Source organism: Collinsella aerofaciens (assembly GCF_025289055.1).
Taxonomy (GTDB): domain Bacteria; phylum Actinomycetota; class Coriobacteriia; order Coriobacteriales; family Coriobacteriaceae; genus Collinsella.
In genome coordinates this window covers 1-57,671 of record NZ_JAESIQ010000008.1, presented here as the reverse complement: position 1 = coordinate 57,671, position 57,671 = coordinate 1, and the positions used below count along the sequence as shown (strand labels likewise).

Below are 57,671 nucleotides of genomic sequence, written 5' to 3'. Positions count from 1 at the left end.
CACTATCGGCATGCGCCTCGCCACGGGCATACGAACCAAATAGAATCACGGTTTTGATGGCGGGAATCGTGCTGGCTGCCTCGCGGACGGCGGACTCAATCTGGGCAGTATCCAAAATGCCCGCCGCGGCGCTTTCGCTCGCAGAGCTTTTACCAAGTGAAGGAACAAACGGCAGAGAGCGCTCGCGCAGCATCTGCCTCATAAACATATTGACCGCAACAGACGAAGTCATGCCAAGCTCTTCGCACAGTTCGGCAAATGAGTCTTTAATTGACGAGTCCACTCGCACACTCAGCACAGACGCAGCCATGGATACCTCCTGTATGACATTGTCTATATATTATCATACAGACTAGCGCGAGGTCGAAGCGCGGTGTTCGATGTGGCCGGGGACCTCGATACGCTTGGGGGCGAGCTTTGCGGCCTCGCCCACCGTGGTGGTGACGACGTCGATGCGCTCGGACAGGCGCTCGACCACGCGCTCGGCGATGGTAAGGGTGTCTTGCGCGGCCGTGGTCACACCGCCAAAGAGCACGTGGTTCCAGGGATAATCGTCAAATGTCGCGATCTTAAGACCAGCCGGCAGCGAGGGACCAAGCTGCGCCAGCGCCTCGGTCAAACGCAGGAAGACCAAGCCGTTGACGGCAATGAGGCCGAGCTTTTTGCCTGCATAGCCGCGGATGGTCTCGTCCAGGCGGCCGACGCCCGTGGCGCCCCCGTCGGCCAGGGTGACGACCTCGCCGGCAAGGCCGCGGTGCAAAAGCTCGTCGGTAAAGGCCTCGGCGCGCTTGCGACGCACGGGGCTGTCGTCGCTTGCCTCGGTGAGCAGGCACAGGCGCTCGCTGCCAGCGGCGGTCAAGGCGTCTACCAGGCCGGCGACCAGCTCACGGTTGTTAGATGTCACCAGGTCAACACCGCCGTCGGCAACGTCGCGGTCGAGCAGCACAACAGGCAGACGTCCCGCTGCCGCGGCGATCGCCTCGTCATTGCCTCCGCAGGTGTTGACGACCAGGCCGTCCACGTCGGCATCGATAAGTCTGGCGAGCGACTCGGCCTCCTTAGCGGGGTCGTTGCCGCTAATGGCCGTCATGAGCGAGCAGCCGCGCGCGGCGGCGCTGGCGGAAAGTCCTTCAAGCATGGCGCTCGAGAACGGGTTGGCGATGTCGGCCAGGATCACACCGATGAGGTTGGTACGCGAGCTGCGCAGATTGCGCGCGGCAGCACGTGGGCGATAGCCGGTGCGCTCGATGACCTCGGCGATGCGAGCACGGGTCTCCTCGGTCATTTGCCCGGGGCGGTTGTTGAGATAGCGCGAGACCGTGGCCGGGCTCACGCCCGCCTCGGCGGCAATGTCCTTGATTCTCATCTGCGCCATAACGCACCCCGTTTCCCAATTGTCGGCGGTCTGAGCCATTTTAGGCATTTTTTTAAAAATCTCGGTTGCAAAACGCTGTAGGTGAGTATACTACAACTCGAAACGAAACCGATTTCGTAAACCGATTTCGGCGAGCGTTGGCACGCAGGTGCAAAGACGCACCCTACCGTCTTGGCACCTGCGTGCCAACGCCATATCAAAGGTGTACGCACGAGTAAAAGGAGCTGCGCGACCATGGGTAAAACGGTTCTTACCTTCGGCGAGATCATGATGAGACTCTCGCCCAAAGACCACCTGCGTATTGAGCAGGCAACCGAGTTTGACGTCCGCTACGGTGGCGCCGAGGCCAACACCGCTCTTTCCCTAGCCTACCAAGGCGACAAGGCCGCTTACGTATCCGTTGTCCCGGCCAACCGCCTAGGCGAGTGCGCGCTGCGCTCGCTGAAGGCCTACGGCGTCGACACAACGCGCGTCGTGCGTCAGGGCGACCGTCTTGGCTCCTATGTGTTTGAGGTCGGCGCCTCGCAGCGCGGTAACGGTTGCGTCTACGACCGCAAGTACTCTGCCATCAACATGGCCAAGCGCGACGTCTTTAACTGGGACGAGATCCTCAAGGGCATCGATGTCTTCTATTTCTCCGGCGTGACCCCCGCCGTCTCCGATGAGATGGCCGCCGCCTGCAAGGATGCCCTCACCGCCTGCCGCGCCAAGGGCATCACGACCGTGTGCGACGTGAATTATCGCGGCAAGATGTGGTCGCCCGAGAAGTCGCAGGCCACCATGAAGGAACTCCTGCCGCTCGTCGACATCTGCATCGCCAACGACGAGGATGCGCCTGCCGGCCTTGGCATGACCTGCGTCTCCGGCTCCCTCGCCCACGGCATCGAGGAGCGTGACACCTACGTCGAGATGGCCCGTCAGATCTGCGCCGAGTACGGTTGCAAGAAGGTCGCCTCGGTCGTCCGCAACATCTCCTGCGTCGAGCGCTCCATCTGGATGGGCATGCTCTTTGACGCCGAGAGCGGCGAGCACTGGTTCTCCCCTGCTCACGACGTGCACGTGCTCGAGGGCGTTGCCGCCGGCGACGCTTTCAACGCCGGCCTCGTCCATGCCCTCATCAACGACTTTGACCCGCAGGACGCCGTCAACTACGCGATTGCAGCCTCGATCCTCAAGCTCACCATCAAAGGCGATTCCAACTTGGTGACCGCAGGCGAGATCGCAGCCGTGGCATCCGCCGCCGACGGTGGCACCCGCGTCGCGCGCTAGTCCGTCTCCATTCCGCGGGCCGCAGCTTTCCAATCCCATACCCCTGCGGCCCGCTCCCCGATTCCTCCGGCCGGGCAAAACCACCAGTCCCATTCCGGTTTTGTCTGGCATTCCCTACATGACTGGTCGAGCAGCCGGTTTTGGAATTGCTTGAACCCCAAGCAGTGCCTCCGATAACCAATCCAAAATCGGCTCCTGACCAGCACATTTGGCAATCACGCGCCCATGCGCGCCACACATCGAAAGGAACATCATGTTCGATCAGTTCTACACCACGCTTGAGTCCCTGGGCATCGTGCCGGTCGTTGTACTCGACAAGGTCGAGGACGCCGCTCCGCTCGCCCACGCCCTTATGGCAGCTGGCATGAAGTCCGCCGAGGTCACCTTCCGCACCGCCTGCGCCGCCGAGTGCATCGCCGCTATGGCCGAGGCCGAGCCCGAGATGTGCGTTGGCGCCGGCACTGTCCTGACCGTCGAGCAGGTTGAGCAGGCCCGCGCAGCCGGTGCCAAGTTCATCGTCTCCCCGGGTTACAACGAGGACGTCGTGAAGCACTGCATCGACATCGACCTGCCCGTCCTTCCCGGAACCGTGACCCCCTCCGAGGTCACCGCAGCCGAGAACCTGGGCCTCAAGGTCACCAAGTTCTTCCCCGCGTCCCAGTATGGCGGCCTGAACACCATCAAGGCCCTCGCCGCTCCGTTTGTCGGTCACCGCTTTATGCCTACCGGCGGCGTGAGCACCGCCAACGTCGAGGAGTACCTGAGCTCCTCCGCCATCATCGCCTGCGGTGGCACCTGGATGGTCAAGCCGGCCCTGTTTGCCGACGGCGACTTCTCCAAGGTCGAGCAGATCGCCCACGAGGCCATGGACGTCGTCAAGAAGGTCCGCGGCTAGGTTTAGCTCTCTATCGTGAAAGGGGGCGTGCCCTAGACCTCGCCCCCTTTCTTTTAAAACGGCTCGGAAGCGCGCCGTTTCCGTCACGAACAAGAACCAAAACCGTCTTGTATGCTGATAGAACGTGACGGAAGCGACACGCCCCCGAGCCGCTTTGCATACTCAGCTGGCAACCGCGCCCAGTTGAGCCACATCGACAAAAGCCGAGCCACCAAAACAGCTGCGGCGCCGTCTGGAGGAACGGACCCTTGCTTCCGGTCATTTTCTCCAAGCGGCGCCGCAGCTTTGTGCCCCGGTTACGCCCCAACGCAGTTGCGGTGAAATAGGGACTGTTTGCGCCACCTAGGCCGCAAAACAGTCCCTATTTCACCGCAACTTATATGGGGATTGATTAGATGAACGAGTCTTTGGACAGCTCAAAATAGTCGGGATGCAAGGCGATAACCGGGCCCTGCTCCTCGGGCATCAGGTGCAAGTGCGTCTCTGCCAGATAGCTCGCCGTGTCGGTATCGCCCCTCTTAATGGCCTCGAGAATCCGGCGATGCTGCCGACGAATCGGCTCCCAATCTAGAGCCTGCGACACCATACGCAACCAGTTGTATCGCTCAAAATGCGTGTTGATGCTCTTCATCCAATCCCACAACATGTGACGACCGGCAATCTCAAAACATGTCTCATGGAACAGGTTATCCAGGTCAAAGAAACGGCGCGTTTCGCCATGGTCGAGCGACTCGGACTCGGTAAGAATCTGCTCAAGCCGCTGCTTTTGCTCGGGCGTAGCAGCCGAACAGCATTTAATAAGCACGCTTCTCTCGAGTTTCTCACGCAAGAAACAGGCGTTCTCGGCGCGTTCCATGCTGATTTTTGAGACATAGGTGCCGCTTTTGGGACGCGTTTCCACCAGCTCCTGCTCACGCAGGCGCACAAAGGACTCGCGAATGGGCGTGCGCCCGATTCCCGTCTCTTTTTCCAGACCAATCGCCGAAAGGCGCGTGCCGGGCTTGAGCTCGGCATAGATAATCTTGGAGCGTAATGCGTTGTATGCCTGATCTTGCAGGCTCTGATAATGCTGGTGCTGTTCCATAAAGCCCTCGGATAAACCCTCGGTTAGTCGAATACCACCATGCAATACTATCGCATCGACACGCCCCAGCTCCCAATCAGTCTTTTTGGGACGGGGCTCTTTTAGCTACCCTGGCCCGCAGATCGGCCCCCTTGCCACAAAAGTGGCCCATCTACTACGTTAACACGGACAGCCTCGGCCATACCGAAAACCGTGAAAACAAAACCGCAGGTAGGCAGCTTGTCGATTTTCGAAAAAGCCGGCTATGGTTGACCTCTGCGGCTTAAACGTAGTAGATAGGCCCTATTCGTGGCACAGCACCACTCCATCCCAAATTGGCACCCCGAGCCCTCGTGAGTTGCCAACAAGCTGTTCGACCAGCGCTTTATCTGCGCGGCATTTGGAAAATAGCACCACCGCAAAACCCGCGAGTAGCGCTTACTTTGCTATATCTCACTATACTTTGCTATATCTTGCTATACTTTGCTATATCTTGCTATATCTTGAGCAAAGGTGGCTCACATGCAAACAAACCCTTTTAAGCCCACAGCAGGTAAAACACCCCCCACGATTATCGGCCGCGAAGATGTACTCGAAGAATTCAGTGAAGGCCTCACCAACGGGCCTGGTGCCCCTGGGCGCCTAATGCGCATAGCCGGCGTCCGTGGAACGGGCAAGACGGTCCTCCTTGACGAGTGCTCACGTTTGGCGCAAAGCCGTGGCTGGACGGTCATAAAAGAGGTCGCAACCGAGGGACTTTGCCAGCGCATTCTCGAACAGCTGCAGCCCAAATTCCAGGCCAAACACGCCAGATTTGAGCCCACCGTAGCTGGCATATCCATCGGCAGCATAGATATTGAGCGAATCGGCCCATCGCTACGCGACGCCATGAGACAGACAATATCCAAGAATGGAAATGGCCTGCTCATCACTCTCGACGAGGTTCAAGACGCAGAGCTCGATGAGGTCCGAACGCTCTCCATTGCGATTCAGCAGGTTATCGGCGAAGACCTTGATATCGCCTTTGTTTTTGCGGGGCTGCCTTCGATGATTGAAAGCATCATCAACGGAAAGACACTTACGTTTTTGCGCCGTGCCCTCCCCTTTGACCTGAAGGCTGTGGCAGTAACCGAAGTGTCGTACTCCCTCGAGGAAACCATTGAAGCGTCTGGCATGGAGTTGCAGCCAGGTATTGCCGGCCAACTTGCCGAGGCAACGCAAGGTTATCCTTTCATGATCCAACTCGTTGGATACTACGCATGGCAGTTGGCAAGACGCGCACATACAGCGATTATTGGAGAAGAAGAAGCCGAGCGCGGCATTGCAACGGCACGCGAACGCTTCTGCGCCATGGTGATTGAGCCCGCGCTGCAGCGCATTCCGCCCACGTGCATCGCTTATCTGCTGAGCATGGCGTCTTTGGGGCAGACGAGCTCGACCAGCATGGTTGCCGATGCCCTAAACAAAACGCCTCAACAGGTGAGCTCCGTCCGCAGCCGCCTGTTAAGAGAATCGATTATCGAGGCTCCTTCGTACGGCAAGGTCTCATTTGCCATCCCCTACATGCGCGACTACCTCTACGAACACAAAGCCGAACTGGAAGTTGAACTGTAGAAACGGCAACTGCCCTGCAAGACGAAAACCGTTTTCATACGGATTTAAAGCAGACGTAAACGGTTTTCGTCTGTTTTACGTTCGGAATAAGGATGAAATTGCGCTTTCGTACGTTTTTTCCCTAGACGCAACGTGCTTTCGTCCGACGATACGTCTGCAATCCAGACGAAAAGAACCCCGAGCTCGTGTGAGCTCGGGGCTCTTTGCGCCGCGCATCTATGAGAGGAGATATTTGATGCGCATGGGCGCTACTCCATATAGCCACCCTGGATGGCGGAAACTGCATGCTCGGTAAAGAACTTGAGCGTGCCGGAGGCGTAACGATTAGCCTTAGGCTTCCAGGCGGCGCGACGCTCGGCCAGGACGGCGTCGACCTCGGCCGGCTCCATCTCCTTGCCGGCGATGCCCACGATGGACAGCGAGCGCTCGGGAATATTGATCTGGATCAGGTCGCCTTCCTCGATCAGGGCAATCGGGCCGCCCACGGCAGCCTCGGGCGAAACGTGACCGATAGCCGGGCCCTTGGAGGCGCCGGAGAAGCGGCCATCGGTGATCAGGGCAATGCTCGCACCCAGCTCGGGATCGCTGGCGATAGCCTCGGTGGTGTAGAACATCTCGGGCATACCGGAACCCTTGGGTCCCTCATAGCGAATGATGACGGCGTCGCCGGGCTTGACCTCGTGCGTCAGGACGGCGTGGATAGCGTCCTCCTCGCAGTCGAACGGACGCGCCTTAAGCGTGGCCTGGAACATCTCGCGCGGAACAACCGTGTGCTTGACAACGGCGCCCTCGGGGGCAAGGTTGCCGTGGAGGATGGCGATAGAGCCGTCGGTACCAAAAGCCTGGTCAAACGGGCGAATGATGTCCTCGCGTTTGAGGTTCCACTTCTCCAAGTAGCGGCCGCACTTCTCGTAGTAGCCGTTGTTCTTAAGGTCCTCGAGGTTTTCGCCGAGGGTCTTGCCGGTGACGGTCATGACATCGAGGTGGAGCATCGACTTGATCTCCTCCATGATGCGCGGCACGCCGCCCGCATAGTAGAAGAACTGCGCCGGCCACTCACCTGCGGGGCGAACGTTGAGCAGGTAGTGGGCGCCACGGTGCAGGCGATCGAAGTCGTCGGCGGACATCTCGATGCCAAACTCGCGGGCAATCGCGGGGATATGCAGCAGCGAGTTGGTGGAGCCCGAAATGGCACCGTGGACCATAATGAGGTTCTCGAAGGACTCCTTGGTCACGATGTCGCGCGGGCACAGGTTGTGTTCGGAGAGCCACACGGACTGACGGCCGGCCTCGCGCGCAAACTCACGCAGATCGGAGCTGGTTGCGGGCAGCAGGGCCGTGCCGGGGAGCATAAGGCCCAGGGCCTCGGCGGTAACCTGCATGGTCGACGCGGTGCCCATAAAAGAGCAGGCGCCGCAGCTGGGGCATGCGTTGTGCTTGGCAAACTCAAGCTCCTCGCGGGAGATCTCGCCGCGCTCGTAGCGGGCAGAAATCGCGCCGAGCTGCTCCAGGGTCAACAGATCGGGACCGGCATCCATGACACCGCCGGTAACGACGATGGAGGGGATGTTGATGCGGCCCATGGCCATGAGGTTCGCAGGCAGGCCCTTATCGCAGCTGGCGACAAAGACGCCGGCGTCGAACGGGGTGGCCTTGGCATGGATCTCGATCATGTTGGCGATCATGTCGCGGCTGGGCAGCGAGTAGTTGATGCCATCGTGACCCTGGGCCTCACCGTCGCAGATATCGGTGCAGAAGTAACGAGCACCGTGACCGCCAGCCTCGGCAACGCCAGCACGGACCTCCTCGACCAGCTCGAACAGGCCGGCAGAACCCGGGTGCGAATCGCCAAAGGTCGACTCGATGATGACCTGCGGCTTGTCCAGGTCTTCGATGCTCCAGCCAGAGCCCAAGCGCAGCGGGTCCATCTCGGGGCTGATGGTGCGGAACTTGCCGGAACGCGGCTGCAGCTTGGCAACCAGGTCGGCTGCCTCCTGCTGAATCTGTGCCTTGGTCTTCTCGTCCATGATGCTCTCCTCTTTTGATTTAAACGGTTGTACCAATCGTTGGTTAATGAATCAGGTGTAAATGGGTACCGGGCGATGCACTCGGCGAAAGATGCTTAGCTACGCGAACTAGGCGAAGAACGAAATCACCAGGGCGCAGGCAAGACCCGAAAGGCCGATGAGCGTCTCCATAACGGTCCAGGACTTGAGGGTGGTCTTCTCGTCAATCTCCAGGAACGAGGAGCACATCCAAAAACCGGCATCGTTGACGTGCGAGAGGGCTGTGGCGCCGCCGCAAATTGCAAGACAGATAGCGGCACGCATGAGCACCGAAGCACCAGCGACCGCAGGCATGGCGGCCATAATGCCCGATGCCATGGTCATAGCGACGATGGAGCTGCCGACAGAGGCACGCACCATGACGGCAATCAAAAAGGCAACGACCACCAAAGGCAGCGGTGAGGCCTCGAGCATAGGGCCGATAACCTGGCCCAAGCCGCAGTCTTGCAGCATCCAGCGAATGACGCCGCCACAGGCAATAACCAGCAAGATCATGCCGACGGGCTTAAGAGAGCGGTCGAGCAGGGCCTTGAGCTCGGCGCCGGAGTAGCCGCGGCGCGCGCCCAGCAGATACATCGCGACGAGCGTGGCGAGCGTCAAAGCGACGAACGGCTTGCCCAGGAAGGCGAGAATCGAGGCGAGCTCGGCGGGCATGGGGATATAAGAGGACAACGTGCCCAGCAAAATCAGACAAAGCGGCGTGAGCACGATGGCAAGCACCATGCCAAAGGAGGGAAGCTCCTTTTCGTCGCTCGCACCCTCGGCAGAGGTAAAGTGCTCCGGAACATCGGTAAAAATGCGACCGCCCACGTTGCGGCCCCAGATGACGCCGGCAATCGCCATGGCGATGAAGGCGCTGGGGATACCGACGAGGATCATGGTGCCCAGGTCGACACCGAGCGTGCCGGCGACCAAAACCGACCCGGCCGATGGCGGCACAAACGCATAGCCAGCGGCAAGTCCCGCGAGTAGCGCGATGCCGTAGTAGAGCGTCGACTTTTTGGTCTGGGATGCCACGCTAAACGCAAGCGGAATCAAAACGACCACGCCGGCCTCAAAGAACACCGTAGTGCCGATAACCAGACCGGTAATGCCCAGCGCCCAGCTGGAATGACCCTGTCCAAAGGTATCGATGAAGGTCTGGGCAATCTTCTTGGCGCCGCCGCTCTCCTCAAGAATCTGACCAAACATCGAACCCAGGCCAATGAGCAGGGCGATGTTTTGCAGCGTGGTACCCACGCCCTTGGTGACGGTGTCCGCCACCAGGTCGAGTGGCATACCGGCGCCGATGCCGATCGCGAGCGCCGAGACCATCATCGAAAGCACGGGGTGCAGCTTGAACTTAATGATGAGCGCAAGCAGCAGCGCAATGCCCACGATGGCGGCGATGACCAGCCTGGTGGGATCAGCCATAAACGTTGGGTCTGACATCTTTCCTCCAATTCATCAGACCTTTTGAATTCGTCTGATGACTATAGCGTGTTTTCAATAGGTCTGACGTTTCATTTTGAAATTTGTTCGAAATACATCTGATGTATTTGGTGAACGGTCTGTTTTGACGGTAAACGGCTACTCACAGCTTCCCATTGTCTGAGCGAACCACCGCGGCTTCTGTTGAATGAGCTAGAATAGCTCTGATGAATTTTTTGATATGAGGTGAAGCGTGGCACGAACCGATTTGGGGCTCCCCGAGCAGATTTCGGAGAAAATCATTCAACTGATCCTGGATGAACATCTTGAGCAAGGCGACCGCCTGCCCAAGGAGGCCGTGCTCGTCGAGCGCCTGGGCGCCGGCAGGAGCACCGTACGCGAAGCCATGAAGCTGCTGCAGTCGCGCAACATCGTGCGCATTAAGCAGGGCTCGGGCACCTATGTGGCATCAAACCCCGGCGTTGCCGACGATCCGTTGGGCTTTACCTTTATCGATGACAAGAGGCGCCTGGCATGCGACCTGCTCGAAGTGCGCTTTATGATCGAGCCGCAGATGGCCAGCATGGCCGCAGAGCACGCGACCGACGATCAAATCATCTGCATTAAAGAGCTTTGCGATGAGTCCGAGCACTTGGCCGCGCGGGACGAAGACTATTCTGCCGCCGACACCGCGTTTCACATCGCAATTGCCGAAAGCTGCGGCAACCTCGTCGTTCCCCGCCTAATGGGCGTGCTCAAGGCGTCTGTCCCCCTGTTTATTGACGTGACCGGCAAAAAGCTGGTTGAGGAAACCATCCGCACCCACCGTGGCGTGGCCGACGCCATCGCCGCGCGCAATCCCACCGCAGCGCACGACGCGATGTACCTGCATCTGGTGTACAACCGCAACATGATCGCAGAGGGAGCGCAGGAACAGAGCAAATAGACGTCCGCACGGCAAGGGCGAGACCACCGTTTACCTTTTAAAAGTGAACGTTCACCTGTTTTTAGGAGAATCTGTCTTTTAATTCCCCCTCTTCTCCTATACTGACCTTGTATGAAAAGCAAGACTTATATAGATGAACGTTTCTTTTGAAAGGATCGCTATGTCTAATCTTATGGACAGCTTCCGCCTGGATGGCAAGGTCGCGCTCGTGACCGGCGCCACCTACGGCATTGGCATGGCCATTGCCGAGGCGCTCGGAGAGGCCGGCGCCAAAATCGCCTTTAACGCCCGTCACGCCGACAAGGTCGCCGAGGCCGAGAAGCACTACCGCGAGCTGGGCTTTGACGCTCACGGCTATGTTGCCGATGTCACCGACGAGGCCGTCGTCGCCGAGCTCATCGCCAAGATTGAGGCCGACTTTGGCAGCACGCCCGATATCCTGGTCAACAACGCTGGCGTCATCCAGCGTACCCCGATGCTCGACATGAGCGCCGAGGACTTCCGCCGCGTCGTCGATATTGACCTCAACGCACCGTTTATCGTGTCCAAGGCCTGCCTGCCCGGCATGATCGCCAAGGGCCACGGCAAGATCATCAACATCTGCTCGATGATGAGCGAGCTGGGCCGCGAGACCATCGCCGGCTATGCCGCCGCCAAGGGCGGACTCAAGATGCTCACCAAGAACATCTGCTCCGAATTTGGCGAGGCCAACATCCAGTGCAACGGCATTGGGCCCGGCTACATCGCCACGCCGCAGACCGCGCCGCTGCGCGAGACGCAGCCCGACGGCAGCCGCCATCCGTTTGACCAGTTCATCATTGCCAAGACGCCGGCCGCCCGTTGGGGCACGCCCGAGGATCTGAAGGGCCCCGCCGTGTTCTTGGCTTCCGATGCATCGAACTTCGTCAACGGTCACATCCTCTACGTCGACGGCGGCATCCTCGCATACATTGGAAAGCAGCCTCAATAAGCGTCACCGCAACTGCCCACATCAGGTTTCATCCACTCGTTTTTCATTTGAGTTGCGGTGAGATAAGGATTGGTTTTGGCTTCTATCAGGCAAAACAGTCTGTATTTCACCGCAAGTTAGAAATAGAAAGGTAATTCGCAATGAAAATCGCTCTGATCAATGAGAACTCTCAGAACTCCAAGAACCCTATGATTGAGGCTGCCCTTAAGAAGGTTGTCGAGCCCATGGGCCACACTGTCTTTAACTATGGCATGTATGCCGACGCCGACTCCAAGCCCCTCACCTACGTGCAGAACGGCATCCTTGCCGCCGTGCTGCTGAACTCCGGTGCTGCCGACTACGTCGTGACCGGCTGCGGCACCGGCGAGGGCGCCATGCTCGCCTGTAACTCCTTCCCCGGCGTGCTGTGCGGCCACGTTGCCGACCCGCTCGACGCCTACACCTTTGCCCAGGTCAACGATGGCAACGCCGTTGCCATGCCCTTCGCCCTCAAGAACGGCTGGGGCCAGGAGCTCAACCTTGAGTACACCTTTGAGAAGCTCTTTGGCTTTGGTTCGGGCAACGGCTATCCTGCCGAGCGTGTTGAGCCCGAGCAGCGCAACAAGAAGATCCTCGACGGCGTCCGCGCTGTGACTATGCGTCCGCTCGTCGACGTTCTGGGCGAGATCGATCAGGACCTGGTGAAGGGCGCACTTGCCGGCGAACACTTCCAGGAGTACTTCTTTGCCAACGCAACCGACGAGGCCATCATCACCAAGGTCAAGGAGATCCTGGGCCTCTAATCGCACGACTCATTGCAGCTAACGCAAGCGGCGGTCGTCCCACGTACGGGACGACCGCCGCTTTTTGCTATCTACCGACTGACGCCGCGGGGACAGGCCCCATGCACCAAGGGATTAACTAGAGCTCGCAGGCAATCTTGTAGCCGTCGCCGATGGCGTCACGGATGTTGCCGCACTTGTTGGCATCGCCCAACACGTGGGTGGTAACGCCGGCTGCAGCAAGGTCGTCGGCCAACTTGGTATTGGGACGATAGCCCATGGCAAGTACCAGCGTATCGGCATCGGCGATGGTGTGGACCTCGCCGTCCTTCTCGTAGCTGATGGCATCCTCGGTAATCTCGGTCACCTTGGCCTCGGTCAGCACGTGGACGCCCTTGGAGAGCATGCGCGTGATGAGCACCGCGCGACCGGCACCGCCCTCGTTGGCGGCGAGCGTCTTGGTCATCTCGATGACGGTGACATCGCGGTTGGCCGGCGACAGGTCGTTGACCAACGGGGCCAGGTAATCGGCCGTCTCGCAGCCAACGGTACCGCCGCCCACGATGACGATCTTCTTACCCGGGAAAGCCTTGCCACCCAGCAGGTCGTCGGCCGTCATAACCTGCTTAAAGCCCTGCATGAAGGCCGGAGCGATGGGCTCGGCGCCATAGGCCAGGACGACCTCGTAGCCGGCGTAGTCGCGCTGAATGTCCTCGGCAGTAAGCTCGGTGCCAAATACGCACTTCACGCCCGCCTCAGCAAGACGGCGATACTGATACTTGATCACACGGGTGAGTTCCTGCTTTGCCGGCGGAACGGCTGCGATACGCATCTCGCCGCCCGGTTCGTCCTGCTTGTCCACGAGCACCACGTTGTGGCCGCGCTTGGCGGCAATGAACGCCGCCTCCATGCCCGCAGGACCAGCGCCCACAACGAGCACGTTCTTGGCCTCGGCGGCAGGCTCGTAGCCAGCCTCGTCGCGCTCCACGTCCGGATTAACGGTGCAGGAGATGCGTTTGCCAAACATAATGCCGTTCAGGCAGCGCAGGCAGCCAATGCAGGGGCGAATATCGTCGGCGTTGCCGGCAGCGGCCTTGTTGCAGAACTCGGCATCACACAGATTGGCGCGGCCCATCATGCAGATGTCGGCGGCACCGTCCTCGATCAGCTCCTCGGCGATCCAAGCCTCGTTAATGCGTCCGACGGTGGCAACGGGAATGTTGACGTGCTTTTTGATCTCGCGCGAGCAGGCGGCATGCGAGGCCTGCTGAGTACCGGCGGCGGGAATTGCGGAACCGCGCTTGATGGTGGTACCGCCCGACACGTGAATCATGTCGACGCCGGCCTTCTCCAAGCGACGCGAGACATAGATCATGTCGTTGAGGGTCAGGCCGCCATCGGTGTACTCATCGCCCGAGATGCGGACGTCGATGATAAAGTCCTTGCCGCAGCGCTCGCGAATCTCGGCGATGACCTCGAGCAAAAAGCGCATGCGGGCGTCGAGCGAGCCGCCGTACTCATCGGTACGCTTGTTATAGAGCGGGGTCAAGAAACCGCCGAGCATGCCGTGGGCGTGCGCCGCATGGACCTCGACGCCATCGACACCGGCCTTCTGCATACGCACGGCAGCGTCGCCAAACTGATGCGTGAGCTCGTGAATCTCATCGACCGTAATGGGGCGCGGCGCCTCGCGGGCATAGGACGGGCCCACAAAGGACGGAGCGATCAGGCGCGGCGTACCCGGAATGTTAAAGGCCATGTAGGCGGGGTGGAAGAGCTGCGGCATGATCTTGCAGCCATACTCGTGGACGGCCGCGGCGAGCTTTTCCCAGCCAGGGATAAACGTGTCGTCGTAGCAGCACATGTCACCCGGCAGATAGGTATAGGTAGGCTCGACCGTCACGACCTCGGTGATGATGAGGCCCACGCCGCCCTTGGCGCGGGCACGGTAATGATCGACCAAGTCGTCGGTCACATAGCCATGATCGGCCAGGTTGGTGGACACTGGCGGCATAAAGACGCGGTTCTTGACCTCGGTCGTACCGACCTTGATCGGGCTAAAGAGCATCGGGTAGGCGGATGACTCCATACAGGCTTCCTTTCGTTTGAGCCGCTCGGCGGCACTTGCTAACGTACTTATCGTATCAGCAACCGCCGCGTCCGTACCCGCTCGCACTCCCCCGCCTTTAATCCAATCCCCACAAAAAGTTGCGGTGGAATACGGAGTAGATGAGACTTTTGCCAGCCAAAACAGTCCGTATTTCACCGCAACTGATGGGCGGGATGGAGTTAGAGGCCCAGATAGGTAGTCATGCCTTCGACGGCGAGCTTGGCGCCGGCTACGGCGTGAACAACCGTCAGCGGGCCGTTAACCACGTCGCCGGCGGCAAAGACGCCAGGCACGGTGGTCATACCGTTCTCATCGACCGAAAGCAGGCCACGATGGTCGGTCTCTAGGCCGCCCGTTGTAAGCACAAGCTTGTCTTTGGGCACCTGCGAAGCTGCAATCACAACTGTGTCGGCAGACGCATGGTCGAGCTCTTCCTCGTAGCCCACCACATTGTTGTCCTCGTCAAAGATAGCCGTTTCGAACACCGGACCGTTATCGTCGATGGCGCAGATCGCCTTGCCGCACACAATCTCGGCACCGTCAAGCTCGGTCAGCTCCACCTCGTCATCGATGGCCGAGATATGGCGCGAGCGGGCATACACGGTGACCTTGCGAGCGCCCGAGCGCAGGGCTGTGCGGGCAACATCCATGGCAACATTGCCGGCACCGATGACCGCCACGTTCTGCCCGATTGCCACGCTCGCGGGATCGACCAGGTAATCGATGCCAAACAGCACGTTGCCGCGCGACTCGCCGGGAATACCCAACTTTCGAGCTCGCCAGGTACCGGTACCAACAAAGACCGCATCGTAGCCGTCGCGCAGCAGGTCATCGATGTGCAACGCGCCGCCGATGGTGGTCGAAGGGCGCACGCGCACGCCGAGCGAGCACATCACGTGGCGGTACTTTTGCACGAGCGCACGGGGCAGGCGGAACTCGGGGATACCGTACTCCAGCACACCGCCGATCTCAGGGCGCTGTTCAAATACCGTGACGGCACAGCCCAGCTGGGCCATCTTAATGGCCACGGTAATACCGGCAGGACCGGAACCGACCACAGCAACCTGTTTGCCGCACGACGGCGCGGGCGTCCACTCCTTACGATCCAAATACGCTGTTGAGATATAGTTCTCGATGCTCGAGAAATGTACGGGTGTGCCCTTGCGGCCCTGGATGCACGCGCCCTCGCACTGGCCCGAATGGTTGCAAACCATGGAGCAGACCGCGCTCATGGGATTGTTCTGGAACAGCAGCTCGCCCGCTTCTTCTAGACGACGCTGTTTGAACAGGTCGATGACCTGCAGAATAGGCGTCTGAACCGGGCAGCCCTTAATCTGACAGAACGCCCTTTTACAACCTAGGCAACGATTCGCCTCTTCGACAATGTGGATAGCCACGCAACTCCCCTTTTTAATGCAATCCAATGGGGGCGACGATAAAGACCCTTCACCGCCGCCCCCATACAGGTAATCTCAATCTGCCGACACGGCAAAAGCCAATGCTATAACTCGCGATGAGAAGCCCCGCAGCGAGCAGACATGTGCTCGAGTGTCGCCAGGCAGTCAGCCGCCGTCGCCGGTACGCTGTTCTCGACCACGCAGGGAATCCCAGGGCAGGCGGCAGCCGCCCAGGCCACCACAGGCTCAAAGTCATATCGTCCCGTCTCGCCCACGCCATGACACACCAGGCGCGAACCCGTACCGTCGCACCATCCGGCTCCGTCCTCGTTATCAACGATCTCAAAATCCTTGGCGTGCAGCACGCGGATCTTACTGCCGCATAAGTAGAGCATGCGCGCGGTGATTTCCTGCGCTTCGTCAACGACACTGGGGTGCAGCAGCGACACTGGGTCATAGATCACGCCGAGCGACGGGCTCGAGACGCGCTCCAGCACCTCACGGCAGCGATCCGGAGTATTAACCGTCTCGTTCCAACCGGGCTCGATCAAAATTTGTCCGCCCACGGCCTCGGCCCGATCGCAGACGTGTGCAAGTCCGTCTGCAAACGCTTCGAGTGCCCCATCGGTCATGCGGTCGTCAGCAACGCGGTTCTGCGCATTGGGGCGACCGGTCTCGGTGCCAACCGGGCATCCGCCGAGCATCTGGGCAAAGTTCAGGCATGCCTCGTACTCGGCAATGTTATCCATGAGCTGTTGGCGATCGGGCGTCGCCAAATTCTTATAGCAGCCGAGCACGGCGACCGAAACGCCCGCCTCGTCGAGCACCGCACGCAAATGGTCGGCAAGCTCGCGGGTCAGGCCGCCTCGATCGATCCCCATCGATGCGTAGAGCACCTTGCTCGGCAGCTGAATGCACGAAAAGCCCAGCTCTCCCGCCATGCGGATGCGTTCCTCGACGGTCCCCTGCGGAAGGTCGTGCAAACGCACACCCGGAGTAATAGCCCCCACGTTATTCACATCCCTTATGAGCGTTGATGCCCGGGGTGTATCCGCCAAACGGGTCCTCGATGGAGCACACGCCCGAGGGGGCGAGCGGATCGCGCTTACCGGCCAGCTTGTCGTGATGCATGGTCTCGATATAGGCAAGCACCAGCGGCGCCACACCCTTTGCATCATTTTTGACCACGGGCTCGCTCATGTAGTAATCAAACGTGCCCTCGCGGTGCGCGGTGTTTCCCAAGCCCGCAACCAGGCAGATGTTGTCGAGCGCCAGCTGCCCGTCACACTCGGACAGGCAGGTTTCGCAGATGCCATCGAAGGCGCGACGGCCGTACTGATAGTAACGCTCGCCCAGCACGCCCAGACGCACGCCCTTCATGATGGCGTTGGCAAAGATGGCGCTGCCCGACTCCTCTAGGTAGTTAGGGGCGATATTGGGCAGGTTGATGACCTGGTGCCACATGCCGGTCTTCTCGTCCTGATACGGCAGCATGGCGTCGATCAGATCGTGGAACATCTTGCGGATCTCGTCCTTCTCGGCTGACATCGAAGGCGGCATGAGCTCCCACGTGTCGATGAGCGCCATGGCGAACCAGCCCTCGGCGCGCAGCCAGAAGTTAGCCGAAAGGCCGGTGACCGGGTCGCACCAGAACTGTTTGCGACTCGCGTCGTAAGCGTGATAGTACAGACCGTTGAGGGGGTTGCGCATCAGGTCATGCACAACCTGGAACATATGGAAGCTGTCCGAGCAGGCACGACGGTTGTGGAAGCTCAGCTCATACTGCATGTAGAACGGCTGCGCCATATACATGCCGTCGAGCCAGATCTGGTTGGGGTAGACGGCCTTGTGCCAAAACACGCCCTCTTTGGTGCGCGGCTGGGTTTCGAGCTGGCGGTAGATGGTATCCATGGCGGCGCGATACTTGGGCTTGCCCACCAGGTCATACAGCTTGTAGAGGGTCTTGCCCGCATTGACGTTATCGAGGTTGTACTCCTGCGGGTTGTAATGCTTGATGGTACCGTCGTCCTGGACAAAGAAATCGATGTAGTCATCGGCGAACGTCAGGTAGCGCTGCTCACCCGTAATCTCATACAGCTCGATGAGCGCCTTGATCATGCAGCCGTCGATATAGTTCCAGGTGTTCTCCTTGCCGGCGCGAATCTTTTCGATATTCCAAGCCGGCGCCTGCGGCGTAGAGGTTTCGATCAACTGCTCGATATAACGGTCCAGGATTTGATTGCAACCCATTGCTGTCCCCTCTGACATAAACGATAGGTGAACGTTACCCTTAGTGTAACGCGAACGGGGAATATAGGGTGAACGTTAACCCTATATTCCCCGCAAACGGCAGACTTTTAGCGGCAAACGGCGGTGAGACCCGCGGCGATGCGATGCGCCAGGCGCTCATAGCCGGCAGGACTGTAATGCAGACCGTCCGGCATATAGAGCTCGCGGTGCTCTGGCAAAAACGGGCTGATGCCACTTTGCGCATACAGGTCAATCACCGGAACGGAGTAGCGGTCGCAGACTTCGAGCATCGCCCGCACGTAGGCGACCTGCGTCAACCCCAGGTGATTGAGCTCATCGCTTGCCGGGATATCCTTCTCGTGCTTACCGCTCGTCTTGCACGGCGTCATAAACACGAGCTTTGCCCGAGGCGAGCGTGCCGTGATGGTGCGGATCAGGTAATCGAGCGCACCGTAGAACTCATGCACATCGGTACTGCCCAACTCGCCAAGCGGCACGTTGCGGCTAAAGTCGTTGACGCCGCCAAAGACAATGTAGATATCGGCCGCATCGTCGATACCGTCCAGGCGCTCGACAAACGAATCGCTGCGGTCGGCCTTGACGGCGATACGCGAGCCCTTGATGCCAAAGTTCTCGATGACCGCGCCTCCCAGCAACGCGCCCAGATGCGAGGTCCACGAGATGTCGTTGCCTCCCCCACCGCAGCCGTTGTCGCCCCAGGTCGTTGAGTCGCCAAAGCAGCAAATGGTCGATTCACTCAAGCTCTTCGTTTCCATAATCTTCTCCTCATCCGCCCATTGGCGGCCATACAGGTACGTACCGTTTATTTGCAGCATGCCGAGGGGCTATGCACGGTCGCATTTCGCAACGTGCGAATCGAGCCATTCGATATCCTCGACAAGATGTGTCACTCCCAGATGGTGTCCACCCGGACACACCTCGTGCCGCAGAGCATCTCTGCGGCCCAGCAACTTGTAGGCATCGCGCACGATCTTGAGCTGTTCATCGACATTTTTCAGCCCGCGCGAACCGTTCAGATGATCTTCTTCGCAGCTCTGCACTAACAACGGGCGTGGCGCAATAAGCGAGGCAATATCGCCCATGTCGAGCAAGCGCCAAAGTCCGGGTGTGTAGTTGCAGCTGCAATTGCCGTTGAGGTGCAGCAGCGAATCATCGACACCGTACAGGTAGCCCGAGACAAACGTCTTGCATACGCGTGGGTCGAGCGCCGCCAGATACAGCGTCATGTATCCGCCGCCCGAAAAGCCAAAACAGCCCAGGTCGTCCATGGCAATGTCGCCGCGCGCCTCTAGGTAATCGATCAGACGCATGTTATCCCAGGCGTTGAGACCCGCAACGGTAAGTCCCAGCGGCTCGGCCATGCGCGCCTGGTTTAGGCACGTGCCGCGCAGAAAGCTGTTCTCGTCATCGCCCTGGCCCTTCCAGTCACGACGGTATCCCCAACCGCGTGCGTCGGGGCAGACGGTCACGTAACCCATACGCGCCAAACGCAGACCGTAGTCGAAATTGAACTTACGCACAGCATCATCGACCGCCGGCACGCCCGTCACGCCCGCAACACTTGCGGCGCCTGCTCCCTGATGGCCATGCGGGCAGATATAGCAACACTTGCGGCCGTGTGCATCGAGCTTAGGCGACTGCGGCTCGAGCAGGTAGAACGGCATCCAAACATCGCGCTCGACCTGCAACATCGCATGGGTGCGCACGATGCCGCCGGCAACCCGCACGCGGCTGAGCTCACGAATCTCAATCGGGACGCGGTCCATAAGCGAAAGGCCCAAAACATCGTACAGACGAGTCCTGGTCGCAATCTTCCATGCCTCAAAATCTGCAGGAGTCTTGCCCGTAAAAGCAGCCGAACGCCCCTCGCGCTTCAGCCGGGCACGCAGCGCAGGTTCGTCTTCGCAGTACGTCTCGATGTGCACGGTGCGGCCGTTGGCAGACAGTTCAGCCGTCTCAACCGCATCACCGTCGCCGCCCTCGGGATCCCAGCCATCCCCACCGGCAAGCACCTGCTCGCGAGCGTACCCGGCGGCAGCCATCACATCGAGTTCATTCGCCCACGGCACCCAGCCGGTAGTATCACCCGCCGGCCCATGCAGAATCGCGCCAGCATACTGCACGCAGTTGTGTGCCGCCGGCTTATTCCAATCCCACCAGCCTTCGCGCTTGATATGTCGCCCCAGCCAGCAATCGATCAGCACAGTTTGCGCCCATTCGCGCCAAGGACGACCCAGGTAGACCGAATCCGGCGCCACGCCATCCGGAGCTGTAAACGAACAGCCGTGGAACACAAAGCCGTGCGGCTCGCCTTCGGGCGTCGACGCCGCCGTCACGTAGCCGTTCACGTCCATATCGCGGTTGAGCGAGCGAATCTCGCACCCCTCAAAGTAGGCACGCGCGCCGCCAAAGATAAAGTCGACATCGCCCTCGATCCGGCAACGTCGAAAATACTGGCGCCCCACCCGGCGCGGCGCATACTGTTTGGGTCCTATAAACCCGCCCGGTTTGGCCTCATGCGGCGGCAGCGGACCCAAAAACAGCGTGTCTTGGTGTCCCTTAATGCAGCAGGCATCGACAACCAGACGGTCGCCATCAGCATACAGGGCAATCGCTTGACCGACCTCGCGCCCATCGCCCGCATCGTTTTCGATCGTGAGGTTCTCGAGCCGTACGTCGTCGGCATCGACCAAAACGGTATAGGTCCTAAACGTGCCGAGCGTGCCGTCGACGCCCGAGCCGTCCTCCGAAGGCATCTTGGCACCCAGGCTGCCCACGATACGCACGCTGTCGGCCGTCTCTCCCTCAATCGTCACATGCGAGCGATGAATCTCGACCCGCTCGCAATACTCGCCCGGATCGACGCGAATCATCACCGGTTGCTCGGCATCCGGATAGAGCTGATCGGCTGCCGCCAAGGCATCGGAAATCGTTGGATACGCTCCTGCCGCAGCCCTCGAAACGCGCAGCGTATAGATACTTTCGCTCATCGTCCATCACGCTCCCATGCAACGAACTGCTCGGGCCAACCCTGAACCTGTGGCTGAATATGCTCGGCGCAGCCCTTAAATGCCGTTTGGGCCGTGGCGAGCGATGCCCCATGCTTTCCATGCGGAAAGACATGTAGGCTAAAGCCAATCCCGTGGTCGGCAAGAGCCTGCGCAAGAAGGAGGCTATTTTGAACTGGTACCGATGCATCCTCGGCGGTATGCCACAAGAACGTACGGGGGAAGCCATCGCCCACCATATTCTCGATCGACAACTTTTGAGCCAAAGCGCCATCGGCACCCGTTAGGTGTTCAAACGAACCACGATGAGCATAGGCCCCCGAGCTTACGACCGGATAGCCCAAGCAAAGTGTGTCAGGCCGAATCGACTCAGGCGATGCCGAAATCGACTCTGCAAGCCAGGGTTGGTCCCAAAGCGCCCCGAGCAAGCCAACTAGATGCCCACCGGCCGAAAAACCCATGACCGTAATCCGATCAGGATCGACACAGTACTCTGCCGCATGGCTTCGGACGGTATCGACCGCCCGCGCGAGTTCTTGCAATGCCAGCGGATAGACAGCCGGAGCAACCGAATAGTTCAGTACAAACGCTTGGTAGCCCATCGCCAACAAACGGAGCGCTACCGGCTCGCCTTCGCGCGGCGAAACGTGATCGTAGCCGCCTCCTGGCACGACCACAACTGCAGGCAGCGGTTTTAAAGCATAAGCATCTTCGGTCGGGGCAAAAACATAAGACGTAATCGTGGCAGACGAGCCATCGACCCCGACAGGAATCGTTTTATTGAGCATGTATTCCCTTTCACCATGATGCGTAGCGCAGCGCACACGGCCGTATCGCACAAGGGCTGCATTGCCGATTTATCCGACAATGCAGCCCTGGTCATCAACCCGAGTTAGGAACGGACAACCTTGTCGACGTTCTGGAGCTGCAGTTCCTCGCCGTCCTGGCCCTCGATCACCACATTTTGCAGGTCGAGTACCTTGACGTTTTGCGCGATGATGCCCTGGCGCACCATGGGCTCAACGCCGCAGGCCATGGCCGGGACAAAGGGCTCGGCATCCGGCGCGAAGGTCACGTGGACATCCTGGAACGTCAGGCGCGTCACTTTGCTCTCGGGCAGGCCCGTGATGTAAGCAGCAGCCGCGTGGCAGTTAGTAGCCTCGATATCACAAAACGTCGTGGCACCAAAGCCAGGTGTGCGGTCGTCGACGGGCAGTGCCTCGCGAGACTGCACGTAGTCGGTCTTGCCGTCCTTGTCGCAGAAGTAGAACGAGTTGACCACGAAGGGCGTAAGCACCTCGTCCATACGAATGTGCTCGAAGGTGATGCCCTCGTTGACGGCGTCCTTGCCGCGACCGCGGCGGGTCTTGACGCGCAGGCCGCGGTCGGTGCGCTCAAAGAGGCACTTGCTCACGGTAAGGTCCTTGATGCCGCCGGCAGCCTCTGAACCCAGGACCACGGCGCCGTGACCATCGTGCATGTAGCAGTGAGAGATCAGCACGTCGTGCGTGGCGGGACGAAGCTCGGGCTCAATGCCCAGCTTGCCGCTCTTGACGGCGATGCAGTCGTCACCCACCGAGAACTGGCAGCCCAAGATGCGGACAAAGCCGCAGCTCTCAGGATCGAAGCCGTCGGTGTTGTGGGAGTTCTTGGGACCCTCGATGGACAGGCAGAGCGCATCGACGTGCTCGCACAGGATGGGGTGGATGTTCCACGCCGGGCTGTTGCGGACGGTGAAGCCGGCAAGGCTCACGTTTTGGCACTCGGACAGGAAGATCATGCGCGGACGGGCGACCTCGCGGCCCTCCTCCGGGCGAAAGATGTTCTTAAAGTCCTTGTTCCACCAGTTGTCCTCGGCAAAATCGGTCTGACCGTCAATCGCGCCGCGACCATAGATGCACACGTCGTGCACGCCCAGACCCGTAAAGGTAGAACAGTAGGTCGAGAAGCTCTCCCCCTCCCAGCGGCCCAGGGGCAGCATATCGGTACCGGCATAACCGGCGCCCTCGTTGCCCGTGACCGTTCCCGGAATGTAGGCAAGCGCGGCACGATCGTGGCGGGCCAGCAGCACCGCTCCCTCGGCGAGCTCGATGTTGATATTGCTCTTAAGGAAGAGAGACTTGATGCGATAACTACCGGCGGGGATCAGCACGCGGCCACCCTTGGGGCAGGCCATGATGGCAGCCTGGATGTTGGTGGTGTCATCATGCTCGGCATCGCCCTTGGCGCCACAGTCGCGAACGTTGATGGTAAAGGGCTCAGCCGGCGTGGTGACACCTACGCTCAGCTCACGCTCGCCACAGACAAAACGGACCAGGTTGCGCTTGCCGGGGGTCAGGCCGTCGACATAGGTCTCGACCGTATTCGTGGTACCGGCGGGCTCGTCGTTGACAAAGATCTCCCACGTATCGGCGCAGGTAAAGTAACCGCCGTCGTCAAGCTCGATAACCGCCGCGCGCGCGTTGCGCCAGATAACGTTCGTCTCCATGGGTTTCTCCCTCAAAAAGATGCTCTAAAGGCAAATTGTACGCTGTTGAAAAAGGGCCGTGCCTGCCGGCGGAATTCCGGTGGCACGGCCCTGTGATTTGGACGATATGTCGGCCTTACTCGGCGGGAGTTACGCTACCGTCCTGGAAGCCAACGTTGTTGTGGGCAAAGCAGTCCTCGTACTTAAAGCCGGAGAGCTCCTCGCAAAGCGCCTTGACCTCGGGCTTGACGTCGGCCATCTTGCCACCCTCCTTGACTCGGTGAATCTCGTCGCAAAGGACGTCGCACTGCTCCTTGTCGATCTTGATGCCGCGGGCAAGGACGGCCGCAAGCAGGAAGAAGCCGGCGCAGCCGATGATCATGTAGCCGCAGATATACAGAGGCACGGTAGCGGGCTGGGTCACGGCGTCGCTATTGCCGGCGGTCTGAATGAAGCCGGAGGCAGCAAGGACGATAGCCCACACGTTGACGGCGATAGCCTGGGCGATCTGCTGGCAGAGCTGCTGCGCGGAGCTGTAGATGCCCTCGCGACGACGCAGGGTGATGAGCTCATCGACATCGGGGATGTAGTTGAGCAGAACATCGGGCAGGTACTGGAAGCCGACGTAGAAGAACTTCCAGATGGCGAAGATGATGGGGTAGGCGATCATGGCGATGGCGACCGTGGAGGTGCCATTGATCTGACCAAAGGCGAAGTAGTTGTAGGCGATGATGCACGCAGCGCAACCGACGTTGGCCAGGTACCAAGACTTGTGGAAGCCCTTCTTGGCCATGAGAGCGACCCAGATGGCGGTGCAGACGATAGCGACGACCTTGCCAGGCATCTCCATCACGGACTCGTAGGACTTAGGAATCTGCAGGCAGTAGACGATGAAGAAGGACAGGCAGGCAGACCAGCAGGCAGCAGCGAGCTTCGTGGAGACCTGTGCGTACAGGACCTTGCGGAAGGACTTGTTGCGGAAGGTGGAGATTACGTCGATGAAGAACTTCTTGATACCCTCGCCGACGCTCTCGATCTTCTCCTGAGCGACCTCCTCGGGGGTGTGCTCCCACGTGGACAGGTACACGCAGAGCAGCGAGATTGCCATGACCGAAGCGTTGATCGTAGCGATGATGAAGTAGCTGAACGGGTTGGTCTCGCCGAAGGTGCCAAAGCCGAAGCCCACAAGTGCAGCCATCAGGAAGCCGGCGGCGTTACCAAAGAGATGCTTGTAGCCGGTGAGGTACGTACGCTCCTTGAAGTCGTCGGTCATCTCGATGGTAAGCGGCGACAGGTTGGCGGTGCAGAACGTATACGCGACGTTGTAGATCAGGTACAGCACAAAGTAGTACGGGAAGCCAAACGGCGTAGCCACGAAGATGAGCGGCTCGGCGATCATCATCGGGATGGCCAGCAAGATCCAGAAACGACGACGACCAAAGATGCGGCCAATCTTGGTGGCATAGAAGTTATCGGCCACAAAGCCCATCAGCGGGCAAAGAATAGCGTTGACATAGATGGCAAACGAGCTGATCAGTGCAGCCTCGCCTGCGGACAGGCCACACTCCGTGGACAGGAACAGCACCATGTAGCTGTGCGTAAAGGTCAGGGCACCGGAATTGAGCATACCGCCCATACCAAAGCCCAAGCGCGTCCAGAATGTGATCTTACGCTTTTTTCCGATCTTATTAGTCATCGAGCTCCCTCTCTTTTCTCGATTGTCTTGTAACAAGACATTTGAGTCCACACTGACATCTGTCTGCCCAGCATTCAGGGTGAACGTTTAGTTAGATTATGCGCGATTGCTTACGACAGGTGAACGTTCACTTGCATATTATCCCCGAACGGTCGATTATTACCGCCGAACGGACACAATTGAGATCCTCACACCTATTTTCTGCTGGTAAGGGTGCCATGCTGGACAGCCATGAGATAGGTGAACGTTTATCAGATTTTCCAACATATTCACTTAACCACGAAGCGAAAAAGCCCCGCCGGGATCACTCCCAACGGGGCAGACGACATCTCGCTATGCTTGGGCGCACTTGCCGCTACAAGCAGACGCCGTCCTTCCAGATACTGATCTCGTGACAGCCACGGCGCTCAGCACTCGTGAGCTTACCGCTCGCCGTCTCCAGCACCAGCTGGTACAGATCGTGGGCAGCCTCGTCGAGCGTGCGCTCACCCGTGGCAATCACGCCAGCGTTAAAGTCCATCCAGTTGGCCTTGTGGTCGCACAAACGCTGATTGGTGAACACCTTGAGCGTAGGCGCCGGCGCGCCAAACGGTGTGCCGCGGCCGGTCGAGAACAGAATCACGTGGCAGCCGGCAGCCGTCAACGCCGTGGTGGATACCATGTCGTTGCCCGGACCGCACAGCATGTTCAGGCCGTGTTTATTTGCCTGGCCGGCATACGGCAGCACGTCGACGATGGGGGCAGATCCGCCCTTTTGCACGCAGCCGCAGCTCTTGTCCTCGAGCGTGGTAATACCGCCGTCCTTGTTGCCGGGACTCGGGTTCTCATAAACGACCTCGCCGTGGCTAATAAAGTAGTCCTTAAAGCCATTGAGCATGTCGGAGGCAGCGTTAAAGACCTGCTCGTTCTCGCAACGGTCGAGCAGGATGCTCTCCGCGCCAAACATCTCGGGCACCTCGGTAAGCACCGACGTGCCGCCGCGGGCGACAACCATATCACTCACGCGACCGATTGTGGGATTGGCGGTAATGCCCGAAAGGCCGTCGGAGCCGCCGCACTTAAGTCCAATAACCAGCTCGGAGGCCGGAATGGGCTCGCGCTTGGCCTGCTTGGCGAGGTCTGCCAGTTCGGCCAGAATCTTGTGGCCCTCGATCTGCTCGTCGGCTACATCCTGGCAGGTGAGAAAACGAACGCGCTCGTGATCGAAGTCACCGAGCTCGTCGAGCACCTGCTGGTGTGTGCAGTTCTCGCAACCGAGCGACAGGAACAGCACGCCGGCCGCATTAGGGTGACGCGAGAGCGCCACCAGCAGACGACGGGTCTGGGCATGGTCGGCGCCGGTCTGCGAGCAACCGAACGGATGCGGGAAGTAGTAGACGCCCTCCAGCGAGCCATCGACCAGATCCTGGGCCTGCTCGCACATGGCACGGGCGACTTCGTTGACACAGCCGACCGTGGGGATGATCCACAGCTCGTTGCGCGTCGCGGCACGACCGTCGGCGCGGCGGAACCCCATAAAGGTCTCGGGCTCAACCGGCTCAACGACCGGATGTGTGGGGTTGTAGGTATACTCGACCTCGCCCGAAAGGTTGGTCTTCATATTGTGCGTGTGAAGCCACTGACCGGGCTGGACATCGCCCGTCACATGACCGATAGGAAGGCCGTACTTAATGACGTCCTCGCCGGCGGCAATCGAGCGCACAGCCATCTTGTGGCCTTGCGGAATATCCTCTGCGGCCACGACCTCGCCCACCCCGGGAACCGCGACGGCAGTGCCCTTGGCAAGCGGCGACAGCGCAACGATCACGTTATCGGCCGGATTGATCTGGATAGTATTCATTACAAATGGTCCTAACCCTACAGGTTGAGCAGAAGTCGAAGCGCGGGCATGCCGTCCCGCGCCCGCGTCCGCGCCGGAAATTTACGCCTGAGCGTTGGCGAAGGCCTGCTTGGCGCCCTCGGCACGCACGACGGCGAGCGCACTGACGACAAACTCCTCAAGACCGGCGATCTGCGTAAGGTCCTCGCCCCACATCTGCTCGTTGGTGAGCACGTCGTGCACCAGCTGGGCATCGTCGGCGCCGGCATGGGCGGCGTAGAAGTCGAGCACGAAGGCGTCGTCCTGAGCGGTGTACTCGGTGCCGTCGGAGCGACGCAGGTGCAGGCCGTCGCCCTCGCGGGACACGAGCTCCTGCGTGTAGAAGGAGATGAGCGTAGCGAGGCTCGTCGCCAGGCACTTGGGCAGGTTGCCGGTCTCGGCAACGTAGTCCTTGAGCGTGGGCAGGTCGCGAGCGCGCCACTTAGCCGTGGAGTTGAGGCAGATGGAGAGCAGCGCATGATCAATAAACGGGTTGTCGAAGCGGTTTTCGACGGCGGCGGCAAAGGCCTTGCAGTCCTCGACATCTAAGTCGGCGGCAAGCGTCGGAATGACCTCGTCGTAGAGCATGGTGTTCATGAAGCCGCGAATGGTCTCGTCATGCATGCAGTCGCGCACGATATCAAAGCCGGCAACCCAGGAACCCGGAACGAAGGCGGTGTGGGCACCGTTGAGGATGCGGACCTTGCGCTTTTTGTACGGGGTGACGTCGGGAGTCACAAAGACACCCGGAAGACCAGCCTTCACAAAGGGAAGCTTCTCGGCAAGCGACTCGTCACCCTGGATGCCCCACATCTGGAAGGGCTCGCGCACGGCCAGGAAGGGATCCTCGTAGCCCAGACGCTCAGCCACCGCGGCGGCCTCGGATGCGTCGCGGATACGACCCGGTACGATGGTGTCGACGAGCGTGGTGCAGACGGTGCAGTCGTTAGCCATCCACTGCGCAAACTCGTCCTCCCAGCCCCAGTCGCTCACATACTGGTTCATGATGCGCAGCAACTCCTCGCCGTTGTGATCGATGAGCTCGCAGGCGAGGACGATGACGCCCGGCTTACCGGCAGCCCAGCGGGTGTGGAGCACCTGGGCAAGCTTGGCGGGGAAGCTCGCAGGTGGCATGTCGTCGGCCTTGCAGGACGGGTCATAGGCGATACCGGCCTCGGTGGTGTTGGAGACGATGATCTCTAGGTCGTCGGAGACAGCGACCTCCATCATGGCGCGGTAGTCGTCCTCACGATACGGGTTAAGGCAGCGGCTGCAGGCGCTGATCACGCGGGACTCGTCAACCGTGTTGCCGTTCTCCTTGCCGCGCACCAGCACGGTGTACAGATCGTCCTGGGCATTGATACCGTCGGCAAAGCCAAAGGCACCGCTGATGGGCTGCACCATGACGACCTTGCCGTTCCAGCCGGTGGCCTCGTTGCCCATGTCAAAGAAGCGGTCGACGAAGGCGCGCAGGAAATTGCCCTCGCCAAACTGTAGAACCTTCTCGGGAGCGTCCTTGGGCAGCAGATAGCCCTTGTAGCCGATCTTCTCGAGCGCATCGTAGCTGATGTTCTCCATCTGTGTCTCTCCTTAGATAGCTGTTAGCGTGCAAGCAAAACGGGGGCGCCGTGTGTGGCAACGGCGCTCCCGTGTTCGATGTGATTCGATGCGGGCTTAGGCCTCGACGGTGTCCAGGTCAAAGCCAAAGTAGCGGACCGCATTGTTGTAGCTGATGTCGCGCACAACCTCGCCCAGCAGCTCCATGTCGGCCGGGTACTTGCCCTGCTCGACCCACTCGCCGATCACGCTGCACAGCACGCGACGGAAGTACTCGTGGCGCGGATAGGACAGGAAGGAGCGGGAATCGGTAAGCATGCCCACAAAGTTGCCCAACACGCCCTCGTTAGCCAGAGCCGTAAGCTGCTCGCGCATGCCGACCTCGTTGTCGTTGAACCACCAGGCGGAGCCGTTCTGGATCTTACCGGCAGTCGGAGCCTCCTGGAAGCAGCCCATGACGGTATCGATCATGGTGTTATCGATGGGGTTCAGGCTGTACAGGATGGTCTTGGGCAGGCCGCAGGTCTCCTGGATGGAGTTGAGGAAATCGGCGAGCTGGTCGGACGGCGTGTAGTTGGAGATGCAGTCGTAGCCGGTGTCGGGACCGAGCTTGGCGAACATGGCGCGGTTGTTGTCGCGCTTGCAGCCAAAGTGCAGCTGCATGGCCCAGCCCAGACGGACATACTCACCGGCAACGAACTGCATAAAGGCAGTCTTGTACTTGAGGACTTCTTCCTCGGTGAGCGGCTCAGCAGCCAGGCCCTTGGCAAAGATGGCCTCGATCTCGTCGGCGGTAGCCGGGACGTACATGACGTAATCGAGTGCGTGGTCGGAGGCGCGGCAGCCCAGCTCGTGAGCAACGTCGTAGCGCTTGGAAATGGCAGCCTTCATGCCCTCAAAGTCGCTGACCTCAACGCCGGCAACCTCGGAAAGGTGCTTGCAGTAGTCGGCAAACTCCTGGCCGCGCTCGATGCGCAAAGCGGCATCGGGGCGCATGGCGGGAACGATCTGAACGTCAAAGCTGTCGTCGGCGGCAATCTTCTTGTGCCACTCAAAGCTGTCGGCGGGGTCGTCGGTAGTGCAGATCATGCGGACGTTGGACTGCTTGATCAGGTTGCGGCAGGTAAAGCTAGCCTCAGCGAGCTTGGCGTTGGCAAGGTCCCAGACCTCCTGGGCAGTCTTGCCATTGAGGACGCCCTCGTAGCCAAAGTAGCGCTTAAGCTCCAGGTGGCTCCACTCAAAGACGGGGTTGCCAACGCAGCGACCCAGGGTCTCGGCCCACTTTTGGAACTTCTCGCGAGCAGGGGCGTCGCCAGTGATAAAACGCTCGTCGACGCCGTTGGCGCGCATCAGGCGCCACTTGTAGTGGTCGCCGCCCAGCCAAACCTCGGTGATGTTCTCGAAACGCTTGTCCTCCCAAATCTCCTTGGGAGAAATGTGGCAGTGATAGTCGACGATGGGCATGCCCTCGGCAAAGTTGTGGAACAGCTCCTCACCGGTCTTGGTGCTCAGCAGGAAATCCTGATCGTCCATAAAGTTTTTCATCAAACAGCCCCTTTGCTGGCAACGCGGGCGCACGGCGCGCTCGTTATCCTTTAGGTGAACGTTCACCATACTAATCCATTACGACTCAAAAGGTGAACGTTCACCTAACAACCATGGGGTGAACGGTAGGTTTTGCCCGTTCAACGGTTGCCGGAGCTGTGACTTGCATGCATTGCGGACCGGTTGGCGTCCCCGAACACCGAACTTGAGCGCTTTTGCTCAGGTGGGTCATGTCCCGACGTACATTTTTGGGAGTATTCAGCATTGGAGCGCGCCGTGCGCCATCCTCAGCGTCCTATTTGGAACGCAGATAGCGCCCGATCGGCATAAAAAGTGCCCCCGATGGCAAATTACGCCATCGGGGGCACTTAAAACAGTCGTTCTGCACCTCATTCAGGGCATGCCAATGCTGAATACTCCCAAAAATGCACGTCGCAAGAGGGGGTACCTGCTCAATCGGCTAAATACCCGCAAGTTCGCAGTAGCGGTCGACATTGCTGGCAAATACCATCTCGACGGCGCCCTTCTGGACGGGCACCGTCGGGGTCCTTCCCCACAGCAGATAATCGCCCAGCGTCTTAGCGCCGCGATACGCCAGGCTCGTCGGGTCCTTATAGACAATATTGGTAAAGATACCGCGGCGCAAGGCCAGAGCACTTTCGGGAAACAGGTCGTTGCCGATCACCATGACCTGACCGGCCTTGCCGGTCGAGACGAGCGCGTCGGCAACCACTTCGGAACCAACGGCAAAAACGCTACAGATAAGTTCGGGGGCGTCCGGCGCACTCAAGCGCTTTTCGAGCTCATGCTCGAGTTGTTTGACTTGCGCATGGGCACCTGCAAGATCCTCAACCTGCCAGGGAACATTGTGCTCGCGAAGGTAATTGTGGAAGGCGCGGGCGGTTAGATAGTGCGAATCGGTATATGGGTCGCCTGTCAAAAGGAGCACGCGGGCGTCGGCCCCAGAAGCATGGACCAGGTTTGCCGCCTGCTCGGCCATAAGGCTGCCTGCCGTCGAATAATCGGCCAAGCTCGCACCCAAACGATTCAAATGCGGACGGTCGCCGTCGACAAGCTCAATCGTCACGCCCGCCTCGGCGATCTGCCCCAAAAGCTCAGTCGCACGATCGTCGCCCGGCGCATAGGCGAGCAAGCCATCAATCTTCTCGCCCACCTGCAGACGCTCGTCGATTTGCTCGAGTGCATCAGCGTAGCCGCCCACGCCAAATTCAACGCGCTCAACCGTAATGCCCCGGTCGATGACCTCCTGTTCAAAGCGATTGCAGCCTTCCCACAGGTAACGGAAAAAGTACGCTCCTTCGCGCGATGCGCGGGGCAGGCAAAACACCAGATTGATATCCTTGCGGCGCAGGCTTGAGGCACTTGTGTTGCGGTGATAGCCCATGGCCTCGGCCTTAGCGTTCACCTTGGCGCGCACGGATTCGCTCACGCCGGCCTTTCCCGTCAGAGCCTTGTGCACGGTATTGATGGAAACGCCAAGCTCGGCGGCTATGTCCTTCATGGTTACGCGAGCGCTCATGCGGTTACTCCGTTATAGATAAGTTGCCAATTAATAGTCCAGTTAACGATACCCCAAAAATACTCTTCGACTCGCCGTGCTCTCCCTCAAATGCACAAAGCGCCCCGCGAACGGATGCCCGCGGAGCGCTTGGATGTCCGGACCTTATTTGATACCGCGACCCAAGTCTTCGGCGATTTTGTCTACGCCCTTAAGTGCAGCGCACGTCTTTTTGTTGGAGCAATGCCCCGTGCAAACGCCACCCTGAGCGCAGTCGGCGCAGGTGCCCTTGCGGTAGATGCGCACGCACACGGCGACAAACGCAACGCCGATAACAGCCAGTACAACAATATCGATAGGTGCCATAGCAAGCCTCCTCTAGTTAACCATCACTTACTTTACCCCATTCTCCACCTACCAAAAAGGGACAGGTTTATTTTGGTTGGTTTTATCTGCGGAAACGCCACATCTCTCCCACCAAAAAGCCCGGGTATCGCGAAGATACCCGGGCTCGTGGAAAGGGGCTAATCCTTATTTGGACTTAAGCGGAAACTGCGGCGGAAGCGGTGTTGGTCTCGTCCTCGTCCGTCCAAGCGTGCTTGGGCATGGGACGAAAGATCTGGAAGAGCATCGCAACCAGCAGAACGATGGCTACAACCGTCCAAATACCAAACTGGCCAAGGACAAGCAGGTTGTAGAACTGGTTGATGAACAGGCCAATGACCCAGGCAAAGGCGCACTCGTAACCGATGGCGATCGCAGTCCACTTGCCGGAATCCATCTGGTTGCGGATGGTACCCATGGCGGCAAAGCACGGGGCGCACAGCAGGTTGAACGCGCCAAAGGCAACGCAAGCGCCCATGGTCGGGAACATGCCGGCGAACGCGGTCCACAGGCTCGGGTCAGTCTCGGCGGCGTCGGCCACGGACAGCAGCGAACCGGCGGTGGCGACGACGTTCTCCTTGGCGACAAGGCCAGAGACAGTCAGCGCAGTTGCCTGCCAGGTGCCAAAGCCGAGCGGGGCGAAGATCCAGGCAACCAGGTTGCCCAGCATGGCGAGCACGGAGTAGTCCATGAACTCCTCGGGGATGCCTTCCATCGCAGGCAGGAAGCCAAAGGAGCCGTTGTAGCTACCAAAGTTGGACAGGAACCAAACCACGACAGTGGAGGCAAAGATGACCGTGCCGGCCTTCTTGATAAAGGCCCAGCAGCGCTCCCACACGTGCAGCGCCCAAGAGCGGATCGCCGGGAAGTGGTAGGCGGGGAGCTCCATAACGAACGGCGTCGGGCGACCGGCGAAGAGCTTGGTCTTCTTGAGCATGAGGCCCGAGGCGATGACGGCAAAGACGCCCAGGAAGTAGAAGAGCGGGCTAATCCACGCGGCGGTGGTGGAAGAATCGCCGATGATAGAACCCATGAGCAGGGCGATGATCGGCAGCTTAGCGCCACAGGGAATGAACGTGGTGGTCATGACCGTCATGCGGCGGTCCTTCTCGTTCTCGATGGTCTTGGTGGCCATGACGCCGGGGACGCCGCAGCCCGAGGACACGAGCATGGGGATAAAGGACTTACCGGACAGGCCAAAGCGGCGGAACACGCGGTCCATGATGAAGGCGACGCGGGCCATATAGCCGCAGTCCTCCAAGAAGGACAGCATGACGAACAGCAGGAACATCTGCGGGACGAAGCCGAAGATGGCGCCCAGGCCGCCGACGATGCCGTCGCAGACCAGCGAATCGACCAGGCCACCGTCCTCGGTGCCGCCCGCCACAAGGGCGTCGTGCACCACGGTGGTGATACCCGGGACATAGGGGCCGTACTGTGCCGGGTCGACCGAGTCGGCATTGTCACCCGCAGCCTCGACGGCCGCGTCGTAGGCGTCGCGACCCTGGCCGAGCACATACCAACCGTCGGTACCGAAGAGCTGGTCGTTGGTGAAGTCGGTCACCGTGCCGCCCAGGGTAGAAACGGCGATGTAGTACACGCAGAACATGATGACCACAAAGATCGGCAGGCCCAGGATACGGTTGGTAACCACGCGGTCGATCTTCTCGGAGGTGCTCATCTTTGCCGGAGCCTTGGTGAGGCACTCGTCAATGATGTGGGCAATCACGCCGTAACGCTCGCCGGTGATGATGGACTCGGCGTCGTCGTCGCAGTCCTGCTCGCACTGGGCGACCAGCTGCTCCACGCGAGCGGCCTTCTCCTTGGTGAGGTTGATGAGCTTGCAGGCGTCTGCATCGCGCTCAAACAGCTTGACGGCGTAGTAGCGACGCTTGTTGGCGGGAACGCTCGCAGGCAGGTTATTCTCGATGTGGTCCAGAACGTCCTCGATGGAGGAATCGAACTTGTGCTCCGGCACCTGGCCCTTGGAAGCAGCGGACTTCTTGACCTGCTCGAACAGCTCCTTGATGCCCTTGTTCTTAAGAGCCGAGATCATCATGACCGGGCAGCCGAGCTTCTTGGAAAGCTTGTCCGTGTCGATCTTGTCGCCGTTCTTCTCGACCAAGTCGGCCATGTTGAGGGCAACCACCACGGGCAGGCCGGTCTCGATAACCTGAAGCGCCAGGTACAAGTTACGCTCGAGGTTGGTGGCATCGACAACCTGGACGACAACATCGGGCTCGCCGCTCATGAGGTAATCGCGCGAGCATTGCTCCTCGGGGCTGTAGGGGGAAAGCGAGTAGATGCCAGGGAGGTCCGTGATGGTAACGTTCTTGTCGCTTAGGAGCTTGGCTTCCTTTTTCTCAACCGTGACGCCGGGCCAGTTGCCAACGTAGCCGTTGGCGCCGGTAATCAGGTTGAAAAGCGTGGTCTTGCCGCAGTTGGGGTTACCCGCCAGCGCGACATGGATCTGAGAATCCGCCATTCAATCCTTCTTCCTTGTGTGCCTGCGCTGCTTTCTCCGCGCAGGCTGGATAATGTGCTTCAAAGATGCTGCATTAAGTTAGAAAAACCTAACTTTATCTGCAGAAATATGCGCCGCGAGTCCTTACTGAACCTCGACGACGGCGGCCTCCTCCTTGCGGATGGAAAGCTCGTAGCCGCGCACGTTGATCTCGACCGGATCACCGAGCGGTGCAACCTTCACGACCTTGAACGAAGTGCCCTTGATGAGCCCCAGGTCCATAAGGTGGCGGCGAAGCGCACCCTCACCGTGAAGCTTGACGATGGTGGAGCTCTCGCCCACCTTAACGTCACCCAACGTCTTCATCCTCTTGTCCCCCTTTCGGTTTTTATGAAATGCTGCGGACTAACCGACGGTCATGATGTGCATGGCAACCTTGGAATCGATGCCAAAGCGTGCGCCCAGCACCGTGACGATGATATTGGCGCCACTCGAGCTCACCACGTGGATTTCGCTGCCCTCGACAAAGCCGAGGTCCTTGAGGTGGTGCTTCATGTCCTCATTGCCCTTTACACGAGACACGCGCACGGTTTCGCCCGCTTTTACCATCGAAAGCGGCATGGCCGGCATCTGCGGTCCGCAAGACATGAGTGGCTCCTAACGTCAGTTCGTCCTCAACATCGACGCGATAAAAGTTAACCACGTCTATGTTCGCTTTAGTAAACTAGCACGTGGTTAACTTTTTGGAAAGGGTCTCTATTCAGTTTTCGAAAAAGTTTCCTATACGAAACAAAAAGGCGCGGCAAAGAGCTGTCCTTTGCCGCGCCCCGTCATGCTTAGAGCGAGAGGTTTCTGATCAACGTGACGCAGGAGGCCTCATCCACGCCCGAAACACGAAAGACGACGCTCTCGCCGCACTCACCATAGAGGGCCATGAGCCCCATAACGTCGCGGCCATCCGTGTGGCGATCGCCGATACTGACTGACACGTCGCTACGATGCTTGGCAATGATGTCATAGAGCAGCGCAACCGAGCGGGCATGCAGTCCCAACGGATCTTTAATCGTCTTTGTAAACTCGACCATGTCCCCTCCCGCGGCATCGCACATTCGGCCGGCAAACCCAGCCACGTGGTAGTTATTGTAGCGTTAGATGCTTGTTGAGGGCGGGACGGAAATCGCATCCCATTTCGAGCGTCAATGATGGGACACAGTTTCCGCCAGAAGGCTCAACCGGAAAGTGCGACCCGTTATTTGGCTGGATTCTGGGACGCAGTTTCCGCTGAGCGACCCTGGCGGAAAGTACATCCCATTCTGGACGCAAATTCCGGGACACAGTTTCCGCGACGTCCGGTCACCCCATGCCCTCACAACCTCGACGCATAAAAAACGAGGGAAGGCACGCGTCCTTCCCTCGTTACGGGCAATATGTAGCCGCTTGCCTACATCAGGCGCAGGCTGACGTCCTTGAGCTGGGCGCCAGAAACGGCACTCGGGGCGCCCGACATGAGGTCGGAGCCGCTGGCCGTCTTGGGGAACGCCATGACGTCGCGGATGGAGTCGGAACCGGTGAGCAGCATGCACACGCGGTCCAGGCCCAGAGCGAAACCGCCCATCGGGGGCGCACCAAACTTGAGGGCCTCCATGAGGAAGCCAAACTGCGACTCGGCGCGCTCCTCGGTAAAGCCCAGGAGCTTGAGCATGGACATCTGCATCTCGGCGTTGTGGATACGCATACCGCCGCCGCCGGCCTCAAAGCCGTCCATGACAAAGTCGTAGGTGCAAGAACCGGCTGCCAACGGGTCGGCCTCGATCTTGGCGATGTCGGTCTCGGTCGGCAGGGTAAAGGGCTGGTGCTCGGCAGCGTAAGCCTTGCGGTCCTCATCCCAATGGAACAGCGGGAAGTTGACGACCCACAGGAAGTCGTGACCCTCGCGCTTGATCTCGAGCGCATTGGCCATGTGGGAACGCATGCCGCCCAGGATCTCGTCAGAGAGCAGGCGCGGGCCGGCGGCGAACATCACAAGGTCGCCGGGCTCGACGTCCATGCGCTCGCGCAGAGCCGCCATCTCCTCGTCCGAGAAGAACTTGACGATGGGGCTGTTGATAGAGCCGTCCTCGCGGAAGGCGATCCAAGCCAGACCCTTGGCGCCAAACGTGGAGGCCACGCCGGCAAGCTTATCGATCTTGGCACGTGCCCAGGCACCGGCACCCTTGGCGTTGATGGCCTTGACGACAGAGCCCTCCTCGTTTGCGGCGGTCGCAAAGACCTTGAACTTGGAGTTGGCGAAGATGTCGGTCAGGTCGACCAAGTGCATGCCATAGCGGGTATCGGGCTTGTCGGAGCCATAGGTGTCCATGGCATCCCAGTAGTTCATGCGACGCAGCGGCGTGGGCATCTCGACGCCCATGCGGCCGAAGGCATCGGACAGAACCTCCTCGAGCGCGCTCATGACATCGTTCTGGTCCACGAAGGACATCTCGATATCGACCTGAGTGAACTCGGGCTGGCGGTCGGCACGCAGGTCCTCGTCGCGGAAGCACTTGGCAACCTGGTAGTAGCGCTCGACGCCACCGACCATGAGCAGCTGCTTCAGGAGCTGCGGGGACTGCGGCAGGGCGTAGAAGTTACCCGGCTGGATGCGGCTGGGGACGATGAAGTCGCGGGCGCCCTCGGGCGTGGACTTGAACAGGGAGGGCGTCTCGACCTCCATGAACTCACGGTTGTGCAGCGCCTCGCGAATGGCAAAGGTGAAGTCGGAGCGCAGCTTGAGGTTGGCCATCATTTCGGGACGACGGAGGTCCAGATAGCGATAGCGCAGGCGGGTGTCCTCGCTGGTCTCGATGCCGTCCTCGATCTGGAACGGCGGGGTGACGGACGTGTTGAGCACCTCGGCGTGGTCGGTCAGGACCTCGATCTCGCCAGTCGCGAGCTTGGTGTTGGTGGTCTCCTCGCCACGGGCGCGCACGACGCCGTGGATCTTGATGGGCCACTCGGGACGCATGGTCTCGGCGATCTTAAAGGCATCGCCATCGGAGTGCTCGGGGTCGAAGGTGAGCTGCGTGATGCCCTCGCGGTCGCGAAGGTCGCAGAAGATAAGGCCGCCGTGGTCGCGGCGACGGCTCACCCAACCGGTGAGGGTAACCTCTTCGCCCACGTTCTCGAAGCGAAGCTCGCCGCAGGTACGGGTGTGCATGGAATGCTCATCGATGGGACGGGTCTGGCTCATACCAGTGATCCTCCTTTATGGATCTGTGCCGCCCCGTGTCGTTCCGGGCGGCGTCGTACAGATTTGCCCAGCCTGCGTAAACCGCGCAGCCGGACATGGCGTTCTATCTTATCGCACCCACGTCGATGTACCGCGAAAAAGTAACTCTTGCCCAAAGACTTGACGGAGACGAAACAATTGGCGCACCGCGGCACCCGCCCGCGCTCGTCACGTGCGACAATATGCCCCAATAAAACAGCACTCGGAAAGGCCCGCCATGACTGCACGCCTCATCGTTATGGATATCGACTCCACGCTCATCAACCAGGAGGTCATCGACCTGTTGGGCGAGGAGGCCGGCGTAGGCGAGCAAGTGGCGAAGATCACCGAGCGCGCCATGCGCGGCGAGCTCGACTTTAAGCAGGCGCTCGAGGAACGCGTGGGGCTGCTTGCCGGCTTGGACGAGAGCGTGTTCGAGCGCACCTTTGAGCGCGTGACGTTTACCCCCGGCGCGCTGGAGCTTGTGCGCTCGGCGCACAGCAAGGGCTGGAAGGTCGGCGTGGTAAGCGGCGGCTTTCACGAGGTCGCCGATAAGATCGTGGCCGCCGCGGGCATCGACTTTTGCCTCGCTAACCGCCTGGAAGTCGTGGACGGCAAGCTCACCGGCAAGCTGGCGGCAGACATCGTGACCAAGGAATCCAAGCTCATCCGGCTGCTGGATTGGGCGGTTGAGTGCGGCGTCGATATGGCACACACCGTGGCAATCGGCGACGGCGCCAACGATATCCCCATGATTCAGGCCGCGGGCACTGGCATCGCGTTTTGCGCCAAGCCCAAAACGCGCGAAGCCGCCCCGTTTGCCATCGACGAGCGCAACCTGATGCTCGCCATGGACATCATCCTGCGTGACTAGCCGATCCGTCTAACAATTGAATCAGTCCGTCCTATAGTTTCCGAACAATTTTGTCTTAGTGTTCGGAAACATACCCTTTGAGTGCTAGACTTTGCGCCGTCGAAGGGAACATATATGGATAAGCGAGACCTAGAGCAGCTGCTGAGCGATGTTGCTGGCGGATCAGTCACCCCTGCCGATGCCCTTACGCGCATCCAGACGGCTCCGACCGCCGATTTGGGCTTTGCGCAGCTCGATCTTTCGCGCGGAGTGCGCCAGGGAGCCGGCGAGGTTGTCTACGGCGCCGGTAAAACCGCCGAGCAAATTGCCGCCATTATCGAAGCGCTGCACGATGCCGGTCAGGAGCGCATCCTAGTCACGCGCCTGGACAGCGAAAAAGCAGCCCGTACCTCGGAGCTCCTCGGCAACGGCATCGACCTGGGATATGTCCCGGACGCGCAGCTCGCCCTCGTGGGCGGCAAGCCCTCCCCCACCGGCAACGGACGCATCGTCGTCGCCTGCGCCGGCACGAGCGACCTGCCCGTCGCCGAGGAAGCCGCGTTGACGGCCGAGTTCTATGGCAACGAGGTCGATCGCCTCTACGACGTAGGTGTCGCCGGCCTGCACCGCCTGCTCGCACATGCCGAGGAACTTGCCCAGGCACAGGTGATCATCGCCATCGCCGGCATGGAGGGCGCACTGGCGAGCGTCGTCGGCGGTCTGGTGAGCTGCCCGGTCATCGCCGTTCCCACCAGCGTGGGCTACGGCGCGAGCTTCGGCGGCGTAGCCGCGCTGCTCGCCATGCTCAACTCCTGCGCCAGCGGCGTTTCGGTCGTCAATATCGACAACGGCTTTGGTGCCGCCTACCAGGCAAGTCTTATCAATCATCTGAGCGCCGGCACATCCCGCGCCCGTTAAGGAGCATTCCATGTCCAACCATCATCACACGCTTATCATCGACGGCACTTCGGGCATCAGCGGCGACATGACTGTCGCGGCCCTGCTCGACCTGGGCGCCAGCGAGGAGCACCTGCGCGAACAGCTCGCCACACTGCCGGTCGACGGCTTTACGATCGCCGTCACGCGTGCAAACAAGCATGGCATCGACGCTTGCGATTTCGACGTCCAGCTTGCAGAGGCGCTCGAGAACCACGATCACGATATGGCCTGGCTCTACGGCAATGAAGCAGCTGCCGAGCACACGCACGAGCATGAGCACCACCATCATGGCCATGGCGAGCACGAGCACTGTCATGAGCACGCGCATGACCACGACCACGAGGGTCACCATCACGCCCACCACCATCACCACCGTTCTTTGGCGGATGTCACCGCCATCATCGATGGCTCGCAGTTAAGCGATGGCGCCAAGCGCCGCGCGCTCGCCATCTTTACCGCGCTCGCCGCCGCCGAGGCCAAGGCCCACGGCAAAACGCCCGAGACCGTCATGTTCCACGAGGTAGGCGCCATCGACTCCATCGTCGACATCTGCTCGGTCGCCATCTGTCTCGATGACCTGGGTATCGAGGACATTGTCGTCGAGTCGCTCTCCGAGGGTCACGGCACCATCCACTGTGCCCACGGCCTTATGCCCATCCCGGTGCCCGCCGTCGTCAACCTATGCCAAGCAGGCAATATCGCCCTCACGCCCGCACCGGTCGCCGGCGAGCTCGTGACGCCCACGGGCGCCGCCATCGTCGCCGCACTGCGCACGTCCGAGCACCTACCGGCCCGCTACCGCATCGAGGCCGTCGGCTACGGCGCCGGTAAGCGCCCCTACGAGGGTTGCTCCGGCACGCTCCGTTGTCTGCTCGTTCACGTGAATGCATAGCCATGGATGCCCGCAAAGAAAAAAGCCGCGCTGCCATCGTTGCGGCGTTCTCCGAGCTGCTACGCGAAGTGGACTACGGCAAGATTACCGTCGGCGACATCATCGCGCGCGCTCACGTAGGCCGCGCGACATTCTACGGCCTCTTTAAGAGCAAAGACGACCTACTGTCCGAGCTCGTGAGCGACATCTGCACCCACGCCCTCGACGACGATGGCACACCGCTCGACGACCCACTCGTGCAGGTCGAGCATATCCTCAACAACCTCTGGGAGCGCCGCCAGGGCGTTCGAGCCCTCGTAGCCGGCGCCGGCTCCCGCGTCTTCGCCGACTGCTTACGCAAGACCATCATGTCACGAGCAGCCGAAACCGTCCCCGCCGACTCCACAGGCCCCGCTGGCACCATGGACCGCAGTTTCTTACTACACCACATAGCCTCAAGCTTCGTAGCCACCGTCCAATGGTGGGCCTGGCACAACTTCCAAGCAGACAAAGCCGACGTAGCCAAAGACTACTTATCAGCCATAAAACCCCTCTTCAACTAAGTAAGAACATCATCCCAAAGCATCGCCCCAACCCAGGGCGCCACGCATCCCAAAGTGTCAACAACAGCCCAACGCCCCTATCAGCAACAAGCCCCTCCCATCCAAATTCAGATTTATATGTTGGGTTGCTTGTTCGAACACAACTAGGATCCCGCAGCTGCCCGCATGGGGTAACTTCCCGGCGCATTCCGCAGGACGCAAGAAGCCCTCGCCGCACGAAGTGCGCAGCGAGGGCTTCTTGCATGTCCGAGGACGCGCCGGGAAGTTACCCCATGCGGGCAGCGGACAACCTATGTAGCCTCAGACTAGAACATGCCCAAGAAACCGTGCACAAACAGCGCAGCCAGAGCGGCACCGACAAACGGCGCGATGCCAGGAACAAGCAGGCCGTACTTCCAGTTGTTGTCAGCCTTGTTCTTAATCGGCAGCACCTGATAGGCCATGCGAGGACCAAGGTCACGGGCCTGGTTCATGGCGAAGCCAGTGATACCGCCCATGCCCATGCCAACAGCCCAAACGATCAGACCGACGCAGATAGCGAGCATCAGGACGTTCTCGCCAGCACGGTTAGCAGCAGCAAGGATGGCGCTGATGAACACAAAGGTGCAGATAGCCTCGCAGAAGAAGTTGCGGGCATAGTTGGTGCCCTCGGTGGTGGGGTTGGTCGAGAAGATGTTGCGCTGAGCAATGGGATCGATGACACCATCGGAAGCCTTGAACTCATCGGCATACATCAACCATGCGATCACGGCACCCGCAAAGCCGCCGAGCATATCGGCAATCATGAAGGGGATGCAGCTGCTCCACGGCACCAGACCGACGATGCACTGGGCAAGCACCATAGCCGGGTTCATGCACACGGCGCCACCAAAGACAAACAGGCAGACCGAGATGCCAAAAGACCAAGTGGTGATGGCAAACATATGGCCGGAGCCCTGATACTTGGTACCCTTAAGCACGGTATCGCAGTGCACGCCCACGCCAAAGATGATCATGAGGGCCGTTGCGCCGAATTCGCAGAGGAGTTTGGTAAGCATAAAACCTTATCTTTCTTGTCGGTTATAAACGATTCGTTTAGGCCGCGTACTAGTGCTGTGCGACGACAACGCCCAGGCCATCGGGAATGACGGCCACCTTGGCATCGGCACCCTTCATCTCAAAGGCGAGCTTGAGCGCCTCATCGAGGGTGTTGACCGGCGTCATGTGCATATCCTTGATCATCTGGTGATCGCACAGGTCGGTGACCATGATCACAGGGTGATGCGCCAGGATGCGGGCAAAGATCTGGCTCGTCCACTGGTCGGGCAGGGTCTCGTCCTTAGGACGGTCGATGCAGGCACGCTCAAACTCCGCCGGATCGTTGTCGGCGATGTTGTGATAGAAGCCCTCGCCACCGTGACCGTCGGCACAGCCGGCGACGTCGATGATCACGCCGCCCTCGGGAAGCGTAGCCTCGGCAGAGCACATGCCCTTCACGGCCTGATAAATGTTCTGGTCGAGCGGGTAGCCGCCGTTGGTGGTAATGGCAATCTCGCACTCGACGGGCTCAACGCCGGCAAGGCTCTTCACGAACTCGCAGCCAGCCTCGTGCGCCTTGTGGATGTCGCCGGCAAAGGAGCCGATGACCTCGTGCTTGCCGTTGAGCACCACGTTGAGCACAAAGGCAAGGTGAGCCATCTCGGCAGCGGCAAACATGTCCTCGCTCACGTGGTTGTGGCACAGGTTGCCGGCACGCGAATGGGAATCGTTCACAAACTGACCGTTGTGGTTGTACATGATGGTCTTGTAGCTGGCGATACCAGGCAGGACGGACTTGCGGCTGCCAGAGAAACCGGCAAAGAAGTGCGGCTCAATAAAGCCCTCGGCAAGCAGCAGATCGCAATCGGCAGCAATCTTGTTGATGATGCACTCGCCGCCAGAAGGCAGGGTGCCGATCTTTTTCATCATGCTGTCATCGGTCGCGACGTGCATAACGATTTCCTCGTTGGCAACGATCTCCTCGCCGTACTTGTTGACGAGCTCCTCGTGCGTCGACGGACGATGCATACCCGTAGCAACCAGAATACGCACGCGAGCCTCGGGCGCAGCAGAATGGATGTGATGCAGCAGAATAGGCATCGTCACACGCGAGGGAACGGGACGCGTATGATCGGAGCTAATGATGACAATATCCTTCTTGCCAGCACAAAGCTCCTCGAGCGAAGGCGAGCCATAAGGGTTGGCAAGCGACTCCTCCACCAGCTCTTCCTGCGATTTTGTAGTCTTAAACTCGTTTTGATGACCTTCCATCACACCCGCAAAGTTCTTATCCTCGAGCTCCAGATGCAACGTCTTGTGGTCAAACGGCAGTTCACATTCAAACAATGACGAGCGCCCTCTTCCTTTCAACTGACACACTAGATAAACCGTTGGAAGGATACGCCGCTCACCGAAAAACACCACCGTCCACCGACTCATTAACACAACGTTCATATTTGACCCACAACAAAACGGCCGCGACCCCAAACGGGACCGCGGCCGTCACAGCTGTAAGGTGCGAAGCGCCCAATGCATCATTCTTCTCCTCAGCTTTAATCCCTGAAGATCGAGGACGAAGGGACCCGACGGGTTTCCCTCTGAATGCACTCCGCAGCACGAAGCCCCCTTATCCGCAGCTCCGAAGGAGCAGGATAAGGGGGCTTCAAGTGCGAGGACGCATTCAGAGGGAAACCCATCGGGTCCCGGTGAGAGCCACAGGGCTATCGATTACCCCGTGTTCTGCAATCCTGCCGAGACGCCGGTCACAGTCGAAAGAATCAGGCTCATGTATTCGGCCTTCTTCTCCTCGGCCATCTCGTCCTGGTTCATACGCACCTCGCGAAGGGCGCGGACCTGGGCGATGGACAGGGCGTCGACGTAGGGGTTACGCACGCGAACAGCACAGCCGAGCACGCGACGGCGCTGCAACGGCCACTCGTCACCGACGATGGCAAGGACCCACTTACGAGTGAGCTGCATCTCGGTAAAGACCTTCTCGGACAAATCCTGGCGATCGCCCAGATGCAGATACATCTTGGCAATGCGCTGATCGGTCTTAGCAATCGACATCTCGATGTTGTCGATAAAGGTGCGGAAGAACGGCCACTCCTGGTAGGCAGCCTTGAGCTGGTCAAGATCGCCAAGCTGCTCGCAGGCGGTGCCCAGGCCGTACCAAGCGGCCAGGTTAATGCGCGCCTGGCTCCAGCTGAAGATCCACGGAATGGTACGCAGGTCGTCGAGTGACTTCGCACCCAGACCGCGCTTGGCCGGACGCGAGCCGATCGGCAGCAGACCGACCTCGGTCAGCGGCGTCACGGTCGAGAACCACGGTGTAAAGTCCTCGGTGTTTAGCAGGTCCAGATAGCGCTCGTGGCTTGCGGTGTTGAGCTTCTCGGCCATATCCCAGAACTTCTGCGTGGTCTCGGTGTTGGTCTTCTCGACACTCGGAGCCGACTGCAAAAGCGTTGCGGCGGCAACGGACTCAACATGACGCTGAGCCAGCGTGCGGTTGCCGTAACGGGCAAAGATGACCTCGCCTTGCTCGGTGAGCTTAAAGAAGCAGTTGACCGAACCCTTGGGCTGCGCCAGCACGGCCTTGTTGGCCGGACCGCCGCCACGGCCCACGGCACCGCCGCGACCGTGCATGAGCACCAGGTCGATATCGTTCTTCTCTGCCCACTTGGCAATGCGCTCCTGCGCGGAGTGCAGCGCGAGCATAGCCGTGGTAGGACCGGCATCCTTGGAGGAGTCGGAATAGCCCAGCATGACCTCCATGCGGCGGTTGGTCTGGGCAAGGCGCTTCTGCACCACGGGCAGCGTAAGCATCTGGTCGAGCACGTCGACACAGCCCTCGAGGTCCTCGAGCTGCTCGAACAGCGGGATCACGTCGAGCTCGGGAACGTCCTCCTCGTGTGCAAAGGACAGGTGGGCAAGCTCAAAGACGTCGGCCACATGCTGGGCGCTCTTGGTGAACGAGATGATGTAGCGGTGCGCCATCTTCTTGCCGTAGCGCTTTTGGATGGAGCCGATAGCGCGGAAGGTATCGATGACCTCGCGCGTCATGGGCTGCAGGTCGCCATGGATACCGTTCTCGTGGATATCCTTGAGGGCGCGGGCGTGCACCACGGAATGCTGACGGAACTCCATCTCGACCATATGGAAGCCGAAGGACTCGACCTGCCAGATGATGGTCTGGACCGGGCCGTAGGCGGCACGGACGGCACCGCAGGCAGCAAGCGAACGCTGGACGACGCGCAGGTCATCCAGGAACTCGTCGGCGCTGTGGTACATGGTGTCGGTGATGCGACGGACGGTGGCGTTCAGACGGTCGGCCATGACGAGCATGACGGCGCGATGTGGCTCGTGCTCGGAGATCAACTCGGCACGTGCGGTGTACTGGGTGCTCATCTCGACCTGATGGTTCCACAGGTTGATGAGCTCGGCAGACGGCTTGCTGTAGGTGGCCTCGAGCGTGAGGTTGCGGCCGATGCGGCGGCACTTGTCCTCGAGCTTGAGCACCATGTGGGTAAAGTACTTGGCGGCGACCTCACGGCTCACCTTGGCGGTGACGTTGGGGTTACCGTCGCGGTCGGAACCGATCCAGCTGCCGGGATGGAAGAACGCCGGGCACAGCGGCGGCACGGTACCGGCCTTGTCGCCCAGCACCCAGTCGTCAAAACGACGATAGATGACGGGGATAACGTCGAACAGCGTGTTATCGAAGATGTCGATGATGGTATCGGCTTCCTCGACCGGCGTGGGCTTCTTGAGCGCGATGGGGCTCGTACGCACCAGGGCGTCGATCTCCTGCAGCATATGGCGCTCGTTCTCCACCAGGTCGGAGCCGCCCAAACGCGGACGCTCCTCCAGCAGGTTGGAGATACGGCGAATCTTGCCCTCGACGGCCTTACGACGGGCCTCGGTGGGATGTGCGGTAAAGACAGGGTGGAACTCGAGCTTGCCGAGCAGCTCATTGGCACCCTCGACGCCCATCTCGTTTACCAACTGGTGATAGGCGACGGTGAGTTCGTTGGCGGGATCGACCTCGGTATCGGTCGATGCGCCGGCCTCGCGCTCGCGCAGCTGCGCCACACGGTAGTTCTCCTCCGACAGGTTTGCCAAGTGGAAGAAGCTCGTAAAGGCGCGAACGATGACCTGCTGCTTATCGAGCGGCAGGCTGTCAATCAGATCGACGACTTCGCGAAACGCCACGGCGGTGGGCTCGTCGGCAGTGGGCACGCCCTGTTCGTCAACGGACTCGTCGGCAGCGCGGCTGCCGGGGTTGCCAGCATTGGCCACAATCTCGGCTGTCAAAATCTTGTCGAACAGGTCCGCGATCTCGGGATCATACTCGCTAAGCACACGACGTTCCAGGCGCAGGAACAGCGCCAGATTATCGCGCAGCTCCTCGGGGATCTCGATCTCGGCGAGACGCTCCCTGAACTCGGCATTCGAGCCGATTCGGTTAACGAGGCGGTTGACCGCGGCAGCGACGCGCGCCGCGGCTTCGGGTACAGACTGGTTGCTTAGGTTCTCAGCCACGTTTCCTCCCATTCCTCCTTCTATGCACGTAACATGCGGTATTCATTATAGGCGCTTGAGAAATACTTTCGACACTGATTGCGCTTTACCACACAAAAGTATTTTCTGCATTGCAAGGGTTTTTGCTCTAAATGGTCGTATTTCTCGGTGGACGGCATACACAAACGGGGGCATTCCGCATAAATGCGAAACACCCCCGTAACAATCGCTCGTCGCGAGCGGGACATGTTAGCGGGTCCGCAGCTCAAAAATCATGCGCTACAGACGCTCGCGAACCGCCTCGACGACGTTGGCCAGATCGACGAGAACCTCGTCATGGCTCTGCATGTCGCGCACCTTGACCTTGCCGGCGGCAAGCTCGTCGCCACCCAGAACCAGGATGAGCTTGGCGCCTACCTTATCGGCCTGCTTAAACTGGGCCTTGAGCGAACGGCCCTGATAGTCGGCCTCGGTCACGATGCCTGCGGCGCGAAGCTCCTGCGTAATGGCAAAGACGTTCTGGCGCAGTTCCTTGCCGGCATTGGCGACATAGACGCACGGGGCCTCATCGGCACCCAGATCGCTGCCAAAGGCCTGCAGGGCCAGCAGGGCGCGCTCAAAACCGACGGCAAAGCCGACGCCCGCCGTGGGCTTGCCACCCTCGAGCTCGACCAGGCCATCGTAGCGGCCGCCGCCGCCGATGGAGCCGACGCCGGCGCCAGGGGCCTCGACCTCAAAGACGGTGCGGGTGTAGTAGTCCAGACCACGCACCAGGGTGGGATCCTCTACATACTCGATACCGGCAGCATCCAGATAGCGCTTGACCTGCTCGTAGTGCTCGCGGCACTCGTCGCACAGGTTGTTACCCATCAGCGGAGCGTCGGCCATGATCTCGCGGCAATGGTCGTTCTTGCAGTCGAAGGCACGCAGCGGGTTAAGCTCGGCGCGCTCGCGGCACTCGTCGCACATCTCGTCTGCGTGATCGAGGATGAACTGCTTGACCTGCTCGCGGTAAGCCGGACGGCACTGGGCGTCACCCATCGAGTTGATGAGCAGACGGAGCTTGGAAAGGTCGAAGCCCAGACGCTTGTAGAACTCCATGAGCATGATGATGCACTCGGCGTCTGCCGCCGGATCGGGAGCGCCGAGCCACTCGATGCCCACCTGGTGGAACTGGCGCAGGCGGCCCTTCTGGGGACGCTCGCCGCGGAACATGGCCTCGGCGTAGTACGCCTTAAACGGCGTGGAGCCCTGGGGCACCAGATTGTTCTCGACGACGGCGCGCACCACGCCGGCCGTGCCCTCGGGGCGAAGTGCCAGGCGCTGCTTGGGCTTGAGTTTGGTGTCGGTACCCTCGGTAAAGACGCGCTCCAGGTTGGCACCGCTGAACACGCGGAACATCTCCTTGCGCACGACGTCGGTCGACTGGCCGATACCGTGGACAAACACGTCCACCTGCTCGATCGCGGGCGTCTCGATGGGTTTAAAACCAAACGGCTCGAACACGCCGGCCGCAATCTGCTGCATCTTTTGCCAGGCGCGCATCTCGGCGCCGATAAGGTCGCGGGTTCCCTCCGCCTTCTGTGCCTGCATGGGCAAACACCTTTCTTTTGTATCGCGTCATAGGTAACGGTCATTATACGGCACAAACACAAACAGCGGCGGCGCGTCTGGCCGAACGAGGGTATGGGGACTCGTTCGGCCAGACGCGCCGCCGCGGTTTGTGATCCCTTTTCCTCCGTCCCCTTCGGACCACGTGGTCCGAAGGGGACGGAGGAAAAGGGATCATTTCGTAGGCCCGTGGCCGCCTTGGAAACCGAATGATGGCACGAGCATCCATTCGGCTTCCAAGGCGGCCACGGACAGAACGGGGCGAACAGAAAAGAGCGACGGACGCCTACTCCCCCGCCACGCTTGCGCGCAGCTTGGCGGCGATGGGCTCCGAGGCCAGCAGGAATACGAGCATGACAACAGAACACACCAGGCACACGATCCAGGCGCTCGCAAAGGAGCCCGAGACGGCAAAGAGCACATAGACCTGCCAAAGCTCACCCACAAAGCTCATGCCCGCGAGCACCGCCGAGGTGGCGATAACGGTTAGGGAGCCCAAAACGCGACCGCTTACTTTATCGGCAACATGGCCAATGACAAGCGATCCGATAACGCTCACCACGGTAGAGATCGCATTGGAGACGTTGTACTGCGCAAGGGAAATACCCAGGTCGCTGACGATCAGCGGCTGGAACAGGCTCATGCAATTGACAAAAATCGTGTAACACGTGGCCATGATCACGAAGCCGGAGGCCACCACGAGCCAGCCGGGGAAGAACTTACGCTGCTGGGGCATACTGCTCCTTATTTAACAAACGAATAGCCGGCGCCGGGCGCCGGTAGTGCCCAAGATTGCCTTGAAAGACAAGGGCATAGGCCTTACGGCCATGCCCGCAGGCTTGAAAGGCAAGGTTGGGTGCTACCGGTGGTCGGCGATATAGCCCAAAGCGACGGCGGTATAGGCCGCGGCACCGAGCGGCAGCTCGGCATCGTTAAAACGTGCCTTGGGATGGTGCTGGGCAAAGTGTTCGTCCGTGTCGGTTACGGCCGCGCCCACGGTAAAGTACGCACTCGGAATCTTGCTCGAAATAAGCGCGAAGTCCTCACTCGCCATGGCATGGAAAAGCGGCAAGAAAGCCGCCTTGGGCAGCACTGCGCCCACGTAGCCAAGCGACGCCTGAGTCAAATCGCTGTCGAGTACAAGCGGCGGAACATCCGAAAGCGTCTCGATGGTCGCCGGCGTACGATAGGTCGTAGCAACGCCGTTAACGACCTCCGCGATGCGGGTCTTTAGGTGAGCCATGAGCTCAACATCAAAGCCGCGCAGCGTTCCCTCGAGCACGCAGGTGTCGGGGATGACGTTGGCCGCCAAGCCGCCGGCGAACTTACCAACGGTAAGTGCGACTTCCTTGGCCGCCGGCACCTCGCGGGAGATAAGCTCCTGGAGCGCCAGGTGCACGTGGACGCCGGCCGTGATGGGGTCGATGCAGATCTCGGGGCTGGAACCGTGGCCGCCCTTGCCCTGGAGCGTGATGCGGAAACCGTACACACCCGAGAGCGCCGGGCTGCCGTAGAGCACCAGGCCAAGCGGCGACTGGCTGTTGACATGCATGGCAAAGGCCGCCTGAGGGCGCGGGTTCTCGAGCAAGCCGTCGGCGATGGCAGCGCGTGCTCCCTCAAAGGTCTCCTCGCCCGGCTGGAACAGCAACTTGACGGTAGCGTTGGCCTCCACAAGCTCGGCCTCGCGGGCCTTGAGCAGGCGCGCCGCACCAAGCAGGGCCGTCGCGTGCATATCGTGACCGCAAGCATGCATGCAGCCATTGGTGGATGCAAAGGGCTCGCCGGATTCCTCGACAACGGGAAGGGCATCCATATCGCCTCGGAGCATGACGACCGTTCCGGCCTGCTCGTCCTTGCACGTGCCATTGCCCTGAGCGGCCGCACCGGCACCGATCAGGCCAACGACGCAGGAACCGTCGACTAGCGTGGTATGGGGGATGTCCATCTCGTCCAGACGTGCCTGGATATAGGCAGACGTCTGCGGAAGATTGTTACCCAGCTCGGGCATCTGGTGTAGATCGTGTCGCCATGCAGCGAGCTCGTCTGCAAAAGCCTGAGCTTCTGCGACAAGACCGTCACCGATAGCGGCCTGCGCCGCCGCGGTGGCCTGGGGCGCTGGTTGCGGTTGAAAATCGGACAGAGCTGATGCCATAGAAGCCCTCCAGTAACGTTTTTGCAGCACGCACTTTGATAGCGTAAAGTGCAAGGTACAACTGTAAGGGCATGACATAAAAATGCCGCCCTGGGAGGGCGGCGCAACAAGTTGTTTACAATTGCGGGTGTGATTTTCGGCGCAAGAAATCGAAATGCGTCTCGCTCAAGATAATCGAAAGAAAGATGAGCGCGAAGCCGGCGAGCAGGCGCGAGGTGAGCGCCTCCCCCATCAGCAGCACCGAGAACAGCACGCCCGAAGGCGACTCCATCGAAAGGAGCAGTGAGCCCGTCGAGGCCGAGACATGCGCCAAGCCGACGTTTTGGATGAGCAGCGCCACGCACGTGCAGCCCACCGAGAGGAAGGCCATCACGCCGATAAAGCTCGGCGTCCACACGGACAGCGGCGCTTGGGTCTCGAATAACAGCGACGAGATCAGGCTCAGCACGCCGTTGCCCACAAACATCCAAAACGTGATGACGTTGATGTCCATCTTGCGGCCATACTTGGCGGTCACCGCCATCTGGATGGCAAAGAAGACCGCACCGCCCAGCGTGATGACATCGCCGACATTGAACTCGACGCTATCGAGCGCCACCAGACCAATGCCCGCCAGGCACAGCAACGCGGCGCCCAAGTTGTAACGGGTAAGCTTTTCGCCGCTTAGGACGTAGCTCGCAAACGGCACGAGGATGCAATAGGTACCCGTCAAAAATGCACTCTTGCCCGCCGTGGTCTGTGCCAGGCCAATTGTCTGCAAACCGTACGCGCCCCACATAAGTGCGCCCATACCAAGTCCGACGATAAGGTTGCGGGCATTAAAGTGCGCGATGATGCGTTTGTGGAAGATGGCGAACATAACCAGCGAAGCCGGAAGAAAACGAATATAGAGCAGTTCGAACACCGGAATGGTGTCGAGCGCATCTTTCATGGTGGTAAAGGAATAGCCCCAGATGACCGCCACCGATAGCAGCAAGACCTTCCAGAAGAACGGGGAACGCGCGCCGGCGCCGCGGGAGGTGCCGCCGGCGCCCAGGTCCTCCCGTGCGACAGGGCTATCGGGCATGTTTTCGATTTCGTTGGCAGCGTATTGGGCCATGGAACATCCTCACACTCAATCTGGGCGTGGTGTCCGCACGCGTATGGCTGCGTGCCGCCTCATGGTCAAATAAAAACGGGGCGCACCGGACCCCCGGCACGCCCCGCTACTGTAGCAACAACCGGCGTTGCATCGCAATCCAGCCCACTAAAGCGTTTTGTTCCGCCGTTCTACCGAACGGCGGACCGGCCGACGCTGCGCGAGCCGCATTCACACCAATCTGACGTTCAATTTCAAGGGCGCGACCAGAAGGTCAGCGCCCTTTCATTTCACGTCACCTTTGCGCAAATGCGGCTCGCTCGCTGACATTGCCGCAGTATCAGCGTTTACATTGTTGCGCTAGATTAATTTAGTACTCTCCAGCTTTTCGATAATCCAGTCGTTGGCCTTGATGACCGGACGGCGGAAGACGACGCCCAGTGCCAGCGACGGAATCAGATAGCTCGCCAGAATGCCCAGCTCAACCCAGTACTCCATATGGTAGGCGCCAGCCATGGCGGCATGCATGGCGTTAATGCCATGGGTAAACGGCAGGAACGGATAGATCGCCTGGAACACAGGGCCGGTCATCTCGATGGGGAACGTACCGCCCGAACCGCCGACCTGCATGACCAGCAGCACAACGGCCAAAGCCTTGCCGATATCGCCAAACGACACCGTAAGCGTGTAGACGATATTGGAGAACACGAGACTCGCGACCCAGCCCGCCAGCACAAACTGCAGCGGGTCGTCGCACTGGATGCCAAAGAACAGGATGTCGCCCGCGCACACGAGCGTTGCCTGCAGCAGGGCCAGACCGCCAAAGAACAGGTAGCGGCCCAGGTAGATCTCGTGCAGGCGCACGGGGATGAGCTCGTTGATAAGCTCATCGTCAACCGAGACCTTCATCATGGCCGCCAGTACGATTGAGCCGACCCAGAGCGACAAAATCGTGTAGAACGGCGCCATGGCCGAACCGTAGTTGCGGATCGGATAGACCGGCTTGCGGTCGAGCGCGACGGGACCGGAAAGCGACACGGCCAGACCCTCGGGATCATTGCCGATCATCGTCTTGATCGTAGCGAGGTCATCTGACATCAAGGCACCGTCGAGCTCGTCCTTAAACGCGCTGATCTTGTCCGACGCTTCGCCCAACTGATCGGAAGCCTTGTTGACCAGCTTTGCAGCCTTGGAGAGGCCCTTTGCCAGCGAACCGGATGCGTCGGTCAGGCCGTCTACGGCGCTATCCAGATTGCCCGAGATACCATCGAGCGAGTCTAGGATGCCCGAGACGGTCTTCTTGAGCTCCTTGGCCTTAACCGAGAACGTGGAATCGTAATCGGATTTGGCGCCCGCGATGCCGGCCTTGGCATCGGCGATGGCCTGATCGACCTCGGCACGCGAGTTGTTGACCTCGGCCATGCTATCGGAGAGAGACTTCGCGGTGGCCGCCAGATCCTTGGCATTGCTGCGGTACTCAACGGCGATTCTGCCCAGCGACGTCGCGGCGGACTTGAGGCCGTCCTTCAAATTCTCATCGCTCACCTGGTCGGCAAGGCTGCGGAGCTGATCGGCCATCGCATCGATATCCTTGGCGCGCGCATTAAGAGCCGCAGCGGCATCGTTGAGTTGGGACACCGTAAGGTCGACATGCTGGTTCGCGGTGTCGAACGCCTTCGCGAGCTCGGCAGACACATTGTCGAACGAACCCGCACTTCCATCGATTGCGGCATCGATGGCATCGTTTGCCGCCTTAAGCGCTTCTTTGGAATCATCGATGCCGCTTTTGGCATGTTCCATGAGCTGCTTTGTCGACTCATCGACGGCACCGGTCTGCTTGAGCATGCCGCTCGCCGACGTCAGCGAATCGGACGTGGAGCTCAAAATGCCCGCCAGCGACGAAGCATTTGCCTGAACGTCTCGCAGGTCCTCAATCGAATCGCCAAGCGTCGAGGACAGGTTGGCGATAAAGTTGCTGACCTGGTCGGTGCTCATGTAATCGAGCAGGCTGGACACCGTCTTAAGACCGATGCTCGTAATGGTCTCGGTAAAAGTTTCGTTAACCTGGCTCTGAACGGCACTCGAACCCTTCTCGGTCACGATCTGCGCAATGGCGTTGGCCTTCTGGTTCTCGTAAAACTCGATATCGGCGTGTTTCACGTCGGTCGAGAAAAGCGTCATCATGTCAGCGCTAAACGTTTTGGGGATAACGACGGCAGCATAGTACGCGCCCGACTTAACGCCCTCGATAGCCTTTTCGCGATTGTTGAGCACAACCCAATCGAAGCTCTCGTTGCCGCGTAGGGTGGCGGTCACGTTTTCGCCCACGTTAACCTCGACGGGGATCAAATCGCTCTCGTAACCCTCATCGGTGTTGACCACGGCGATCTTAAGATTGCCGGTGTTGCCGTACGGATCCCAGCTGCCGGCGATGTTAAACCACGCGTACAGACACGGTACGATAATGAGGCCCATCACGACAACCAAGCCGATCACGGAGCGAGACACGTTTTGGACATCGCGCTTAAACAGATGCAGGATGTTCTTCATTTATGCCTCACCTCCTTTGGAGTGCTTGCCAAGCGCGGTGGTATCTCCATCATTTGTGGCTGTGCTGTCGCTGCCCTGAGATTTATGGTGCGAGCCGATATGCGGCAAGCGGCCCGTGGACTGATCGCCGCCCTTGGCACCACGCTCGCTGGCGTTGAGGCCAAACATGTGGCGGGCGGCAGGAATGGCGGCCGTGTGTTCGCGCATCTCGCGACGCAGGTCCTCATCCGAAAGCGCCGAGATGCGCATCTGGGTATTGAGGCTCGCTCGGATATATTCGATATTGATCAGCCAGCCGCAGATGGCAATAACCGAGATGATCCAAATGACAAGCAGGATGATCTTGCCGTTATTGTCGATATCGAGAACCGTCGACAGGACAAAGAGCAGGACCTGAACGCCCACCACGGCGGCAAAACCGCCCTTGATGTAGTACGGGTAGCGATGTTCAAAGGCGACCGCATGATCGAGCAGTTCGCGACGGTACGAATCGGAATCGAGCATGACGCGCATGGCCGTGCGCAGCGAGTAGCGCTGGCGCGGCAGGTCGTTGGACTCGCAAATCATCATACCGGTCGTGGAGAGCTGTTTATCAAAGAGCAGGTTAAGGTTGAGCAGCAGCGGACGCAGCTGCAGGCCGATAAAGAGCGCCACGATCAAGAACACGCCCAGAATGCACAGGTTAAACAGGTAGTTAAACGAGTACATGCCGCCGACCGTCTCGCGCAGCAGATTGATGCCGTAGGTAAAGGGCAGCAGTGGGTGCAGCCACTGGAAGAAGCCAGGCATCATCTCGATGGGGTACATGCCCGATGAACCCGGAATCTGCACGATAACCAGAATGACGCCGATTGCCTTGCCGATGTGCTTAAACGTAGTGGACAGCGCGTAAATGATGTTGACGTACGTAAACGAGATGGCGATGCCGCCCAGCACGAACAGCAGCGGGTTGACGCACTGTACGCCAATGACCAGATCACCCACCGTAACGATGATGGCCTGCAACGCGCCCAGGATCACCATGAGCAACCAGCGGCCAAAGTAGCCTTGGCGCGCCGTAAAGCTGCCAACACCTTCACGGTCGACCTCGAGCTTGTAGATGGCGATGAGCACATAGCCGCCCACCCAAAGCGCCAGATTGGTGTAGAAGGGAGCGATGCCCGAGCCAAAGCTCTTGACCGGATAGATTGACTTGGACGTCAACTCAACCGGAGACGCCATGAAATCTGCCACGTCATTGACATCGACGCCCATCAGATCGGCCAGCTCGCCCATGGACTCGGAGGTCTGCAGCGCCGCGATGTCATTGGCGGCGGTTGCAAGCTTGTCCTGGACCTTGGCAAGCGAGGAATCGGTCTGGGACAGCGTGGTCTTGGCCTGGCCGAGCGTAGCGCTAAGCTGCGCCAACGTGCCGCGCGCATTTGCAAGTGTAGGTGTCATACCCGAGACGATACCGGTCAGGTCGCCCGAAACGGCAGCAAAAGAGTCGAGCGCGCTCGAGGCCTTCGGCAGCGCGTTTTGGCCCAAGTCCGTCTGGGCTTGGCCAAGGTTGGTCGCACCGGTATGAATTGCGTTATTGATAGCGTCACTGGCACCCGAAACAGCCGCTGCGTCATTCGCCATGGCGCTCGACTGCGCGGACAGACCGTCCTTGATGCTCTGAAGCTTTTCATTCTGCTCTCGAAGCAAATCGATGGTCGATACAATGCGCGCGTCAATTTCCTCGGAACCTGTCGACGTGTCATTGGCGAGAATCTCCAAGTGCCCGATAACGGCCTTATTGTGGTCGATCGTCGCTTGAAGAGACTCGAGCGAGTTGTCGATACGGGTGGTCGTAGATGTGACCGCGCCCGTCAGCTTGCCGATGGCAGCGTTCGCAGAGGCCGACGTCTTGGTGAGCGCAAGGCTGCCTTCCGAGAGCGCCTTGGAGAGCGAGGTGATGGAGTTGCCCGCCGTGGTGCGAGCTTCGCTCAGCAGGTCGTTGCCCTGGGAGATCGCCTGCGTCAGCGACGGTACCTGGCCTTGCAAGCCGGCAAGTGCCGCATCAGCCGAGGCGATAGCGCCACTCGTCTTATCGATGGCGGCATTCATATCGCCAATCGAATCGCGCACCTCGCCCAAGGTGTCGGACGCCTCGGACACCGAACTTGCCAGCGAGTCCTGAGTCTGGGTTGCCTTGTCCTTTAAATCGACACCAGCATCCTTGGCGATACCGGCAACAGTCTTGCCTACCGTAGAGACAAATTCCGAGTTGATCTGCTCCTCGATGGTGTTTGCACCGGTATCGGTAACCTTGGGCGCAATGGCGCTCTTCTTCTCATTGACGTAGTACGTGAGCTTGGGCTGATGGTAGTTGCCGTCGAGCATCGAAACCAGGTTATCCGAGAAGTTCTTGGGAATCACGATAGCGGCATAGTACTCGCCGCTCTCGACGCCCTCCTTGGCATCGGCCGTCGAGTCGACGAACGTCCAGCCCAACTGATGATTCTCCTTGAGCTGGTCGACAACCTGGTCGCCCGCGTTGAGCTCGCCCACCAAGTCGTTTTGGGTGCCTCGATCGTTGTTGGCGATAGCAATCTTGATGCCTTGGGTGTTTCCATACGGATCCCAGTTTGCCACGATGTTATACCAGGCATACAGCGAGGGAATAACGCACACGCCTAGGGTAACCACCAGGGCGACGGGGTTCACAAGCAGTCGCTTAATGTCGCGCTTAAATATCGCAAAGGACACCTTTGCATTGGATAGTTTGCTGCCGAGACTCACGCTTGGACCATCCATCCTGTCGTTAAATCGAATCGTACTATCGACAACCATTGTAGTAGGCGCTTTAACGTCTCAAAGCACAATGGTGTTGAGTTTTGCGGGTAGCAATATACTACGAAGATGAGTTAACGTACAGATGTACAGTATCCTAAATTTCAGCAGGTCACAAAACCACAACCCGCACAAATTAGCAATTCAAATAGTCATCGGGGACGTTCTTAAACGACTAGTCAAACAAAAACGTCCCCAATGACTACTTAGGACCACGGCAACGTCGATGTTTTGGCAATGCCAGACACTATGACCCAATCCGAAGGCACGGAAACGACAGGAGCCCCCGCTCGTGACCGCGGGTCGGGGCTGCGACAATGTTGTTGAAGTGCCAGAGGCGCAGCCGCGCCGCAACGAGGTTGGGAGGCTCCCGTGCCTAGATATTCTACCGCCTTCGGAATGGACGTACACCTCAGGTCCACCACCGTCTGCGCGCTCGACGCGGAGACGGGCGAGGCCGTGACGAGGAGGTTCCGCGGCAACCCCTGGGGCGAGGTCGCGGAGTGGATGTCGGGCTTCCCCGGCCCGTCGCTCGCCGCCTACGAGAGCGGCTACCTCGGCTTCGCCCCGCAGAGGGAGCTCTCCGGGCTCGGCGTCGACTGCGTCGTCGCGGCCGTCTCCAAGGTCCCGAGGTCGGCGGCCGACCTCTCGTCCAAGAACGACCGCAACGACGCGGCCAGGATGGCCAAGGCGATACTGTCGCACGACGTCACCCCGGTATGGGTGCCGTCCCCCGAGATCGAGGGGCTCAGGGACCTCGCCGCCGCCCACGACGCGGCGACTGCGAGGCTCGCGGCGGCGAAGCAG

General features: G+C 59.8%; 44 protein-coding genes (1 of these 44 running past the window's edge). 11 read left to right on the top strand and 33 right to left on the bottom strand.

Annotated elements, in window-relative coordinates; translation table 11 throughout:
* On the bottom strand, positions 1-310 hold the 5' portion of the coding sequence (locus JMJ97_RS03700; protein ID WP_215693114.1) for a type II toxin-antitoxin system RelB/DinJ family antitoxin. It extends 185 nt beyond the left edge of the window; the window shows 310 of its 495 coding nt (coding positions 1-310); the start codon lies at positions 308-310; its stop codon lies off the left edge, out of view.
* Positions 311-352: 42 nt separating this feature from the next.
* The gene (locus tag JMJ97_RS03695) at positions 353-1,375 is read right to left on the bottom strand and encodes a LacI family DNA-binding transcriptional regulator (RefSeq protein WP_260699203.1); all 1,023 of its coding nucleotides are present in this window, start codon (positions 1,373-1,375) and stop codon (positions 353-355) included.
* A 234-nt stretch (positions 1,376-1,609) separates the two neighbouring features.
* Between JMJ97_RS03695 and JMJ97_RS03690 the strand changes: the two genes are divergently transcribed.
* A complete protein-coding gene (locus JMJ97_RS03690; RefSeq protein ID WP_260699202.1) occupies positions 1,610-2,644 on the top strand; it encodes a sugar kinase in 1,035 nt (344 codons plus the stop codon).
* Positions 2,645-2,897: 253 nt separating this feature from the next.
* Positions 2,898-3,539 (top strand): bifunctional 4-hydroxy-2-oxoglutarate aldolase/2-dehydro-3-deoxy-phosphogluconate aldolase, encoded by a 642-nt coding sequence (gene eda / locus JMJ97_RS03685; protein WP_035136869.1) that lies wholly within the window; start codon positions 2,898-2,900, stop codon positions 3,537-3,539.
* Between the two features lie 391 nt (positions 3,540-3,930).
* Here the strand turns inward: eda and JMJ97_RS03680 are convergent, their stop codons facing one another.
* Entirely contained in the window at positions 3,931-4,623 is a 693-nt protein-coding gene (locus tag JMJ97_RS03680) for a GntR family transcriptional regulator (protein ID WP_260699201.1), read from the bottom strand.
* Positions 4,624-5,124: 501 nt separating this feature from the next.
* Between JMJ97_RS03680 and JMJ97_RS03675 the strand changes: the two genes are divergently transcribed.
* Positions 5,125-6,216, top strand: a complete 1,092-nt coding sequence (locus JMJ97_RS03675) for an ATP-binding protein (protein WP_195246053.1) — start codon at positions 5,125-5,127, stop codon at positions 6,214-6,216.
* Positions 6,217-6,464: 248 nt separating this feature from the next.
* Here the strand turns inward: JMJ97_RS03675 and ilvD are convergent, their stop codons facing one another.
* Positions 6,465-8,243: a dihydroxy-acid dehydratase gene (gene ilvD / locus JMJ97_RS03670; protein WP_260699200.1), complete on the bottom strand. Its 1,779-nt coding sequence runs from the start codon at positions 8,241-8,243 to the stop codon at positions 6,465-6,467.
* A 108-nt stretch (positions 8,244-8,351) separates the two neighbouring features.
* Entirely contained in the window at positions 8,352-9,713 is a 1,362-nt protein-coding gene (locus tag JMJ97_RS03665) for a GntP family permease (protein ID WP_260699199.1), read from the bottom strand.
* Positions 9,714-9,945: 232 nt separating this feature from the next.
* On the opposite strand from JMJ97_RS03665, the gene JMJ97_RS03660 reads away from it, so the two are divergent.
* From JMJ97_RS03660 to JMJ97_RS03650, 3 genes are all read left to right on the top strand, one after another.
* Positions 9,946-10,638, top strand: a complete 693-nt coding sequence (locus JMJ97_RS03660; RefSeq protein ID WP_260699198.1) for a FadR/GntR family transcriptional regulator — start codon at positions 9,946-9,948, stop codon at positions 10,636-10,638.
* Between the two features lie 160 nt (positions 10,639-10,798).
* Positions 10,799-11,608: a gluconate 5-dehydrogenase gene (locus tag JMJ97_RS03655; RefSeq protein WP_260699197.1), complete on the top strand. Its 810-nt coding sequence runs from the start codon at positions 10,799-10,801 to the stop codon at positions 11,606-11,608.
* Between the two features lie 140 nt (positions 11,609-11,748).
* The gene (locus tag JMJ97_RS03650; protein WP_195520940.1) at positions 11,749-12,390 is read left to right on the top strand and encodes an RpiB/LacA/LacB family sugar-phosphate isomerase; all 642 of its coding nucleotides are present in this window, start codon (positions 11,749-11,751) and stop codon (positions 12,388-12,390) included.
* Positions 12,391-12,508: 118 nt separating this feature from the next.
* Here the strand turns inward: JMJ97_RS03650 and JMJ97_RS03645 are convergent, their stop codons facing one another.
* The 19 genes from JMJ97_RS03645 to aspS all read right to left on the bottom strand — a co-directional run bounded on the left by JMJ97_RS03645 (position 12,509) and on the right by aspS (position 37,874).
* Complete coding sequence (locus JMJ97_RS03645) at positions 12,509-14,458, bottom strand: NAD(P)/FAD-dependent oxidoreductase (RefSeq protein WP_260699196.1); 1,950 nt, start codon at positions 14,456-14,458, stop codon at positions 12,509-12,511.
* A gap of 200 nt (positions 14,459-14,658) precedes the next feature.
* Positions 14,659-15,876 carry an FAD-dependent oxidoreductase gene (locus JMJ97_RS03640; RefSeq protein WP_260699195.1) on the bottom strand — a complete coding sequence of 406 codons (1,218 nt, stop codon included), beginning with the start codon at positions 15,874-15,876 and terminating at the stop codon, positions 14,659-14,661.
* A gap of 104 nt (positions 15,877-15,980) precedes the next feature.
* On the bottom strand, positions 15,981-16,886 hold the full coding sequence (locus JMJ97_RS03635; RefSeq protein ID WP_260699194.1) for a sugar phosphate isomerase/epimerase family protein: 906 nt from the start codon (positions 16,884-16,886) through the stop codon (positions 15,981-15,983).
* Between the two features lies 1 nt (position 16,887).
* Positions 16,888-18,126, bottom strand: a complete 1,239-nt coding sequence (locus JMJ97_RS03630) for a glycoside hydrolase family 88/105 protein (RefSeq protein WP_138114068.1) — start codon at positions 18,124-18,126, stop codon at positions 16,888-16,890.
* A 107-nt stretch (positions 18,127-18,233) separates the two neighbouring features.
* Positions 18,234-18,902, bottom strand: a complete 669-nt coding sequence (locus tag JMJ97_RS03625; RefSeq protein ID WP_230317544.1) for an SGNH/GDSL hydrolase family protein — start codon at positions 18,900-18,902, stop codon at positions 18,234-18,236.
* Between the two features lie 69 nt (positions 18,903-18,971).
* Positions 18,972-21,137, bottom strand: a complete 2,166-nt coding sequence (locus JMJ97_RS03620; RefSeq protein ID WP_260699193.1) for a pectinesterase family protein — start codon at positions 21,135-21,137, stop codon at positions 18,972-18,974.
* Positions 21,134-21,943, bottom strand: coding sequence for an alpha/beta hydrolase (locus tag JMJ97_RS03615; RefSeq protein ID WP_006234764.1), 810 nt, complete (start codon positions 21,941-21,943; stop codon positions 21,134-21,136). The genes JMJ97_RS03620 and JMJ97_RS03615 overlap by 4 nt, the downstream gene beginning before the upstream one ends.
* Positions 21,944-22,047: 104 nt before the next feature.
* Positions 22,048-23,643, bottom strand: a complete 1,596-nt coding sequence (locus tag JMJ97_RS03610; protein WP_260699192.1) for a glycoside hydrolase family 28 protein — start codon at positions 23,641-23,643, stop codon at positions 22,048-22,050.
* A gap of 115 nt (positions 23,644-23,758) precedes the next feature.
* On the bottom strand, positions 23,759-25,318 hold the full coding sequence (locus tag JMJ97_RS03605) for an MFS transporter (protein ID WP_055285984.1): 1,560 nt from the start codon (positions 25,316-25,318) through the stop codon (positions 23,759-23,761).
* Between the two features lie 355 nt (positions 25,319-25,673).
* Positions 25,674-27,158 carry a UxaA family hydrolase gene (locus tag JMJ97_RS03600; RefSeq protein ID WP_260699191.1) on the bottom strand — a complete coding sequence of 495 codons (1,485 nt, stop codon included), beginning with the start codon at positions 27,156-27,158 and terminating at the stop codon, positions 25,674-25,676.
* An 81-nt stretch (positions 27,159-27,239) separates the two neighbouring features.
* Positions 27,240-28,754 (bottom strand): tagaturonate reductase, encoded by a 1,515-nt coding sequence (locus JMJ97_RS03595; protein WP_195543842.1) that lies wholly within the window; start codon positions 28,752-28,754, stop codon positions 27,240-27,242.
* Between the two features lie 96 nt (positions 28,755-28,850).
* Complete coding sequence (gene uxaC, locus JMJ97_RS03590; RefSeq protein ID WP_250786875.1) at positions 28,851-30,278, bottom strand: glucuronate isomerase; 1,428 nt, start codon at positions 30,276-30,278, stop codon at positions 28,851-28,853.
* Between the two features lie 460 nt (positions 30,279-30,738).
* Positions 30,739-31,818, bottom strand: a complete 1,080-nt coding sequence (locus JMJ97_RS03585) for a substrate-binding domain-containing protein (RefSeq protein ID WP_260699190.1) — start codon at positions 31,816-31,818, stop codon at positions 30,739-30,741.
* A gap of 144 nt (positions 31,819-31,962) precedes the next feature.
* A complete protein-coding gene (locus JMJ97_RS03580; protein ID WP_006234772.1) occupies positions 31,963-32,163 on the bottom strand; it encodes a hypothetical protein in 201 nt (66 codons plus the stop codon).
* 175 nt (positions 32,164-32,338) lie between these two features.
* A complete protein-coding gene (gene feoB, locus JMJ97_RS03575; RefSeq protein ID WP_260699189.1) occupies positions 32,339-34,666 on the bottom strand; it encodes a ferrous iron transporter B in 2,328 nt (775 codons plus the stop codon).
* 123 nt (positions 34,667-34,789) lie between these two features.
* Positions 34,790-35,011 carry a FeoA family protein gene (locus JMJ97_RS03570; RefSeq protein ID WP_006234774.1) on the bottom strand — a complete coding sequence of 74 codons (222 nt, stop codon included), beginning with the start codon at positions 35,009-35,011 and terminating at the stop codon, positions 34,790-34,792.
* A gap of 39 nt (positions 35,012-35,050) precedes the next feature.
* A complete protein-coding gene (locus tag JMJ97_RS03565) occupies positions 35,051-35,293 on the bottom strand; it encodes a FeoA family protein (RefSeq protein ID WP_040358815.1) in 243 nt (80 codons plus the stop codon).
* Positions 35,294-35,481: 188 nt separating this feature from the next.
* Positions 35,482-35,730 (bottom strand): HPr family phosphocarrier protein, encoded by a 249-nt coding sequence (locus JMJ97_RS03560; RefSeq protein ID WP_260699188.1) that lies wholly within the window; start codon positions 35,728-35,730, stop codon positions 35,482-35,484.
* 356 nt (positions 35,731-36,086) lie between these two features.
* Entirely contained in the window at positions 36,087-37,874 is a 1,788-nt protein-coding gene (gene aspS / locus JMJ97_RS03555) for an aspartate--tRNA ligase (protein ID WP_196026100.1), read from the bottom strand.
* A 256-nt stretch (positions 37,875-38,130) separates the two neighbouring features.
* Here aspS and serB point away from each other — a divergent pair, with 256 nt between their 5' ends.
* From serB to JMJ97_RS03535, 4 genes are all read left to right on the top strand, one after another.
* On the top strand, positions 38,131-38,766 hold the full coding sequence (serB, locus tag JMJ97_RS03550; protein ID WP_260699187.1) for a phosphoserine phosphatase SerB: 636 nt from the start codon (positions 38,131-38,133) through the stop codon (positions 38,764-38,766).
* A 114-nt stretch (positions 38,767-38,880) separates the two neighbouring features.
* Positions 38,881-39,663 carry a nickel pincer cofactor biosynthesis protein LarB gene (gene larB / locus JMJ97_RS03545; protein WP_260699186.1) on the top strand — a complete coding sequence of 261 codons (783 nt, stop codon included), beginning with the start codon at positions 38,881-38,883 and terminating at the stop codon, positions 39,661-39,663.
* A gap of 10 nt (positions 39,664-39,673) precedes the next feature.
* Positions 39,674-40,576, top strand: coding sequence for a nickel pincer cofactor biosynthesis protein LarC (gene larC, locus JMJ97_RS03540; protein WP_260699185.1), 903 nt, complete (start codon positions 39,674-39,676; stop codon positions 40,574-40,576).
* A gap of 2 nt (positions 40,577-40,578) precedes the next feature.
* Positions 40,579-41,118 carry a TetR/AcrR family transcriptional regulator gene (locus JMJ97_RS03535; RefSeq protein ID WP_152067526.1) on the top strand — a complete coding sequence of 180 codons (540 nt, stop codon included), beginning with the start codon at positions 40,579-40,581 and terminating at the stop codon, positions 41,116-41,118.
* 305 nt (positions 41,119-41,423) lie between these two features.
* Here JMJ97_RS03535 and larD read toward each other — a convergent pair whose 3' ends face one another.
* From larD to JMJ97_RS03490, 9 genes are all read right to left on the bottom strand, one after another.
* Complete coding sequence (gene larD / locus JMJ97_RS03530) at positions 41,424-42,155, bottom strand: D/L-lactic acid transporter LarD (RefSeq protein ID WP_006234784.1); 732 nt, start codon at positions 42,153-42,155, stop codon at positions 41,424-41,426.
* A 49-nt stretch (positions 42,156-42,204) separates the two neighbouring features.
* Entirely contained in the window at positions 42,205-43,482 is a 1,278-nt protein-coding gene (gene larA / locus JMJ97_RS03525; RefSeq protein WP_022093875.1) for a nickel-dependent lactate racemase, read from the bottom strand.
* Positions 43,483-43,863: 381 nt separating this feature from the next.
* On the bottom strand, positions 43,864-46,596 hold the full coding sequence (locus JMJ97_RS03520; RefSeq protein WP_260699217.1) for a phosphoenolpyruvate carboxylase: 2,733 nt from the start codon (positions 46,594-46,596) through the stop codon (positions 43,864-43,866).
* A 339-nt stretch (positions 46,597-46,935) separates the two neighbouring features.
* Positions 46,936-48,249 carry a histidine--tRNA ligase gene (gene hisS / locus JMJ97_RS03515; protein WP_260699184.1) on the bottom strand — a complete coding sequence of 438 codons (1,314 nt, stop codon included), beginning with the start codon at positions 48,247-48,249 and terminating at the stop codon, positions 46,936-46,938.
* Between the two features lie 304 nt (positions 48,250-48,553).
* On the bottom strand, positions 48,554-49,003 hold the full coding sequence (locus JMJ97_RS03510; RefSeq protein ID WP_260699183.1) for an MFS transporter: 450 nt from the start codon (positions 49,001-49,003) through the stop codon (positions 48,554-48,556).
* 123 nt (positions 49,004-49,126) lie between these two features.
* Positions 49,127-50,419, bottom strand: a complete 1,293-nt coding sequence (locus JMJ97_RS03505; RefSeq protein ID WP_260699182.1) for a M20 family metallopeptidase — start codon at positions 50,417-50,419, stop codon at positions 49,127-49,129.
* 115 nt (positions 50,420-50,534) lie between these two features.
* A complete protein-coding gene (locus tag JMJ97_RS03500; protein ID WP_260699181.1) occupies positions 50,535-51,518 on the bottom strand; it encodes a DMT family transporter in 984 nt (327 codons plus the stop codon).
* Between the two features lie 339 nt (positions 51,519-51,857).
* On the bottom strand, positions 51,858-54,047 hold the full coding sequence (locus JMJ97_RS03495) for a YhgE/Pip domain-containing protein (RefSeq protein ID WP_260699180.1): 2,190 nt from the start codon (positions 54,045-54,047) through the stop codon (positions 51,858-51,860).
* On the bottom strand, positions 54,048-56,813 hold the full coding sequence (locus JMJ97_RS03490; protein WP_260699179.1) for a YhgE/Pip family protein: 2,766 nt from the start codon (positions 56,811-56,813) through the stop codon (positions 54,048-54,050).
* A 423-nt stretch (positions 56,814-57,236) separates the two neighbouring features.
* On the opposite strand from JMJ97_RS03490, the gene JMJ97_RS03485 reads away from it, so the two are divergent.
* On the top strand, positions 57,237-57,671 hold a 435-nt coding region (locus tag JMJ97_RS03485), incomplete at its 3' end, for an IS110 family transposase (protein WP_260699178.1).

Bases quoted from the DNA above. Each gene is read 5' to 3' on its own strand.
- JMJ97_RS03695 (WP_260699203.1), bottom strand. From the start codon at position 1,375: ATGGCGCAGATGAGAATCAAGGACATTGCCGCCGAGGCGGGCGTGAGC.
- JMJ97_RS03690 (WP_260699202.1), top strand. From the start codon at position 1,610: ATGGGTAAAACGGTTCTTACCTTCGGCGAGATCATGATGAGACTCTCG.
- eda (WP_035136869.1), top strand. From the start codon at position 2,898: ATGTTCGATCAGTTCTACACCACGCTTGAGTCCCTGGGCATCGTGCCG.
- JMJ97_RS03680 (WP_260699201.1), bottom strand. From the start codon at position 4,623: ATGGAACAGCACCAGCATTATCAGAGCCTGCAAGATCAGGCATACAAC.
- JMJ97_RS03675 (WP_195246053.1), top strand. From the start codon at position 5,125: ATGCAAACAAACCCTTTTAAGCCCACAGCAGGTAAAACACCCCCCACG.
- ilvD (WP_260699200.1), bottom strand. From the start codon at position 8,243: ATGGACGAGAAGACCAAGGCACAGATTCAGCAGGAGGCAGCCGACCTG.
- JMJ97_RS03665 (WP_260699199.1), bottom strand. From the start codon at position 9,713: ATGTCAGACCCAACGTTTATGGCTGATCCCACCAGGCTGGTCATCGCC.
- JMJ97_RS03655 (WP_260699197.1), top strand. From the start codon at position 10,799: ATGTCTAATCTTATGGACAGCTTCCGCCTGGATGGCAAGGTCGCGCTC.
- JMJ97_RS03650 (WP_195520940.1), top strand. From the start codon at position 11,749: ATGAAAATCGCTCTGATCAATGAGAACTCTCAGAACTCCAAGAACCCT.
- JMJ97_RS03645 (WP_260699196.1), bottom strand. From the start codon at position 14,458: ATGGAGTCATCCGCCTACCCGATGCTCTTTAGCCCGATCAAGGTCGGT.
- JMJ97_RS03630 (WP_138114068.1), bottom strand. From the start codon at position 18,126: ATGGGTTGCAATCAAATCCTGGACCGTTATATCGAGCAGTTGATCGAA.
- JMJ97_RS03625 (WP_230317544.1), bottom strand. From the start codon at position 18,902: ATGGAAACGAAGAGCTTGAGTGAATCGACCATTTGCTGCTTTGGCGAC.
- JMJ97_RS03620 (WP_260699193.1), bottom strand. From the start codon at position 21,137: ATGAGCGAAAGTATCTATACGCTGCGCGTTTCGAGGGCTGCGGCAGGA.
- JMJ97_RS03615 (WP_006234764.1), bottom strand. From the start codon at position 21,943: ATGCTCAATAAAACGATTCCTGTCGGGGTCGATGGCTCGTCTGCCACG.
- JMJ97_RS03610 (WP_260699192.1), bottom strand. From the start codon at position 23,643: ATGGAGACGAACGTTATCTGGCGCAACGCGCGCGCGGCGGTTATCGAG.
- JMJ97_RS03605 (WP_055285984.1), bottom strand. From the start codon at position 25,318: ATGACTAATAAGATCGGAAAAAAGCGTAAGATCACATTCTGGACGCGC.
- JMJ97_RS03600 (WP_260699191.1), bottom strand. From the start codon at position 27,158: ATGAATACTATCCAGATCAATCCGGCCGATAACGTGATCGTTGCGCTG.
- JMJ97_RS03595 (WP_195543842.1), bottom strand. From the start codon at position 28,754: ATGGAGAACATCAGCTACGATGCGCTCGAGAAGATCGGCTACAAGGGC.
- uxaC (WP_250786875.1), bottom strand. From the start codon at position 30,278: ATGAAAAACTTTATGGACGATCAGGATTTCCTGCTGAGCACCAAGACC.
- JMJ97_RS03585 (WP_260699190.1), bottom strand. From the start codon at position 31,818: ATGAGCGCTCGCGTAACCATGAAGGACATAGCCGCCGAGCTTGGCGTT.
- JMJ97_RS03580 (WP_006234772.1), bottom strand. From the start codon at position 32,163: ATGGCACCTATCGATATTGTTGTACTGGCTGTTATCGGCGTTGCGTTT.
- feoB (WP_260699189.1), bottom strand. From the start codon at position 34,666: ATGGCGGATTCTCAGATCCATGTCGCGCTGGCGGGTAACCCCAACTGC.
- JMJ97_RS03570 (WP_006234774.1), bottom strand. From the start codon at position 35,011: ATGAAGACGTTGGGTGACGTTAAGGTGGGCGAGAGCTCCACCATCGTC.
- JMJ97_RS03565 (WP_040358815.1), bottom strand. From the start codon at position 35,293: ATGTCTTGCGGACCGCAGATGCCGGCCATGCCGCTTTCGATGGTAAAA.
- JMJ97_RS03560 (WP_260699188.1), bottom strand. From the start codon at position 35,730: ATGGTCGAGTTTACAAAGACGATTAAAGATCCGTTGGGACTGCATGCC.
- aspS (WP_196026100.1), bottom strand. From the start codon at position 37,874: ATGAGCCAGACCCGTCCCATCGATGAGCATTCCATGCACACCCGTACC.
- serB (WP_260699187.1), top strand. From the start codon at position 38,131: ATGACTGCACGCCTCATCGTTATGGATATCGACTCCACGCTCATCAAC.
- larB (WP_260699186.1), top strand. From the start codon at position 38,881: ATGGATAAGCGAGACCTAGAGCAGCTGCTGAGCGATGTTGCTGGCGGA.
- larC (WP_260699185.1), top strand. From the start codon at position 39,674: ATGTCCAACCATCATCACACGCTTATCATCGACGGCACTTCGGGCATC.
- JMJ97_RS03535 (WP_152067526.1), top strand. From the start codon at position 40,579: ATGGATGCCCGCAAAGAAAAAAGCCGCGCTGCCATCGTTGCGGCGTTC.
- larD (WP_006234784.1), bottom strand. From the start codon at position 42,155: ATGCTTACCAAACTCCTCTGCGAATTCGGCGCAACGGCCCTCATGATC.
- hisS (WP_260699184.1), bottom strand. From the start codon at position 48,249: ATGCAGGCACAGAAGGCGGAGGGAACCCGCGACCTTATCGGCGCCGAG.
- JMJ97_RS03510 (WP_260699183.1), bottom strand. From the start codon at position 49,003: ATGCCCCAGCAGCGTAAGTTCTTCCCCGGCTGGCTCGTGGTGGCCTCC.
- JMJ97_RS03505 (WP_260699182.1), bottom strand. From the start codon at position 50,419: ATGGCATCAGCTCTGTCCGATTTTCAACCGCAACCAGCGCCCCAGGCC.
- JMJ97_RS03500 (WP_260699181.1), bottom strand. From the start codon at position 51,518: ATGGCCCAATACGCTGCCAACGAAATCGAAAACATGCCCGATAGCCCT.
- JMJ97_RS03495 (WP_260699180.1), bottom strand. From the start codon at position 54,047: ATGAAGAACATCCTGCATCTGTTTAAGCGCGATGTCCAAAACGTGTCT.